The following is a 56,782-nucleotide window of genomic DNA, read 5'->3' on the forward strand; positions in this document are numbered from 1 at the left end:
TGTCGAGGCGGTCCAGCAGCCCTGCCGCACCGTCCGTCCAGCTGCACGCCACGGGGGCCGCGGTGGTCGGCCTGCGCACCCCGGCCTCGGAGATCGTCACCCCCGCCAGGGCGTTGAACAGCGACGACTTGCCGCTGCCGGTGGCGCCTGCGATGGCGACCACGGTGTGCTCTTCGGACAGTCTGCGCCGGGCGGCGGCCTCGTCCAGGACGCGGCCCGCCTCGGCGAGCGTCTTCCTGTCGAGCCGGGTGCGGGACAGTCCGATGAGCTCGCGCAGTGAGTCGAGCCGGCCCCGTAGCTGCGTGTCGTACAGGGTGCTGCCCGGCGAGGCGTCGGCACCGCTACGGGATTCCGCTCCGCCATGGGCACCTCCACGGCCCTCGTGGGCGCCACCCTCGCCCCCGGCTCCGCCCTCCGTATCGCCGGCGGCTCCGTCATCGCCCGCTTGGGACACACGCCGTGCGATCAACCCGTCGTCCCAGGCACCATCGGTTTCACGGTCCGGCCGCCCACTCCCGCGCGCGTCCTCGCTGCCCTGATCGTCGTCCTCCACGCGCGCGTGCCCGGTGTCGCGACCGGTGGCCCGGGACGATCTGCCGGGGTTCGGTTCACCCTCTGCCCGTGATGTGCCGGACGGGCCCGAACCGCGAGCCTCGCCCGACCCGCCGGTGGGGTCGGAGTGATCCCTGTGGTCAGTGACAGCGGTCACCGCGGTCACCTCTCCTTCTGCATGACGGACAGAGCGGCGATGAGTTCGGCCTGGGGTTCGGGGTGCACTCCGAGGGCGTCGAGGGGGGCCAGGCGCCGTTCGCGCTCGACGCTGAGCACCTTGTCCACGTAGCTGGTGAGCAGGAGCCCGCCGCGGTCGCGCAGCCGGAGCGCCCCATGCGCCCCGATGCGCTCGGCCAGATTCTCGCCCGCCGAGCGGCCCCGGCGTCCGCCCAGCAGTGCGGTGGCGAGCAGAGCGGCGACGGCCTCCGGGTCCGGCGCGACGCCACGCGACGTCCGCCGCATATCCGGTGCGGCATCGAGGCCGCGCACTTCGTCCTCGGCGTACTCCTCGAGGACGCGCCGCCACCGTCGTACCGTCATGCCGATCCGGTGTTCGGCGCTCTCCAGCCCCGGGGCGCGGACCGTCAGCCCTGGAGCGAGGCCGCCCGGTTCGTGCCGCCACGCCTCCTCCACGCGCTCGTCGACCGCGGCCACGGCGTTCAGCAGCAGCGTTCCCAGGCTCTCGACGAGTGCGTCGAGCAGCTCCTCCGGGGTGCAGTCCAGCGGGTAGGCCCGCCAGCGCTTGAGAGCGTCACCCGCGAGCACGGCCCCGGCCTGCAAACGGCCCCGCACGCGCGCGTGCTCTTCTTCGTACGCCTCGTCGACAGCAGCCGTGAGCCGCAGCGCTGCCGCGTGCTGTGCGGCGACGGCGCCGGCCAGCTCGGGCATCCGCGCCCCCAGCGAGTTCATGACACCGTTGGCGGTACGGACGATCGCCTGGCGGCGGGCTCCCATGTCGTGCGCGCGGTGCACGAGCCAGGTGCGCAGCGGTGCCACGGCGGTGCTGGGCAGCAGCCCGCCGCCCCCGGCGGACTCGGGCAGCTCGGGCACGGTGAAACGGGGCGCATCGCCGAGTCCCGCCTTCGTGAGCAGCGCCGCGTACTGCCGGGACACCTCCGTGACGACCTGGTGCGGCACCCGGTCGAGCACGGTGACGAGCGTCACGTTGTGCTCCTTGGCGGTACGCAGCAGATGCCACGGCACGGCGTCTGCGTACCGGGCGGCGGTGGTGACCATGACCCACACGTCGGCGGCGCAGATCAGCTCGGCTGCGAGGAGCCGGTTCTCGGCCACGAGGGAGTCGACGTCGGGCGCGTCGAGGAGCGCGAGGCCGGGCGGCAGCGTGTCGGTGGTCTCGATCCGCAGCGCCCGCCCCCCGGGCCTGGCGAGCGGCCGTCTGCCCCTCCAGGTCTCCTGCTTGGTCGCCCGTACGCGCGCGAGCTGCGGCAGTACCCGCTTCCCGCTGAACCAGTGCTGGTCGTCCGGATGGCACACGAGCACCGGCGTACGCGTCGTCGGCCGCAGCACCCCGGCCTCGGTGACCTGGCGCCCCACGAGGGAGTTGACGAGGGTCGACTTCCCGGCCCCGGTGGATCCACCGATCACCGCGAGCAGCGGCGCTTCGGGTTCCTTCAGACGGGGCACCAGGTAGTCGTCGAGTTGCAGCAGCAGTTCCTCCCGGTTGGCACGCGCGCGTGCCGCCCCCGCCACGGGCAGCGGAAAGCGCGTGGCGGCGACACGGTCGCGCAGGACAGAGAGTGCGTCGAGCAGCTGAGGCCGTACGTCGAAGGTCACCACATGCGAAGAATGCCCAATTTTGGAGCCTTTCTGAAGCATATGGGTGCTTCTGCGCGCCGATCAGACCTCCGGGACGGAAGGGGTAAGTGGGGCGCAGGCATAACGAGTGCACAACACCCGGGGCGCGAGAGGCCAAAAGCGATGCAGGATTCGTACCTGCCTGCGATTATCGGGACCGCTTCACTGAACCTCCACATCGAACCGCGGAGGAGAAGCAGGAGAGTCAAGGATCCAGGAGCCCTATCCTTGTCCCCGGCAAGGCCACGGTTCAGCCCCACCCGGGGCCCCGGGCCACCGGCCACCACCCGGCCCCCGTAGCTCAGTGGATAGAGCAGGCGCCTTCTAAGCGCTTGGCCGCAGGTTCGAGTCCTGCCGGGGGCGCTCCGCTTTTTGGGACGCCGAACGCGCAGTCCACCCCTCCCTGGGCACGACCCCGGACCGGCCCAGGCCCTCGCAACGCTGAGAACCCGTTCGGCGGGCGCCTCAACGAGACCTCTCCAGCCGCCGACGCGTGCCTCTGAAGGCGAGCGACACCTCGCGGAGACCTCCGGGCGACCGGCACGGCGGCATGCGAGCCCCGCACACATACGCACTCGCCTGGCCGGCGCGTTCATCGGCCGATGCCGGCTTCAGCTCGCGTCAGGCGGCGATCAGCCCTGAGCACACTCTGTTTGCCGTCGTATACGCAGGTGATCGATGGGGCTGTGGTGATTGTGTGTGTCTGCGGTAGGCTGCCCGCCACTCCACACCCGAGGGCCGCGCTAGCGGGCACGGTCAACCCGGCCCTGCTCTGTGCGGGATCAGTCGAGTGCCGGCTTGGCGCACATACCGTCCGGTCCGACGCTTCAGCGCCTCACCGAGATCCGGTGAGACGGCCGCCCCTGGATGGTCCCCGCATCCAGGTGTCGGTCATGGGGCGGCGATCACCGAACGTACGAGCCGCCGCGACTGGTCCGGTGCGGCGCCCGTCCTCTGGCGCGGGGGGCTCTGCACGGCCTCGCATCAAAACTCCCCGAACTCCTCGAACACGCACGTTCCGCAGACTGCCTCTCACTTTGTAAGGAACGAACAGCATGCGCGCCCGCACTCCGCTCGCAGCGGCCATAGCCGCGTCGGTTCTCTCCCTCGCTCTCACCGCCTGCGGCCAGGACGGCGACGCATCCAGCAGCGAGGGCGCGACCGTCGGCATAGCGATGCCGACGAAGGTGTCCCAGCGCTGGATAGACGACGGCAACAACATGGTCGACGAGCTCAAGCAGTACGGCTACGAGAGCACGTTGAAGTACGCCGACAACGACCCGAAGACCCAGGTCGCACAGGTGGAGAAGATGATCTCCCAGGGCGTGGACGCACTCGTGATCGCCGCGGTCGACGGGCATTCGCTCACGGACGTCCTGCAGAAGGCCGCCGCCGCCGACATCGCCGTGATCGCCTACGACCGGCTGATCCTGGACAGCCCCGACGTCGACTACTACGCCTCCTTCGACAACGCACAGGTCGGCGAGCTCCAGGCGACGTACATCACCGAACATCTCGGACTGGTCAACGGCACCGCGAAGGGCCCCCTCACCATCGAGCTGTTCGCCGGCTCCCCCGACGACAACAACGCCCGCTTCTTCTGGGACGGCGCGATGGAGGTACTGAAGCCCTACATCGCCGACAAGGAACTCGTTGTGAAGTCGGGCGAGACCGAGTACGAGAAGGCCACCACCCTCCGCTGGGACGGCGCCACCGCGCAGAAACGTATGACCAAGCTGCTCCGCTCGTACACCGACGACCGCGTGGACGCCGTCCTCTCGCCGTACGACGGCATGTCCATCGGCATCATCAACGCGCTGAAGAAGCAGGGTTACGGCACCGCCGCGAAGCCTCTGCCCGTCGTCACGGGTCAGGACGCCGAGACCCCCTCGGTGAAGTCGATCATTGAGGGGGAGCAGTCCCAGACCGTCTACAAGGACACCCGCGACCTCGCCCTGGTCGCGTCGAGCATGCTCAATGCGGTACTCCACCACCGCAAGCCGATGATCAACGACACCACGTCGTACGACAACGGGAAGAAGGTCATCCCGGCGTACCTGATCAAGCCGGTGAGCGTCGACAAGGACAACTACAAGGACGTCCTCATCGATTCGGGCTACATCGACGCGAAGGACCTCAAGTGACCGACGGCATGCTCCCCTCCGGCGGAGCATGCGCCGGGTGCCCGCGGAAGATCCGGCGGGCACCCGTGGCTCGGACGGCTTGACCTCGACTGACCGTGGTTCAGGCGCGTTTGACGAACCGTGGATCAGACGCGCGCGACCGATCGTGAATCAGACGCGCTCGACGGACCCTGGCTCAGGCGCGCTTGACCGAGTCGAGGTGGGCGAACGCGACCACGTTGTCCTCGTAGTCCTGGGCCACCCTGTCGTAGGCGCCGCCGCAGGTGATGAGGCGCAGTTCCGGGGACGAACTGTGGGCGTAGACCCGGTCGTCGGGGAACTCCGCCTTGCTGAAGGTCTCGACGGAGTCGACCTCGAAGTGCGCGACGCTGCCGTCCGCACGCGTGATGTCGATCCTGTTTCCGGGCTGGAGCTCGCTGAGCTCCACGAACACCGCAGGGCCCGTCTTGGTGTCGACGTGGCCCACGACGATCGATGTGCCCCGTTCACCGGGCGACGCACCGTCCTTGAACCAGCCGACGAGATTCTTGTTGTCCACGGGCGGCGCGTTGAGCCGCCCGGAGGCGCCGAGGGACAACGCGGTGAACGGCGCGTCGACGGAGATCGCCGGGATCGAGATCCGCTTGGGCGCCGAGCGGGTCAGTACGGGGCCGGTGGGAGAGGGAGACGGTCTCGGCGTGCTGGACGCGCTGGGCTTGGCGGAGGGAGCCGAGGCGACCACCGATGGCCGGGCCTGCGGCTTGAGATCCGCGGGCGGCTCCAGGGAGTTGTGAATGAGCAGAGCGCCCAGCACCACTGCTGCTACGGGCCACAGCATGGCGCGGACGACGGTACGGGACGCGGGCGCGGTCCGGGGCTTGTCCGGCTCGGGCGACTGCGGGGCGGCCATGGAAGGGTGCCTTTCATGAACGGGCGGCGGTGAGGCGAGAGCGGCGGGGTGATCCGGTCAAAAGCCGCGGCCGCGGCCGCCCTCCGAGGGCGACCGCGACAGCACAGCGACTGGCGAGGGGTACCTGATCAGGCCTACGCAACACCCGAGGCGTTGCGACGCCGCAGGATGTACGTGCCGGCGCCGATGCCGGCGAGCAGCAGCGCGGAACCCGCGGCGATGCTGCTTCCGGACTGTGCGAGACCACCACCACCGGCGTGGACGCCGCCCTTGGGCTTGCCGTAGTGGTCCTTCTTGTCGTAGTCGTGCTCCTTCTTGCCGTAGCTGTCCTTCTTGTCGTAGTCGTCGTCCTTCTTCTTGTCGTAGTAGTCGTCGTCGCCGGCCGGGGTCAGCGACAGCGCACCACCACCGGCGTGGACGCCGCCCTTGGGCTTGTCGTAGTCCTTCTTGTCGTAGTCCTTGTCCTTGCCGTAGTCCTTCTTGTCGTAGTCGTCCTTCTTGTCGTCGTCCTTGCCGTAGTCGTCCTTCTTGTCGTCGTCCTTGTCGTAGTCGTCCTTCTTCTCGTCGTCCTTCTTCTCGTCGTCCTTCTTGTCGTACTCGTCGTCGCCGCCGCGGGTCAGGGCCAGGGCACCACCGCCGGCGTGGACGCCACCCTTGGGCTTGTCGTAGTCCTTCTTGTCGTAGTCCTTCTTGTAGTCGTCTTCCTTCTTGCCGTAGTCGTCCTTCTTGTAGTCGTCGTCCTTCTTGTCGTAGTCGTCCTTCTTGTCGTCGTCCTTGCTGTAGTCGTCCTTCTTGTCGTAGTCGTCCTTCTTCTCGTCGTCCTTCTTGTCGTAGTCGTCGTCACCGGCCCGGGTCAGGGCCAGGGCACCACCACCGGCGTGGACGCCACCCTTGGGCTTGTCGTAGTCCTTCTTGTCGTAGTCCTTCTTGTAGTCGTCTTCCTTCTTGCCGTAGTCGTCCTTCTTGTAGTCGTCGTCCTTCTTGTCGTCCTTGCTGTAGTCGTCCTTCTTGTCGTAGTCGTCCTTCTTGTCGTCGTCCTTCTTGTCGTAGTCGTCGTCGCCGTACGAGGAGGCGGTGTGCGACGTCCAGAGCTCGGCCACGGTGACGGCATTCGCGGCGGGAGCGGCGATCGCGAGGGCCGCGGTGACGGCGGCCGAGGCGAACAGGGTGCGGGTAATTCGCATGGGGAGGAATTCCTTTCGCCACGACTGCGACGGCCGACCCGGCGCCGGCTCTTCGGATCGCAGTAGCGACGTGATCACCCTCAGCGGGATTGCGGCTCCGCACCACCGGAGAACGCCGCATTTGAGCTACTAAGTGGGCCCATCGAGTGGTTGAGGCGGAATTATTACCCGCTTGGCAGCACACAGCGGCCCCTGATGCGTCATCACTATGGGGTAAAGGGTCACGTGCCGCCGTCCGGGCCTGACGGGCGGTCCGCTGTCCCCCGTCCGGTCGAGCGTGCCGGTCTCCCGGCCACTCTGACCCCCTGTCAGCCCTCTCCCGCGCCTCCCCCGGACCGCCTCCCAGGGCCGCCTCGCCCGGCCGGGTTCCGCCGAGCCCTACGGCACGTGCGCCTGAGGCGGTCGCCACTCGAGGAGCAGGATCGTCGCGTCGTCGCGCAGGCGGTTGCTCTGGGCGTCCAGGATCGCGTGGATGAGGTGACGCAGGGTTTCCGGGGCCGGTTCGCCTGCCGCGGTGGCGCGGATGATGGAGTCGGCGAAGCGGTCGAGGCCGAATTCCGCTCCGGCCTGGGTGCGAGCCTCGGTGATGCCGTCGGTGTAGAGCAGGACGCGGTCGCCGGGCTCCAGGTCGATCTCGTACACGTTGCGGGGCGCGTCGAGGAAGGCGGTGGTCAGCCCCATGGGCGGATCGGCCGGGCGTTCCAGGGCTCCGCGCACCAGGCGCTCGTTGCGAATGAGCAGGGGCTGCGGATGCCCGCAGTTGCACCAGCGCAGGGCGCCGCTCATGAGGTCGAGCTGGGTGAGGACGCCCGTGCAGAACTGGTCGGGAAACCACTCGGCGAGTGTCCGGTCGACCGTTTCCACCAGCTCGGGCAGATCGGCACCCGTCCGCCGGCCGTTGCGGCAGGCCGCCAGCGTGACGGCCGTGGTCAGGCCCGACGCCATGTTGTGGCCCATGGCGTCCAGAATCGTGGCGTGCAGCGTCGTCTCGGTGAGCGCGTGGTCGAAGGCGTCCCCGCCGATCTCGTAGGCCGGCTCGAGCACCGCGGTCGAGATGGCGTGGAGGTTGCCTATGGTGCGGGGCGGCATCACGGCCCTCAGCAGCTCGGCCGGCAGCTGCATGGGCTCGGTGCGGGTCCGCTGTACGAAGGTGTCCAGGTACGCCCGCCGGGAGGTGATCATCATCGCGACGAGGGCGGCGAGGGCCCGGCAGTGCCGCAGGCGCTCCGCGTCCAGGGACATGGTCTGCGCCGCGATGACCCCGAGCCGCTCGGCGCCGTCGATCAGCGGCAGCCACACGGTCATCCCACCCGTCGGGGACTCCTCCACGCGCAGCGAGAGTGTGCGGTAGGACCAGCCCCCCAGCGATGCGTCGACGGGAAGCGTCGGCGACACGTCCGTCAGGGATATCAGGTGCCGCTGCTGCACGTCGGCGAGATAGACCACCACCTGGTTCAGGCCTAGGGCCGTGGCGCACCGGGTCACGGCCGTGGACAGGTCCAGGGCCGCGTTCCGGGGATCGGCGAGGAAGTCCTCCAGAAGCCTCTCCCCGGCCTCTTGTGCCGGCACATCGTCTCCCATGTCTTCCACCAGCGGGTATGCCGCACGGACCCTCCGTCGAGGCCCGCGACACCAGCAGTCTCACACCGGGGCCGTACTTCCGCTCGGTGACCGGGCGAGGCCCGGCGGAGGGCCCGGCGGGGCCTGGCGGAGGGCCCGGCGGGGCCCGGCAGGGGCGCGGCGGGGACCGGCGGGACCTTGATGCGGGGGCTGAGCCGACCCGTCCTTCGGCTCGTCCGTCAGCTGTCGAAATCGACGGTCAGCGTCTCGGAGACCGGGAAGGACTGGCAGGTCAGGACGTACCCGGCGTCGACCTCGCCGGGTTCGAGGGCGAAGTTGCGGCGCATGTCGGCCTTGCCGTCGGTCACCAGGGCGCGGCAGGTGCCGCAGACCCCGCCCTTGCAGGCGAAAGGCAGGTCGGGGCGGGTGCGCTGCGCGCCCTCCAGGATGGTCTGCTCCCGGGAGAGCGCGGTCGTGGTGGAGCGCCCGTCGAGGGTGACGGTCACCTGGCTGACGGGCCCCTCGAGCGCCGCGTCCTCGTGGCGCACCGGCTGCACGGGCTCGTCGTCGGCGTAGAACAGCTCCTGATGGACGCGGTCATCGGGGACTCCAAGACCGGCGAGGACCCGCTGGGCGTCCTTGACCATGCCGTGCGGGCCGCACAGCCACCAGTGGTCGGTGCCGTCGATGTCGACGAGGGCGTCGACAAGCGTGGCGAGACGGTCGGCGTCGAGGCGTCCGGAAAGGACGTCCGCCTCGCGGGGCTCGCGGGACAGCACGTGGGCGAGCTGGAACCGGGCCGGATACAGGTCCTTCAGGTCGGCGAGCTCGTCGGCGAACATCACGGTGTCGGTGCGCCGGTTTCCGTAGAAGAGCGTGACCTGCGAAGTGTCGTCGGCGGCGAGGACCGACTCGGCGATGGAGAGCATGGGGGTGATGCCGGATCCGGCCGCGATCAGGACGTGGTGGCCCGACCGGGTCAGGTCGGGGGTGAAGGCGCCGGTCGGTCCCATCACCTCGACCGTGTCGCCGGGCCGTACGCCGGTCACGAGCCAGGACGAGAACAGCCCGCCCGGAACGACCCGTACGCCGATGCGGGGCGACGATCCGGCCGGTGAGCAGATCGAGTACGAGCGGCGCTCGTCCCGGCCGTCGACCTCCCGCCGCAGCGTCAGGGCCTGCCCGGGAGCGAAGGCGAACTCCTCGGCGAGATCCGCGGGAATGTCGAAACCGACGGCGGCTGCGTCCTCGCACAGCGGCTGAACGGCGGCGACCCGCAGGCGGTGGAAGGCCGGGCGGCGACGGGAACGCGCGGGCGACGCCTGCGGGGCGGCCGGGGCCGGGGGCGGCGTCGGGGCCGACGCCTCGGCCGACGACGGTGCCCGGGTCGGGGCCGCCACATCGTCCGTCAGATCTCCTTGACGCACGTCCATCAGATCTCCTTGACGTACTCGAACGGCTCCAGGCAGGAGCGGCAGCGCCACAGGGCCTTGCAGGAGGTGGCGGCGAAACGGGAGGTCTCCTCGGTGTCCACCGAGCCGCAACGCGGGCACGCGACCGAGCGGCGGATGGCCGACAGTTCGAGCGGCACGGGGCCGGTGGTGCGGCGGGGCGCGGCGTCGGGGGGCGCGATCCCGTGTTCGGCGAGCTTGCGGCGGCCCGCGGGGGTGATCCAGTCGCTGGTCCACGGAGGGTCGAGGACGGTACGGATCTCGACCCGGTCGAATCCTGCATCCCGCAGCCGCGCGGCCACGTCGGCGCGCATCTCGGCCATCGCCGGGCAGCCGGAGTAGGTGGGCGTGAGGCCGGCGACCACGGTGCCGTCGGCGATGATCTCCACGCCGCGCAGTACGCCCAGGTCGGCGAGGGTGAGCATGGGCAGCTCGGGATCGGGCACCTGCTCGGCGATGCGCCGGGCCCGCCGCGCGTCGGCCGATGCGAGCGCGGTCACCGTGTCGCCTCCGGTGGTCACCATGTCGCCTCCGGGTGGGCGCGGGCCACGCTCTGGAGCTCGGCCAGCAGCGGGGCAAGGTGTTCGGTGTGGTCGCCGTCGCGGCCGGCGCCGGGCAGGGGGTATCCCCTGCTCGAGGAGCTTGGGGAGGGCTTCCACGCGGGCATGGGCAGTCCGGCCGCCTCGGTGACCTGGCGCAGGACCGCGACGACCTCGTCCCGCACGTCGTACGCCGTGAACAACTCACCGATGTAAGGGCCGACCTGCTCCAGGGCCGTACGCATCCGCCGGTGCGACTCCTCGGTGCCGTCGCCCAGGCGCACCGCCCACTCGGCCGCGTACTGCCGGTGGTACGCCAGTTCCTTGACGCCCTTGGCCGCGATCGCCGCAAGTACGGGGTCGGGCGAGGCCGTGAGCTGCTCGAAGAGCGCGAGCCGCCAGCTGGAGAGCACCAGCAGCCGGGTGATGGAGAACGCGAAGTCGCCGCCCGGGAGTTCGGCGAGGCGGACGTTGCGGAAGTCGCCGGGATCGCGGAAGTAGGCGTACGCGTCTTCTCCCCGCCCGGTGCCGTCGACCTGCCCGCAGCGCCCGTACAGCAGGCGGGCCTGGCCGAGCAGGTCGAGCCCGATGTTGGCCAGCGCCACCTCCTCCTCCAGCTCCGGGGCGCGGGTGCACCACTCGGCCAGCCGCTGCGCGCTGACCAGTGCGTCGTCGCCCAGGGCCAGGCAGCACGCGGCCAGCTCACCGGCGTCGAGCCCTTCGGGCACGGCGCTGTCCACGCCGTGCAGCGGGTCCTCGAAACCGGTGCCGTACGCCCAGCGGGCGTCGTCCTCGTGTCCCTCGGCGAGGGTCATGTAGACGTGATCGTCACTCATGCCCTGCTCCTCAGATGTGCGGGACGTCGTCGGGGATGTCGTAGAAGGTCGGGTGGCGGTAGACCTTGTCGGCGCTCGGCGCGAAAAACGGGTCCTTCTCGTCGCGTGTGGACGCGGCGATGTGGTCCGAGCGCACCACCCAGATCGAGACGCCCTCGTTGCGCCGCGTGTACAGGTCGCGGGCGTGGGTGAGGGCCATCCGGTCGTCGGCGGCGTGCAGCGAGCCGACGTGCACATGGTTCAGGCCCCGCTTGCCCCGTACGAACACCTCGTAGAGGGGCCACTCGTCCTTGACGCCTTCGGTGCTGCTCATGCCGCCGCCCCTTCCCTCGCTCGCCTGCTCTGCTTGGCCGCGTACGCGCTCGCCGCCTCCCGCACCCAGGCGCCCTCCTCGTGGGCGGACCTGCGCCGCTCCATCCGCTGGGCGTTACAGGGCCCGTCGCCCTTGATCACCCGTTGCAGCTCCGACCAGTCCGGCGTGCCGAAGTCGTGGTGGCCGCGCTCGGCGTTCCACCGCAGCTCGGGATCGGGCAGCGTCACGCCGAGCTTCTCGGCCTGCGGGACGGTCATGTCGACGAAGCGCTGGCGCAGCTCGTCGTTGCTGTGCCGCTTGATCTTCCAGGCCATGGACTGCGCCGAGTTCGGCGAGGCGTCGTCGGGCGGGCCGAACATCATCAGCGACGGCCACCACCAGCGGTCCACCGCGTCCTGGACCATCTCCCGCTGGGCGTCGGTGCCGCGCATCATCGTCATCAGCAGCTCGTAACCCTGCCGCTGATGAAACGACTCTTCCTTGCAGATCCGCACCATCGCGCGCGCGTACGGCCCGTACGAACTCCTGCACAGCGGCACCTGGTTGCAGATCGCCGCGCCGTCCACGAACCAGCCGATCACGCCGACGTCGGCGAAGCTCAGCGTCGGGTAGTTGAAGATCGAGGAGTACTTCTGCCGGCCCTCGATCAGCCGCTGCGTGAGGTCCGCGCGGTCGGCGCCCAGCGTCTCCGCCGCCGAGTACAGGTACAGGCCGTGCCCGGCCTCGTCCTGGACCTTCGCGAACAGGATCGCCTTACGGCGCAGCGACGGCGCCCTGGTGATCCACTCGCCCTCGGGCTGCATACCGATGATCTCCGAGTGGGCATGCTGCGCGATCTGCCGGATCAGCGTCTTGCGGTAGCCGTCGGGCATCCAGTCCCGCGGCTCGATCCGCTGATCCCTCGCGATCGTCGCGTCGAAGTGCTGGTCGAGGTCCTGCTCATCGTGCCCGTCCAGGCGCGGGTCGGTGGAGCCCGCGGCGGACGAGGCGGAGTCTGTCGTGGTCATCGACACCCGCTTCCCCAACCGACCGTTCGTTCGGTCCATGTGACCAGTGTGCCGAGTTTTCTCTCGCCAGACAAGCCCGGACGGACATCCCGCCGCTCCACCGGCCCCCGCGCGGACACACGGGCGCGCGAGACCGTCCTGCGCACCAGGTGTTCGCCCTCTCCTCGTGGGCTCATACGGAGGACGGTGGCGGTTGCGTCCTGCGCGGGCCGCGACGACTGGAGCCAGGGCAGCGCTACCGGCTCACGGTGAGCGACCGACAGCCGTGCGGCAAGGACCCCGACCGCCACCACAGCGACCTCCGCCACGCTACCCGCTGACCTCACGTCAGGTTTCACGCAAGCTCCGCAACTCCCCCATGCACTCCCCCAACACCCAGACCTCCGTGCGCGTTTGATGCTGACTTGTGCATGCCATGAACACCTTGGGTGCCCATCGGGTGTCTCGGCGCGCTCTGTACTGCGCCGTCGCAACCGACCCCACATGAAGCCCAACCCCCACATGAGCGCGACCCGGTCAACGAAAGGTCTGGTGCCCTATGAGAGCAACCACCCGCCGGCTCGGAGCCCTTCTGCCCGCAGCCGTGCTGCTCGCAGCCGGATTGCAGTTCACCGCCTCTCCCGCCCACAGCGCGCCGCTGGCCGACCTGCGTCTCGCTCCCGAGGCGACGGCCGTTCCCGACAGCTGGATCGTCGTCCTCAAGGACGGCTCCACCACGAAGGCGGCGACGCCCACCACGGCCAGGAGCCTCGCCACGAAGTACGACGGCGCCCTTGACCGCGTCTACAGCAGCGCCCTCAAGGGATTCTCCGCCGAGCTGACGAAGAGCGAGGCGGCCGAACTCGCGCGGGACCCCAAGGTCGCGTACGTCCAGCAGAACCAGGTCCTGCGCATCAACGACACCCAGTCCGACGCGACGTGGGGCATCGACCGCATCGACCAGCGGGATCTTCCGCTGAGCAAGACCTACACGTACAACACGACCGCGTCGAACGTCACCGCGTACATCATCGACACCGGGATCCGCACCTCGCACAGCGAGTTCGGCGGTCGTGCGAGCGTCGGCACCGACACGGTGGGCGGCGGCCAGAACGGGCAGGACTGCAACGGGCACGGCACGCATGTCGCGGGCACGGTGGGCGGCAAGACGTACGGCGTGGCGAAGGGCGTGAAGCTGGTCGCGGTGCGGGTGCTCGACTGCAACGGCTCCGGGACCACCGCCGGCGTCGTGGCCGGTATCGACTGGGTCACCGCGAACGCCGTGAAGCCGGCCGTGGCGAACATGAGCCTCGGCGGCGGCGCGGACACCACCCTCGACAACGCCGTGAAGAGGTCCATAGCCTCCGGCGTCAGCTACTCGATAGCGGCGGGCAACGGCAACATCCTCGGCTGGCCGCAGAACGCCTGCAACTACTCCCCGGCCCGCGTCCCGGAGGCCATCACCGTCGGCGCCACCGACTCCGCCGACAGGCGGGCGTCGTTCTCGAACTACGGCACCTGCCTCGACCTGTTCGCCCCTGGCGTCAGCGTCACGTCGGCGTGGGACGACAGCGACACGGCCACCAACACCATCAGCGGTACGTCCATGGCCACACCGCACACCGCGGGTGTCGCGGCCCTCTATCTGGCCACCCACCCGACCGCGACCCCGGCGCAGGTACGGGACGCGCTGGTGAACGGCGCGACCAGCGGCAAGGTGACGGATCCGCGCACCGGCTCGCCCAACAGGCTGCTCTACTCGCTGTTCTAGACCGCTCTGAACCAAGCCAGGCGTGACACCGGCCGGGACTCCGAGGAGTCCCGGCCGATGTGCGTTCCATCAGGCCCGTCACGCCCGCAGCCGGTCGGCCTGCCGTACCGCGTCCGCGAGCTCGCGTACCGTCTCGTCCCGCGTTGTGTACGCCAACTCCTCGGCCTGGTCGGCCAGTTCGGTCATTGACGGTGCGCCCGGCAGCGGGGCCCAACGACCCGTGCCCGCCGGGGTGCGCAGGGCGTCAGCGAAGTACGCCGCAACCGCCGCGACCCGCAGACCGCTGCCCGCCTGCCACAGAGGCCCGTCGAGCGCGCCGGACTCGATCTGGCCCGACGCCTCGTGCGGGGCACGGCTGCCCGGGTCGAGCCAGCGCACGCTCGCCGTCGCGACGTGCCCGGAGGCGCCCGGCCTGGTGCGCACCGCGTACAACGCGGTCACCGTGTGCCCGGGGCCGACCTCGCCGCCGTCCACGCGGTCGTTGCGGAAGTCCTCGTCGGCTACCTGCCGGTTGTCGTAGCCGATGAGGCGGAACTGCTCGACGGTCTCCGGGTCGAAGGCGACCTGTGCCTTGGCGTCGCGGGCGCGCAGTTCGATGTTGGCGGGGAGCTGCTCGCAGAACACGGTGCGGGCGTCCTCGACGTTGGACACATACGTGGTGTGGCCGTCGCCCTTGTCGGCGAGGCGCTCCATCAGGGCATCGCCGTACTGACTGCCCACGCCCACCCCGAAGAGTGTGAGGCCGTGCTCGCGCCGGGCGTCGGCGATGCGCTCCAGGATCGCGTCGGCGCTCGTCTCGCCCGTGTTGGCGAGGGCGTCGGAGAGCAGGACGACCCGGTTGGTGGCGCCGTCGCGCAGGCCTTCGACGGCGGTGTCGTAGCCGGTGCGGATGCCTGCCTCCACGTTGGTGGAGTCGGTGGGCTCCAGGCGGTCGATCACGGAGTGGATGCGTTCGCGGTGGCCGCCCAGGCGGGTCATCGGCAGCACCGTCTCGGCCTCGTCGCTGAAGGTGACCAGTGCGACCGAATCGTCGTCGCGCAGCTGGTCGGTCATGATGCCGAGCGACTCCCGCACGAGGTCCAGCCGGCCCGGTTCGGCCATGGAGCCGGAGATGTCGATGACGAAGGTGAGTGCGGCGGGCGGGCGTTCGGCGCCGGCCGCGGAGCCCCGGGTGGCGAGGCCCACGCGGACGAGCGACCAGCCCTCGCTGTCCGTGCGGGCACCGTCGACGGTCACGGTGAAGCCGTCGCCCTCGGGCTGCGGATAGTCCTGGCGGAAGCTGTTGACGAACTCCTCGGGCCGCACCGTCGCCGGGTCCGGCAGCCGCCCCTCGGCGAGAGTGCGGCGCGCGAAGCCGTACGAGGCGGTGTCCACGTCGAGCGCGAACGTGGAGAGATAGTCGGGCGGCGGTGTCGGCGTGAACTCCCGTTCCTCGCCGTCCCGCTGTTCACCCTGGGCGCCCTCGCCGGTGGCCTGGGATTGCGCCGGGGCGGGTGCGGGCGGCGGACCGTCGCCCCACGCCTTGCCGCCGCTGCGGTCCGACGCGCCGGAGCTGTCCGCCGCGCCGCAGCCGGTGAGCAGCATCCCGCCCGCCAGGATCACGGCGACGACCGCACCGCGAAGTCGGGCGCCACGATGCGGCGTCCACACCCTGTGTGCACCGCCCGGCCACCTCGTCCCTCTGCTGCGGAGTACCCGGCCCGTCTGCACCGTCCGGCCTTTCCGCCTCCCCGCCCGGCCTGTCTGCCCCGCCTGGCGTGTCCGGGCGTGCTCTCCCTCGTGCTCCATCCCTGCCCCCTCGGCCCGTCAGCTCGTCTGCGCGCTCTTTCGTTCGACTTACGGTGGAGCGCTTGTGACTGTGACGGCCGAGAGGGCCCGAAGGAGCTGTCGAGGCCATTGCGGGTGGATCTCAATGCGGCTACGGCGGGCGGCGGTTGAGACCGGTAGGTGATCCTCCGGAGACCTAGGACACCACGTCCTTCCGGCGAAAACCGCGGAAGGCCAGCGCGAACAGCACCAGTGCGTACGTTATGGAGACGGACGCGCCCTGGATCATGCCGCCCCACTCGGGCTCCGGCTGGATCGCGTCCGCCCAGGCGAACTGCCAGTGCGCGGGCAGGAAGTCGCGCCAGTCGCCCAAGGCGGTCACCGCGTCCAGCACATTGCCGACGATCGTCAGTCCGACCGCGCCGCCGACCGCACCGAGCGGCGCATCGGTCTTCGTCGACAGCCAGAACGCGAGACCTGCGGTGACGAGTTGCGACACGAAGATGAACGCGATGACGATCACCAGCCGCTGAGCTGCGGTGCCCGCGTCGAGCGCCCCGCCCGTGGGGATCTGCAGCGGGCCCCATCCGTACGCGACGCTGCCGACCGCCAGTGCAACCAGTGGCAGCAGCACCATCGCGGCCAGGCTGAGGCCGAGCGCGACGACGAGCTTCGACCACAGCAGCCGGGCCCGCGGCACGGGCGACGCCAGCAGATAGCGCAGCGACGACCAGCTCGCCTCGGAGGCGACCGTGTCACCGCAGAACAGCGCCACCGGCACCACCAGCAGGAAGCCCGCCGAGACGAACAGGCTGGTCGCGGCGAAGTTCGCCGCGGACGCCGTGGCCGTGTCCATCAGCGTCACCCGGTCGTCGGGACCGTCCGGCTCACCGCCGATCGCGAAGGCCACGACCAGCACGAACGGCAGTGCGGCCAGCACCGCGCCCATCACCAGCGTGCGCCGCCGCTTCAGCTGGCGGACCAGCTCGACGCGCAGCGGCAGCGTCCGTCCCGCGCGGTACCCGTGCGCCACCTCGGTGCGTTCGGCGAGCGTGGTCATGGGGTGCCTCCGATCAGGGTGAGGAACGCGTCTTCCAGCCGGCGGTGCGGCCCGACCGACTCGACCGGCACCTCAAGGCGGAGGAGTTCGGCGAGCAGCTGCGGTGTCCTCGCGCCGTCCAGCCGGACGAGGAGTCCGCCCTCGGCAGGCACCGCCGAGCCCACTCCCGGCAGCGCGGCGATCTTCTCCACGAGCGGATCGTCGAGCGGCCGGGCCGTGCCGATGAGCAGCGTGTCCCCGGAGCCGACGATCTCGTCGACCCGTCCCGCCTGCACGAGCTTGCCGCGGTCCATGACCACGAGATGCGTGCAGGTCTGCTCGACCTCCGCGAGGAGGTGGCTCGAGACGATGACGGTGCGGCCGGCGGCCGCGTACCGGATCATCACCTCGCGCATCTCGCGGATCTGTGGCGGGTCCAGGCCGTTCGTCGGTTCGTCGAGGATCAGAAGGTCCGGCAGGCCGAGCATGGCCTGGGCGATGGCGAGGCGCTGGCGCATGCCCTGCGAGTACGTGCGGACGGCGCGCTGCAGGGCGTCGCCGAGTCCGGCGATCTCCAGCGCCTCGTCCAGGTGGGCGTCCTCGGCGGGCCGGCCGGTGGCCTGCCAGTACAGCTCCAGGTTCTCGCGGCCGGAGAGGTGGGGCAGGAAGCCCGCGCCCTCGACGAAGGCGCCGACCCGGGACAGCACCGGCGCGCCCGGGCGGATCGCGTGGCCGAAGACCCGGATCTCGCCGCCGTCGGGCCGGATCAGGCCCATGAGCATGCGCAGGGTGGTCGTCTTGCCCGCGCCGTTGGGTCCGAGCAGGCCGAGGACCTGGCCCTTCTCGACGCGGAAGGAGAGGTCCCGCACCGCGTACCGGTCGGCCGACTTCGCGTACCGCTTGCTCAGATCGGTGATCTGGAGCGGCACGTCGGCAAGCTCCGGGTCCGGGGGCGGGGTCGCCGTGCGACGCCGGCCGGTGAGCACCAGCGCGAGCGCGGCGACGGCTCCGGCGAGGGGCAGCCACCACACCCAGGCGGGCAGTGCCGCGGCGGCGGTCGTCACTCCGGGCGCGGTCGGTACGTGCAGGTCGCTCTTGAGGGACGCCGTGTACGTGGCGGGCTGGACCGGCGAGGCGTAGGCGAGGTCGGTCGAGGAGAGGACGAGACGCAGCCGGTGGCCCTTCTGCACCTCGTGATCGACGGCGGGCAGGGTCAGCGTGACGTCCTTGCCACCCTTCGCGCCGGAACCCTCGACGCGCACGGGCGCGACCAGCTGGGAGGGCAGCACCTGCTGTCTGCCGTCCGGCCCCACGTCGTACACCTTGGCGAAGAGCACGGCGTCGTCGCTGGTGGAAGCGATGTGCACCGTGGCCGTCGGAGCGCCGGTGATGCGCAGATCGCTGCGCAGCGGCGCCGAGTCGAACCGCGCGAACTGGCCGGAGAAGTCGAGGGAGACGCCGACGCCGAGGGACGACAGGGACAGGCCTCCGGCGGCGCCGCCGAGACCGGGCAGTGAGGAGACGGCGGGCGGCCCGGCGCCCGCGGGGTTGTCGAAAGTCTGCTCGCGGCCGGTGAGCGGCACGCTGTGCAGCCCGCTCTCGAGGCCCGGATACCGGTCGCCGCTCGCGCCGCGCAGCTGGGCCTCGCCGTCGGTGGAGTCGACGCCTCCGGTACGGGTGATGCGAAACGCCGGCCCGGTGTCGGCGTTCTTGTCGTCCTTCAGATAGCGGTCGAACCAGGCGTCCACGCGCGCGTACACCCGGTCCACTTCCATGTCGCCGCCGTCGTGCCCGCCCGCGATCCAGTCGACGTCGACCGGCGCGTGGTTGGCGCGGACGGCCTTGGCGATCGCGTCGGCGTGGCCGAGCGGGAAGAGGGAGTCGGTCTGGCCCTGCATGATGAGCGTGGGCACCTTGATGCGGTCGCCGACGGCCGACGGGCTGCGCTCCTCCAGCAGCTGCCGCGCCTCGGCATCCGGCGTGCCGGACTCCGCGACACGCTCGTACATCTCGCAGAGCTGTTTCTCGAACTGTTCGCAGCCGCCGCCCGAGTTGACGAACATCCCGGCCCACAGCTTCTTGAACACGCCGTCCGGGAACAGCGCGTCCGCCAGGTTCCAGTAGGTGATCTGCGGGGCGATCGCGTCGACCCGCTGGTCGTACCCGGCGGCCAGCAGCGACACCGCACCGCCGTACGAGGCCCCCGCAATGCCCACGCGCGGGTCGCCTTCCTTGTCGCGCGCGACCTCGGGCCGCTTCGCCAGCCAGTCGATCAGCCGGGAGACGTCGGCGACCTCGCCCTTCGGGTCGTTCAGCCCGATCTTCCCGGTGGATCTGCCGAAGCCGCGGGCGGACCACGTCAGGACCGCGTACCCGTCGCGCGCCAGATCCTCGGCCTGCGTCCGCACGTCCTCCTTGCTGCCGCCGAAGCCGTGTGCGAGCAGCACCGCGGGGCGCCCGCCCTCGATGGCGCCGCTGTCCTCGGACGTCGCCGTGAAGAAGGATGTGTCGATCTTCGCGCCGTCGGTGTCGAGCGTCCGGTCCTCGCGGTGCACGGCCGGGGCGTCGTCCGAGGCGACGGCCGTCCACGTCCCGGCACCGGCGAGCACCACGACAGCGGCCGCGGCGGCCAGCCACCGTCGCGGCCCGCGCATTTCGGGCAGTCGGAGATCCATGTCGTCAACGGTAAGGGCAGGCACCGACATCCACGGCAGCCACCGGTCTGAACCCCCGTACCTCCTTGAGGAGTACGGCTCTCCGCCCGCATACCGCAGGCGCGGTACGAAGATGTGCGGGCGTCCGGAATACGGACGCCCGCACAGGGCCTACGACGGTCGGTCAGTGATTGCGGGGGAACCCGAGGTCCACGCCCGCCGGGGCCTCCGACGGGTCCGGCCAGCGGGTGGTCACGACCTTGCCACGGGTGTAGAAGTGCGTGCCGTCGTTGCCGTAGATGTGGTGGTCGCCGAAGAGCGAGTCCTTCCAGCCGCCGAAGGAGTGGTAGCCGACGGGCACCGGGATCGGCACGTTCACGCCGACCATGCCCGCCTCGATCTCCATCTGGAAGCGGCGGGCGGCGCCGCCGTCCCGGGTGAAGATCGCGGTGCCGTTACCGAACGGCGAGGCGTTGATGAGGGCCACGCCCTCTTCGTACGTGTCGACGCGCAGCACACACAGGACCGGGCCGAAGATCTCGTCCTTGTAGGCGTCGGCGTCCGTGGGCACCTTGTCGAGCAGGGACAGGCCGATCCAGTGGCCGTCCTCGAAGCCGGGCACGGTGTAGCCGGTGCCGTCGAGCACCACCTCGGCGCCCTGGTCGGCGGCGCCCTTCACGTACGAGGCGACCTTGTCGCGGTGCGCGGCCGTGATGAGCGGGCCCATCTCGGACTCGGGGTCGTCGCCGGGGCCGATCTTGATCTTCTCTGCCCGCTCCTTGATCTTCGCGACGAGCTCGTCACCGGTCGCACCGACCGCGACGACGGCCGAGATGGCCATGCAGCGCTCGCCCGCGGAGCCGTACGCGGCCGAGACCGCGGCGTCCGCGGCGGCGTCAAGATCAGCGTCGGGCAGCACCAGCATGTGGTTCTTGGCGCCGCCCAGTGCCTGGACGCGCTTGCCGTTCGCCGAGGCCGTGGTGTGGATGTACCGGGCGATCGGCGTCGACCCGACGAACGACACGGCCGCGACATCCGGGTGTTCGAGCAGCCGGTCCACGGCCACCTTGTCGCCGTGCACGACGTTGAACACGCCGTCCGGCAGGCCTGCCTCCGCGAGCAGCTCGGCGACCTTCATGGACGCCGACGGGTCCTTCTCGCTCGGCTTCAGCACGAACGTGTTGCCGCACGCGATGGCCATCGGGAACATCCACATCGGCACCATGGCCGGGAAGTTGAACGGCGTGATGCCGGCGACGACGCCCAGCGGCTGGCGGATCGAGGCGACGTCGACCCGGTTGGACACCTGGGTGGACAGCTCGCCCTTGAGCTGCGTGGTGATGCCGCAGGCCAGGTCGACGATCTCCAGGCCGCGGGCCACCTCACCCAGCGCGTCCGAGTGGACCTTGCCGTGCTCGGCGGTGATCAGTTCGGCGATCGCGTCCCGGTTGGCGTCCAGCAGCGCGCGGAACCTGAAAAGGATCGCGGTGCGCTGCGCGAGCGACGACGTCCCCCAGGTCGCGTACGCCGCCTTGGCAGCGGCGACCGCGGCGTCCACCTCGTCGACGGTGGCAAAGGCCACCTGTGTGGTGACGGCGCCGGTGGCGGGGTCGGTGACCGGGCCGTACGTACCCGACGTACCCTCGACGGTCTTCCCACCGATCCAGTGGTTGACGGTCTTCGTCATGACAAGATCCCTACCTTCGCAGACGGCGGCGTCGGGCCCGGACGTCCCGGTCGTACACCTCGTGGGCTTCCATGGCCGACGAGCGGGTCCCGGCCTCGGCCATGGCCACATCCCACCACGCCCCGGCGGGGAGCGCGCCGGACACTGTGTCTGCCATTTCGGGGTCGGCGTAGACACATGTGGCGCCCGGCGCCCGACACATGCGGCAGCTCCGAGCTGAACCTCCGGCGCGGGGGCGTGGCGGGCGGGGAGTCGGCGCTCGCACTTCGCTCCTGCCAGGGCGAAGTGGCCTCCCGCGCCGGAGGCGATCGGTGCAGGGCTTCGAGCGGTACGTGACGGCGAGGTCGTCGGCCTCGCTTGAACACGTTTGCCCGGCCCAGCAGTAAAAGGGGGCTCCGGTCGAGTCTCGAAGTCTGGGTTTAGTCGCATACCAGCACCCTGTCAATGGATTGTCCTGACATCCTGACCGTCTTGACACCTTTCTTTCACGGCCGGAAAGCTGACCGCCATGACGACGGTGAGGGGGCCGGCAGCGGCACCAGGGCCGGTCCACCGTGCCGCCAGCACCTGGGAAGCCGCATGGGCGCTGCCCCACCCCCGGCTACGGCCGGGGGTGATCAGTTATCACGGCTTCCGGTACGACCTGGACCGTCCACGGCGCCGGCTGGAGACACCGATCGGCGCGGTCACACTGATGCTCGGCTTCGAGCAACCGGTACGGATCTCCAGTGCGGGGCGTCCCGCCGTCTCCCTCGTCTCGGTGTACTCGGGGCTGGGCACCACGCCCGCCGTCGGCGAGCACGAGGGGCGGCTGTCCGGTGTCTCGGTGCTGCTCACCCCCTGGGCCGCGTTCTCGCTCTTCGGCATCGCACAGCACGAACTGTCCAATCGGTACGTCGATCCGGACGACCTCGGCAGACCGCCAGGGCTCGTCGGCTGGGGCAGCATCGCCGAACTCGTCGCCGCACTCGCCGGGCTGAGCACCTGGAGCGCCCGGTTCGCCCTGCTGGACGATGTCCTGGCCCGCTGCGCGGATGCCGGAACCCCTTGCTCGCCCCGGATCGTCGGCGCCTGGAACGAGCTCGTCCGCACCGGGGGCGCCATCCCCGTCAGCCGCCTCGCCCACGAAGTCGGCTGGAGCGTACGCCAGTTGGAGAACCGCTTCCGGGAGCAGATCGGCCTCGGACCGAAGGCGGCCGCCCGGGTGCTGCGGCTGCAGCGCGCACGGCGGCTGCTCGTGGCCGGTCGCAGCCAGGCCGAGACGGCGGCGGCCTGCGGGTTCTACGACCAGGCGCATCTGAGCGGTGAGTTCAGGGCGATGACCGGCTGCACACCCGCCGAGTTCACCGCGGCCCGCAGCCGACGGACGGACCAGCGGTCGGGTCCGCCCGCCACGGACCGGCTCACCGGTGAGGCCACGAGCCTGGTGCTGCCACCAGGGCGAAGTGCGCCTTTTTCCAAGACCGATAGGCAACACTGACGGCACGCTGGGGCCTTGCAACCCTCTGACCGGGGGGAACCAGAGGGTAGCGGGGAGCGGTGGACCGGAACCGGCGCAGCGGGGCCGGTCCACTACGCTTGCGCGTCCGGGTCGCCGAGGGCCCGGTGGCCCCGTCATCAGGCGACTGCCGAGTACCCATGCACAGGGAGTTGCGGCTCACACCGCTGCGCCCTCACGTCTCGCGCCTCAGTCCGCATGCGTCACGCGGGTTACGAATACCTCTCTTCTGTCACACATGTCCCGCGTTCGCAGGGCCTGTGTCACATGCGATCCACAGCTGTTCTCCTGTGGCCACTCGCTGTCGTTCACCACGCACAGGCTGAGTGATCGCCAGCGTCGCGTCCAGCTCCCCCGACGGCCGGCCGGGCTGCTGCTGCGACGCTCGCAGGGAGGTGCCACTGATGACCGACCGAAGACTCTGGTCGTACAAGGAGATCGCCGCGCACATCAAGGTGCAGCCGGACACCGTCCGGTCCTACCGCAAGCACGGGCTGCTGCCACCGCCCGACCATGTCGAGAGCGGCAAGCCGTTCTGGTACGCGGACACCGTGCGCGCCTGGGTGGCCGCCCGGCCCGGCAACCGCAACCGCAGAACCGATTGACCTGACGTGCCCCGCGTCCCGTACCCCGCCTCTCGTACCACCGTCGTCCCGTCGGGCAGGCTCGGCCTCACCGCTGCGGTTCCACGACCGTGACCCCCGCTCCCAGCGCGGTACCCATCGCGGCCAGGGCCGACGGGGCCGCGGACAGCGGGATCGTGGAGGTGACCAGGAGGTCCGGGCGGACCGCGCCCGCGCGCACAAGCTCCAGCATGGGGGCATACGCGTGGGCGGGCATGCCGTGACTGCCGAGGAGTTCCAGCTCCAGGGCGATGACGCGGGACATCGGCACGACCGGGTCGCCCGCAGCGGAGGGGAGCAGGCCGACCTGGATGTGCCGCCCTCGGCGCCGCAGACTTCCCACGGAGGCGGCGCAGGTGGCGGGCGACCCGAGAGCGTCCAGTGACACATGGGCGCCACCGCCGGTCAGCTCGCGGACCGCCTCGGCGACGTCACCGGCGGCCGAGGCGTCGACGCATTCCGCGGCTCCGAACTTCCGCGCGAGTGCGAGGGCCTGGGGCGAGATATCGACGGCCACGACACGTGCACCGGAGGCTGCCGCGATCATCACGGCCGACAGGCCGACACCGCCGCAGCCATGCACGGCGACCCACTGGCCCGGTGCCACCCTGCCCTGGGCCACGACGGCGCGGAACGCGGTCGCGAACCGGCAGCCCAGCCCGGCCGCCGTCACGAACGACATCTCCTCCGGCACCGCCACCAGATTGACGTCGGCATGCTCCAGCGCGACGTACTGCGCGAAGGAGCCCCAGTGTGTGAATCCCGGCTGGGTCTGCCGCTCACACACCTGCTGGTCGCCCTCCGCGCATGCGGCGCAGCTGCCGCAGGCGCAGACGAACGGCACGGTGACCCGGTCGCCGGGCCGCCACCGGGCCACCCGGTCGCCCACCGCCTCGACGACGCCGGCGAGTTCGTGGCCGGGCACATGGGGCAGCGTGATGTCCGGGTCGTGCCCCATCCAGCCGTGCCAGTCACTGCGGCACAGCCCGGTGGCCTCGACCCGGACGACCACCCCGTGGGGCGCGGGCACGGGATCCGCCACGTCCCGCACCTCGGCCGGTTCCCCGTACCGCTCGAACACCACTGCCCGCATCGTCCCGCCAGCCTTCCGTCCGGTCCGGCGCGCGACCGCGCCACCCTGCCGTGTTGCGCGGTCACACTCACCGCCCGCACGCTAGCGCCGAGCACCGGCCCCGTCCCGCCAGGGGGTGCTCCGGACCTGGGTGCTCCCGCTCGGACGGCGCCGCTTCGCGTCGCCCGACCCGGCAGCTCGTCAGAACGCGCTGTGAACCGGCCGGTAACCGCGGGTAAGGTCACATCAGGTCTTCACAGAGCCCCTCCAACATCCTTACGCTTGGGCCTGGATTGCCGTACCGGCGCTCTTGCGCGGCTAGAGGACATATGCAAGTAGAGACGCAGGTCACAGTAATTCGAACGTAACCATCGAAGGGGCTCGCGAGTCTAAGAAGGCGATGCCAGGAACGTCTTGGGGGGCGTTTCTGAACATCGGGGGGACGTCTTGGGGGACGTCCCTGGATGGAGGTACCCCATGGCGCCGAAGCCATGGGGAGCGTTGGCCGGGACACGTGCACCGGGGAGCTTTGAGCGGCCCTCCCGTGCGTACGCGTCCCGGCGGACCGCAACAGGTATCGACCGGTTTCCTGACACCTGACAGAGCCGGCGACACCTGACGCAGCTGGCGCTGCCCCGCAGACGCCCGGCCGGATCCCGTGGGGGGAATCCGCACCGGGACATAGGAAAGCGCCCCGTCTGCCGGCCCGTGGGGGGACTGGTAGCGGGGCGCTTTCCGCCTGAGTGTCAGGCTTTCCGCATACGGTGCGGGGAGCGGTCAGCGCTCCTCGACCGGGACGAAGTCGCGCAGGACCTCGCCCGTGTAGATCTGGCGCGGGCGGCCGATGCGGGAACCGGGCTCCTTGATCATCTCGTGCCACTGGGCGATCCAGCCGGGGAGACGGCCGAGCGCGAAGAGCACGGTGAACATCTCCGTCGGGAAGCCCATGGCCCGGTAGATCAGACCGGTGTAGAAGTCCACGTTCGGGTAGAGGCTGCGCGAGACGAAGTAGTCGTCGGAGAGCGCGTGCTCCTCCAGCTTGAGCGCGATGTCGAGGAGCTCGTCGGACTTGCCGAGAGCCGACAGGACGTCGTGCGCGGCAGCCTTGATGATCTTCGCGCGCGGGTCGAAGTTCTTGTAGACCCGGTGGCCGAAGCCCATCAGGCGAACGCCGTCCTCCTTGTTCTTCACCTTGCGGATGAAGGAGTCGACGTCGCCGCCGGAGGCCTGGATGCCCTCGAGCATCTCCAGCACCGACTGGTTGGCGCCACCGTGCAGCGGGCCCCACAGGGCGGAGATGCCGGCGGAGATCGAGGCGAACATGTTCGCCTGCGAGGAGCCGACCAGACGCACCGTGGAGGTCGAACAGTTCTGCTCGTGGTCCGCGTGCAGGATCAGCAGCTTGTCGAGCGCGGAGACGACGACCGGGTCGAGGTCGTATTCCTGGGCCGGGACCGAGAAGGTCATGCGCAGGAAGTTCTCGACGTAGCCGAGGTCGTTGCGCGGGTAGACGAAGGGGTGGCCGATCGACTTCTTGTACGCGTACGCCGCGATCGTCGGAAGCTTGGCGAGCAGCCGGATCGTGGAGAGGTAGCGCTGCTTCTCGTCGAACGGGTTGTGGCTGTCCTGGTAGAACGTCGACAGCGCGCTGACCACGGAGGACAGCATGGCCATCGGGTGGGCGTCGCGCGGGAAGCCGCGGTAGAAGTTCTTGACGTCCTCGTGCAGCAGGGTGTGCTGCGTGATCTCGTTCCTGAAGGTGGCCAGCTCGTCGACGTTCGGGAGCTCGCCGTTGATCAGCAGATACGCCACCTCAAGGAAGGTGGAGCGCTCGGCCAGCTGCTCGATCGGGTAGCCGCGGTAGCGGAGGATGCCCTGCTCGCCGTCGAGATAGGTGATCGCGGATTTATAGGCAGCGGTGTTCCCGTAACCGCTGTCCAGGGTCACCAGACCGGTCTGTGCGCGGAGCTTCCCGATGTCGAAGCCCTTGTCGCCAACGGTGCTGTCGATCACCGGGTAGGTGTACTCGCCGTCGCCGTACCGCAGTACTACAGAGTTGTCGCTCACGTCTTCCCTCACCGACGTAGTGCCTCATCTTCGAGGTGCCCTGACTGTCTCTACCTTCCCCCATTTGGCTCAGGAGAGTGCACTCGGGGTCGACCGTTAGGCCCGTCAGCGGCACTGAGTGCCGCCAACCTGCTCATCCTGCCCCCTTCGCCCCGCTTCTGGAAGCCTTGTGTGACCTTTGCGACTCGTTTGATCGATCAAAATTCTGGATGTCTGTCGGATCACCGCCATGGGCCGGTCGGTACGGGTGCTTTTAGGCGGAGAGTGCCAGCAGAAACGTATCGCCTTGTATCGCTTGCGCGACTGAACACCCACGTGCCGAGAGTCACCCGCCCGAGAGGCGGAAATCCAGAGCAGTGCAGCGCCTCCCGGCCGACACCGTGCGCACCGCCTGGCCGAGCGCCCTGCGTGAACCGACCAGCACCACCAGCTTCTTGGCGCGGGTCACCGCTGTGTAGAGCAGATTCCGCTGCAGCATCATCCATGCGCCCGTGGTGACCGGAACCACCACCGCCGGATACTCGCTGCCCTGGGAGCGGTGGATCGTCACCGCGTAGGCATGCGCCAGCTCGTCGAGCTCGTCGAACTCGTACGGAACCTCCTCGTCCTCGTCCGTCAGCACCGTCAGGCGCTGGTCGTCCAGGCTGAGCGAGGTGACCACGCCGACCGTGCCGTTGAAGACGCCGTTGCGCCCCTTCTCATAATTGTTGCGAATCTGGGTCACCTTGTCGCCGACGCGGAAGACCCGGCCGCCGAAGCGCTTCTCGGGCAGGTCGGGGCGGGCCGGGGTGATCGCCTGCTGCAGCAGGCCGTTGAGATTGCCGGCTCCCGCCGGGCCGCGGTGCATCGGGGCCAGGACCTGCACGTCCCGGCGTGGGTCCAGGCCGAAGGTGGCGGGGATGCGCCGGGCCGCCACGTCCACCGTGAGGCGACCCGCCGCCTCGGTGTCCTCCTCCACGAAGAGGAAGAAGTCCTTCAGGCCCTGCGTGACGGGCGGTATGCCGGAGTTGATGCGGTGGGCGTTGGTGACGACGCCGGACTGCTGGGCCTGCCGGAAGATGCGGGTGAGGCGGACGGCCGGGACGGGGCTGCCCTCGCTGAGCAGATCGCGCAGCACCTCGCCGGCGCCGACGCTCGGCAGCTGGTCGACATCGCCGACGAAGAGCAGATGGGCGCCCGGCGGCACGGCCTTGACCAGCTTGTTGGCGAGCAGCAGATCGAGCATGGACGCCTCGTCGACCACGACGAGGTCCGCGTCCAGGGGGCGGTCCCGGTCGTACGCCGCGTCGCCGCCGGGCTTGAGTTCGAGGAGCCGGTGCACCGTGGACGCCTCGGCGCCGGTGAGCTCGGCGAGGCGCTTGGCGGCCCGGCCCGTCGGGGCGGCGAGCACGACCTTGGCGCGCTTGGCTCGGGCCAGCTCGACGATCGAGCGGACCGTGAAGGACTTGCCGCAGCCCGGGCCGCCGGTGAGGACGGCGACCTTGCTGGTCAGGGCGAGCCGCACCGCGGCCTCCTGCTCGGGGGCGAGCTCCGCGCCCGTACGGTCCGCGAGCCAGGACAGGGCCTTGTCCCAGGCCACGTCCTGGAAGGCGGGCAGCCGGTCTTCCCCGGTATTCAGCAGGCGCCTGAGCTGGGCGGCGAGGGAGACCTCCGCGCGGTGGAAGGGGACGAGATAGACGGCCGTGACCGTCTCGCCGCCTCCGTCCGGTGCCGGGATCTGCTCCCGTACGACGCCCTCCTCGTCGGCCGCGAGCTCGGCGAGGCAGTCGATGACCAGGCCCGTGTCCACCTGGAGCAGCTTCACCGCGTCCGCGATGAGCTGCTCCTCGGGCAGATAGCAGTGGCCCTGGTCCGCGGACTGCGACAGCGCGTACTGCAGGCCCGCCTTGACGCGCTCCGGGCTGTCGTGCGGAATGCCGACGGACTGGGCGATCCTGTCCGCCGTCAGGAAGCCGATGCCCCAGACGTCGGCGGCCAGCCGGTACGGCTCGTTCTTGACGACCGAGATCGACGCGTCCCCGTACTTCTTGTAGATCCGGACCGCGATGGACGTCGACACCTCGACGGTCTGGAGGAAGAGCATGACCTCCTTGATCGCCTTCTGCTCCTCCCAGGCGTCGGCGATCTTCTTCGTCCGCTTGGGGCCGAGGCCCGGCACCTCGATCAGGCGCTTCGGCTCCTCCTCGATGATCTTCAGTGTGTCCAGCCCGAAGTGCTGCGTGATCCGGTCGGCGAAGACCGGGCCGATGCCCTTGACCAGCCCGGACCCCAGATAGCGGCGGATGCCCTGGACGGTCGCGGGCAGCACCGTCGTGTAGTTCTCCACGGTGAACTGGCGTCCGTACTGCGGGTGGGAGCCCCAGCGGCCCTCCATGCGCAACGACTCCCCCACCTGCGCGCCCAGCAGCGAGCCGACGACCGTGAGCAGGTCGCCGCCGCCGCGGCCGGTGTCGACCCTCGCCACCGTGTAGCCGTTCTCCTCGTTGGCGTACGTGATCCGCTCGAGGACCCCCTCGAGCACCGCCATGCGCGGCCCGCTCTCCGCGTCGCCGCCTGCCCCTCGACTCGCCATGATCCGACGGTATCGCCGGGGAGTGACAACGGGGCCGCTCGGCTGAGTCGCCGCTGTAGAGCTGTCGACTCAGCGGCGTCAACGGCCGGGCCCACCTCACTCCCGCAGGGTGAATCCGATCAACTCAACTGAAAAGAGGATGAGTTGTGCGGTTGGCTCTTACACGACACGCCCCGGGCATGTGTCACAGGCAATCCGCCAGCTACGCCTCCGCGCCACCCCGCATGACAGGAGCCGCATGGTCAGCTCGCCCCACGAGGCGATGCACCGGGTCTTCCAGCAGGACCCCGGCGTCTTCGCCCGCGCCGTCAGGGCGTTCGGCATCCCCTTCGACGATCCCGTCTCGGCCACCCCGCTGCCGACGGACCTCACCGAGAACCGCCCTTTGGAGCGGCGTGTGGACACGCTGCTCCGCATGGACGCCGCCGACGGGACCAGCTTCGTCCTGGCTGTGGAGGCCCAGGAGAAGAAGGATCCGGGAAAGCCCTCGAGCTGGGCCTACTATCTGGCCCATCTCTACGCCAAGTACCGGCTGCCCCCGCTACTCGTGGTCGTCTGCAGGGACCGGACCACCGCCTCCTGGGCCACCCGTCACGTGCACATCGGCCCGGCGCAGTGGCCCTCGCTCACGCTGCGGCCCCTGGTCCTGGGACCGGAGAACGTCCCCGTGATCGACACCCCGGACGCAGCGGCCCGCGACATCCCGCTGGCGGTTCTGTCCGCGATTCTGCACGGCCGTGACCGGAACTCCGATGCCATACTGAAGGCGCTGGCAGCCGCCCTCGGTGGGCTGCAGCTACGGGACGAGGACACCGCCAACACCTTCATCGAACTCACCGCACAGGGCCTGGGCACCGGCTCGGCCGCCGATTACTGGAGGCAACTGTTGACCGTGGACACCTCATTTTTCCAGTCCCCGCTGGCACAGGGGCTGCGGGCCGAAGGCCGCGCCGAAGGAGAGGCCGAGGCCCTCCTCCGGATCGTAGACCGCCGCGGCATCACCCTCTCCGACAGCGACCGCGAACGCATCACATCCTGCGGCGACATCGACACCCTCAACCACTGGATCGACCGCGCCGTCACCGCCTCCTCCATCGAGGAGATCTTCACGGGCGAGTAGCCCCCGGGCCGCCCAAAGGCAAAGCGTCGAACTCACCGCACAGGATCCGGGTCACCGGCTCCGCCGCCGATCACTGGAGGAATCTCGTGGCCGTCGACACCTCGTTCTTCCAGTCCTTTCTGGCCGAGGAGCTGCGGGCCGAGGGCCGCGCCAAGGGTCTAGCCAAGGGAGAGGCCAAGGCCCTCCTCCGGATCCTGGACCGCCGCGACATCACCCTCTCCGACAGCGACCGCGAACGCATTCTGACCTGCACCGACCTCGACACCCTGGACCACTGGGTCGACCGCGCCGTCACCGCCTCCTCCGTGGACGACATCTTCACGGAGGAGTAGTCCCGCCACCAGTTCACCCGCGTCCACCGAGCCGTCTCCGAGCCCCACACGGAGGCGGCTAAGTGGTCGCCACCAGTAGCTCCTCCAGCAGTTCCTCCGAGCTCGACGGCCAAGCCGATGAACGGCGTCCGTCTACCCGCACCGCGGTACCCGTTCAGTTCGCCGAATGATGACGCTCATCTGAGCGCGATCTATCACGATCCGATCTCTACGTCCCCCAAGTCTTGCCTCCCCTCATGTAATCGATTCCAATCCTCCCTGTAATCGATTCCACGAGGAGGTGGAACCGCGATGGCGAGCATCAAGGACGTTGCTGCCGAGGCGGGCGTGTCCGTCGCCACGGTGTCCCGTGTGCTCAACAGCCACCCGTCGGTCAGCCCCGATGCGCGCGCCCGCGTGCTCGCCGCCGTCGAGACGCTCGGCTACCGCCCCAACGCCGTCGCCCGGTCGCTGCGCACCGATCAGACCCGCACGCTCGGTCTGGTCATCAGCGACGTGATGAATCCGTACTTCACGGAGCTGGCCCGCTCCGTCGAGGAGGCGGCCCGCGCGCTCGGCTACAGCGTCATCATCGGCAACGCCGACGAGCGGCCCGACCTGCAGGACCACCACGTCCGTACGCTGCTCGACCGCCGGATCGACGGGCTGCTGGTCTCCCCCACCGACGGCGGCTCCCCGCTCATGCTTCAGGCGGCGCGGGCGGGCACCCCGATGGTCTTCGTCGACCGCTGGATCGCCGGTGTCGACGTACCCGTCGTACGGGCCGACGGCCGGCAGGCCGTTCGCGACCTGGTTGCCCATCTGCACGGTCTCGGGCACCGCAGACTCGCCATCATCGCGGGCCCTGCGGCCACCACGACCGGCAGCGAGCGCGTCGAGGCCTTCCGCGAGGCACTGCGCGAGCACGGGCTTCCGCTGCCCGACGAGCTGATAGGGCAGGGCGACTTCCAGGCAGACAGCGGACGCCGTGTCACCGAGGCGTTCCTCGCGCTGCCCGAGCCGCCCGATGTCGTCTTCGCCGCGGACAACCTGATGGCGCTCGGCGCGCTGGACGCGATCCGCGCGCGCGGGCTGCGCGTTCCGCAGGACATCGGGCTGGCCGCCTTCGACGACATCCCGTGGTTCGTGCACACCGATCCGCCGATCACGGCGATCGCCCAGCCGACTGGCGAGCTGGGCCGGGCCGCGGTCCGCGCGCTGGTCGACCGCATCGAGGGCCGTCCTCCCGAGTCGGTCACCCTCCCCGCCCGTCTCGTCGTACGCCGCTCCTGCGGCGAGAACTCCCCAGAGAACTCCCCAGCATGAAGGAGCAACGCGTGAGCAACCCGGACGAGTTGCTGCGTATCGAAGGGATACGCAAGACGTTCCCCGGCGTCGTCGCGCTCGACGGCGTCGACTTCGATCTGCGCCGCGGCGAAGTGCATGTCCTGCTCGGCGAGAACGGCGCGGGCAAGAGCACCCTCATCAAGATGCTCTCCGGCGCCTACCGCCCGGACTCCGGCCGCGTCCTGGTGGACGGCGAGGAAGTCCGTATCCATGGCGCACAGGACGCGGAACGCCTCGGTATCGCCACGATCTACCAGGAGTTCAACCTGGTCCCCGATCTGACGGTCGCCGAGAACATCTTCCTGGGCCGCCAGCCGCGCCGCTTCGGGATGATCGACCGGAAGAGGATGGAGGCCGAGGCCGCCGTACTCCTCGAGCGGGTCGGCGTGAACGTCTCCCCGCGCGCGCGGGTGCGTGAACTCGGCATCGCTCGTCTGCAAATGGTCGAGATCGCCAAGGCGCTGAGCCTCGACGCCCGCGTGCTGATCATGGACGAGCCGACTGCCGTCCTCACCTCCGAAGAAGTCGACAAGCTCTTCCGGATCGTGCGGCAGCTGCGCGAGGACGGCGTCGGCATCGTCTTCATCACGCACCACCTCGAGGAGATCGCCGCCCTGGGCGACCGCGTGACCGTCATCCGCGACGGCAAGAGCGTCGGCGAGGTGCCCGCGTCGACCCCCGAGGACGAGCTCGTACGGCTGATGGTGGGCCGCAGCATCGAGCAGCAGTACCCACGCGCGCGTGCCGACGCGGGCGACGCCCTGCTGTCTGTCAGCGGGCTGACCCGGAACGGCGTCTTCCACGACGTGAGCTTCGAGGTTAGGGCCGGTGAGGTCGTCGGCATCGCGGGGCTCGTGGGGGCCGGTCGTACGGAGGTCGTCCGGGCGGTCTTCGGCGCCGACCCGTACGACACGGGCTCCGTGCTGGTCGCGGGCGCACCCGTGCCCCGCCACGACGTCAACGCGGCCATGACCGCCGGCATCGGACTCGTCCCGGAGGACCGCAAGGGGCAGGGCCTCGTCCTCGACGCATCGGTCGAGGAGAACCTCGGCCTGGTCACGATGCGTGCGGCGACCCGCGGCGGGCTCGTCGACCGCAAGTCCCAGCGCACCGCGGCCGCCCGGATCGCCGAGCAGCTCGGCGTCCGTATGGCCGGGCTCGGCCAGCACGTCCGCACCCTGTCCGGCGGCAACCAGCAGAAGGTCGTCATCGGCAAGTGGCTGCTCGCGGACACCAAGGTGCTGATCCTCGACGAGCCGACGCGCGGCATCGACGTCGGCGCCAAGGTCGAGATCTACCAGCTCGTCAACGAACTGACCGCCGCGGGCGCCGCCGTCCTGATGATCTCCAGCGACCTGCCCGAGGTGCTCGGAATGAGCGACCGGGTGCTGGTCATGGCACAGGGCCGGATCGCGGGCGAACTCACCGCCGACGAGGCCACCCAGGACGCGGTCATGGCGCTCGCCGTCGGCACGAACACGGGCAGCACGAACAGCAGCAACACCGAAAAGGAGGCCCCCCGTGGCCACTGACACGCTCAAGAGCCGGGCGGGCGCGAGTGGCGCCTCGGCGGTCCGCCGCCTCCTGCTCGACAACGGCGCGCTGAGCGCCCTGATCGTCCTGCTCGTCGCGATGTCGCTGCTCTCCGGCGACTTCCTGACCACCCAGAACCTGCTGAACGTCGGCGTCCAGGCGGCGGTGACCGCCATCCTCGCGTTCGGCGTGACCTTCGTGATCGTCTCGGCGGGCATCGACCTGTCGGTCGGCTCCGTCGCCGCCCTCTCCGCCACGGTCCTTGCCTGGACGGCGACTTCCGAGGGCCTGCCGGTCTGGATCGCGGTGATACTCGCGGTCGCGACGGGCCTCGCCTGCGGCCTCGTCAACGGCATCCTGATCTCGTACGGCAAGCTCCCGCCGTTCATCGCGACGCTGGCCATGCTGTCGGTGGCCCGCGGTCTGTCCCTGGTGATCTCCCAGGGCAGCCCGATCGCCTTCCCCGACTCGGTGTCGCACCTCGGTGACACGCTCGGCGGGTGGCTGCCCGTCCCGGTCCTCATCATGATCGTGATGGGTCTGATCACGGCCGTGATCCTGGGCCGTACGTACATCGGGCGCTCCATGTACGCGATCGGCGGCAACGAGGAGGCGGCCCGCCTCTCCGGTCTGCGCGTGAAGAAGCAGAAGCTGGCGATCTACGCGCTGTCGGGTCTGTTCGCCGCGGCCGCGGGCATAGTCCTGGCCTCCCGTCTGTCCTCGGCGCAGCCGCAGGCCGCGCAGGGCTACGAGCTCGACGCGATCGCCGCGGTCGTCATCGGCGGCGCCAGCCTGGCGGGCGGCACGGGCAAGGCGTCCGGCACGCTCATCGGCGCGCTGATCCTGGCGGTGCTGCGCAACGGCCTCAACCTGCTTTCGGTGTCAGCGTTCTGGCAGCAGGTCGTCATCGGTGTCGTGATCGCGCTGGCGGTGCTCCTCGACACGGTGCGGCGCAAGGCCGGGGCGACGCCGGTCGCGGCCGGTACGGGTGCGGGTGCCTCCGGCAAGAAGGGCCCGCAGGCGGTGAAGTTCGCTCTCGCCGCGGTCCTCGTGGCGGCCGTCCTGGGCGCGATGTCCCTCTTCAACAGCGGCTCCTCTCCGGCGAACCAGAAGCTCGGCCTGTCCCTGTCGACCCTCAACAACCCGTTCTTCGTACAGATCAAGCAGGGCGCGCAGGAGGCCGCGAAGAAGGCGGGCGCCGATCTGACCGTCACGGACGCCCAGAACGACGCGTCCCAGCAGGCCAACCAGCTGCAGAACTTCACCAGCGAGGGCCTCGGTTCGATCATCGTCAACCCGGTGGACTCGGACGCCGCTGGCCCGGCCGTGCGGGCCGCGAACAAGGCCGACATCCCGGTGATCGGCGTCGACCGGGGCGTCAACAAGGCCGACACGGCCGCGCTCGTCGCCTCCGACAACGTCGCGGGCGGCAGGCTCGCCGCGAAGACGCTCGCCGAGAAGCTGGGCGGCACGGGCGAGATCGTCATCCTGCAGGGCCAGGCGGGCACGTCCGCCAGCCGTGAGCGCGGCGCCGGGTTCGCCGAGGGTCTCAAGGACTACCCGGGCATCAAGGTCGTGGCCAAGCAGCCCGCAGACTTCGACCGCACCAAGGGCCTCGACGTGATGACGAACATGCTCCAGGCCCACCCCGACGTGGACGGCGTCTTCGCCGAGAACGACGAGATGGCGCTGGGCGCGATCAAGGCGCTGGGCGGCAAGGCCGGCACGTCGGTCGCGGTCGTCGGCTTCGACGGCACCCCGGACGGCCTGAAGGCGGTCAAGGCGGGCACGCTCTACGCGTCCGTCGCCCAGCAGCCGAAGGAACTCGGCCGGATCGCGGTCGAGAACGCGCTGAAGGCGGCCGAGGGCGAGACGGTCTCGGAGACGGTGAAGGTGCCGGTGAAGGTCGTCACGTCGCAGAACGTGGACGGCTTCAGCGGATGACGTCCACGGGCGGTCCGCGGCGACGTCCGCGGACCGTCCGTCCGGCGAGCTCGACCGACCGGCGGGCGCAACCGACGGCAAGCTGAACTGACCTGCGTAGGGAGAGGGTTCATGTACGACTACGACCTGCTGGTCGTAGGGTCGGCCAACGCCGACCTGGTGATCGGTGTCGAGCGCCGTCCAGGCCCCGGTGAGACGGTGCTCGGTTCCGACCTGGCCGTCCATCCGGGCGGCAAGGGCGCGAACCAGGCGGTCGCCGCCGCCCGGCTCGGGGCCCGTACGGCCCTGCTTGCCCGCGTCGGGGACGACGGACACGGACGGCTGCTGCTGGACTCGCAGCGCGCCGCCGGAGTCGACACCGCCGGTGTCCTCACCGGCGGCGCGCCCACCGGGGTCGCGCTGATCACGGTGGATCCGTCGGGGGACAACAGCATCGTGGTGTCGCCGGGCGCCAATGCCCGCCTGACGCCCGCGGACGTGCGGGCCGCGAAGGACCTGCTCGCCTCGGCGCGGGTCGTCTCGGCGCAGCTGGAGATCCCGCTGGAGACGGTCGCCGAGGTGGTACGGAGCCTCGCCGACGGCACCCGTTTCGTACTGAACCCCTCGCCCCCGGCGCCGCTGCCCGCCGATGTGCTGGCGGCCTGCGATCCGCTGGTCGTCAACGAGCATGAGGCGCGCGTGATCCTGGGCGGCTCGGGGGGCGACGCTCCCGAGGAGTGGGCGGCCGGCCTGCTGGCCCTGGGCCCGCGCTCGGTCGTCATCACCCTGGGCGCCGAGGGCGCCTTGGTGGCGGACGGCGGGTCGGCCGCTCGCGTGCCGTCCGTGAAGGTCGCCGCCGTGGACACCACAGGTGCGGGCGACGCCTTCACGGCGGCGCTGGCCTGGCGCCTCGGTCTCGGCGAGGACCTGCGGACGGCCGCCGCCTTCGCGGTGCGCGTGGGTGCGGCGGCCGTCATGAAGGAGGGCGCGCAGGCGTCCTTCCCCACCTTTGAGGAGACCCAAGCCCTGTGAAGAAGGCAGGAATCCTGAACCGCCATCTGTCCGGGGCCCTCGCCGAACTGGGCCACGGCGACGGCGTCCTCGTCTGCGACGTCGGAATGCCGATCCCCGCGGGCCCCCGGGTCGTCGATCTCGCCTTCCGGGCCGGCGTCCCCTCCTTCGCGGAGGTGCTGGACGGCCTGCTCGCCGAGCTGGTCGTGGAGGGCGCGGTGGCCGCGCGCGAGGTACGGGGCACGAACCCGGCGGCGACGCGGCTGCTGGAGACGTCGTTCCCCGAGCTGGAGCTGGTCTCCCACGAGGAGTTGAAGGCGATGTCGGCGGACGCCCGCCTGGTGGTCCGCACCGGCGAGGCGCGGCCGTACGCGAACGTGTTGCTGCGCTGCGGTGTCTTCTTCTGACGACCGCAGCACCGAGTTGTCCGGGAAAACTCTCGAGGGGGCCTGATCCGTCGATCAGACCCCCTCGTTCCCACCCCCATATCAGAACCTCCCGATCCCCCCAGATCCCCTCCCGGAAGTCCTGACGCCAAGTAGACCCGCGACCGCCGGGAAGGGTTGCACGGGTCCACAAGAAAATTCCGGCGAGCCCGCAGGAGGCGAAAAACCAACTGCGCCCGGGACGGGGCCTCGGTAACGTCGACGCCCATGTCGCCTTCCCATGAGCGTCCCCCCTTCACCGCGGACGAGCGGACCGCCCTGGTCGGCTGGCTTGACCTGCAGCGTTCCATCGTGCGGTGGAAGTGCAAGGGCCTGTCGGACAAGGACGCCCACCGCGCCGTCCTCCCGTCGTCTCCGCTGATGACGATGGCGGGCGTCATCTCCCACCTGCGGTGGACCGAACAGACCTGGTTCGAGGTGCTGTTCCTGGGCGGGCCGGCCGACGGCCCCCAGTTCCAGGAGGACCCGGAGGACGCCGACATGCGCGTGGACGGCGTCCCCCTCGACCAGCTGCTCGATGAGTACGAGCGCCAGTGCGCCATCTCCAACAAGATCATCGCGGCCCACTCCCTGGACGAGGTGGGCCGCCATCCCGACTTCCGTTCGGCCGCCGCCAACCTGCGGTGGATGGTGATCCACATGATCGAGGAGACAGCCCGGCACGCCGGCCACCTGGACGCCATCCGTGAGCTGCTGGACGGCGAGACCGGTTACTACTGACGCTCCCGGTCACCGCCGTCCCGGCGCGACGCCTGTCACGCGTACCGCACGAAGCGCTCCGCCGTCTCGGCCAGGACTTCCTTCCCGTCCCGCGCCCACAGCCCGTCGTTGAAGAGCTCGACCTCGATCGGCCCGGTGTACCCGGCGGCCTCGACGTAGCCCCGCCACTCGCGCATGTCGATGGCGCCGTCGCCGATCTGCCCGCGGCCGTTGAGGACGCCCTCGGGCAGCGGAGTCGTCCAGTCGGCGAGCTGGAAGGTGTGGATCCGGCCCGCGGCCCCGGCCCGGGCGATCTGAGCGGGCGCCTGGTCGTCCCACCAGATGTGGTACGTGTCGACGGTGACCCCGACCTGCTCGGCGGGGAAGCGTTCCGCGATGTCGAGCGCCTGGGCGAGCGTCGAGACGACGCAGCGGTCGGACGCGAACATCGGGTGCAGCGGCTCGATCGCGAGGCGGACTCCGCGCTCGGCCGCGTACGGGCCGAGCACGGCGAGCGCGTCCGCGATGCGCTCGCGCGCCCCGTGGAGGTCCTTGCTGCCGTCGGGAAGCCCGCCACACACCAGGACCAGCGTGTCCGTGCCCAGCGTGGCGGCCTCGTCGATCGCCGCGTGGTTGTCGCCCAGCGCCTCCGCCCGCTCGACGGGGTCGATCGCCGTGAGGAATCCGCCCCGGCACAGGGTGGTGACGCTGAGGCCCGCGTCCCGTACGAGCTTGGCGGCGGCCTCCACGCCGTACTTCTGCACCGGTTCGCGCCACAGGCCCACGCCCGGCACGCCGAGGTCGACGCATGCCGAGACCAGCTCGGGCAGCGACAGCTGCTTGACCGTCATCTGGTTGATGCTGAAGCGGCTGAGATCTGTCAGCGGTTCGGTCACTGCTGGACTCCGTACACGTTGAGCAGGGACTTCATACGGGCCTCGGCCAGTGCCGGGTCCGGGAACAGGCCCAGGGAGTCGGCCAGTTCGTACGCCCGTGCGAAGTGCGGGAGGGAGCGGGCCGACTGGAGGCCGCCGACCATGGTGAAGTGCTCCTGGTGCCCGGCCAGCCAGGCCAGGAAGACCACGCCGGTCTTGTAGAAGCGGGTGGGCGTCTGGAAGAGGTGGCGGGACAGCTCGACCGTGGGGTCGAGGAGTTCGCGGAAGCCCTTCACGTCGCCCGTGTCCAGGACGCGTACGGCCTCGGCCGCGAGCGGGCCGAGCGGGTCGAAGATGCCGAGGAGGGCGTGGCTGAAGCCCTGCTCGTCGCCGGCGATCAGCTCGGGGTAGTTGAAGTCGTCACCCGTGTAGCAGCGGACGCCGTTCGGGAGGCGGCGGCGGACGCCGATCTCGCGGCCCGCGTCCAGGAGGGACATCTTGATGCCGTCGACCTTGTCCGGGTGCGCGGCGATGACCTCGATGAAGGTGTCGGTGGCCGCGTCCAGGTCGGACGAGCCCCAGTAGCCCTCGAGCGCCGGGTCGAACATCGGGCCGAGCCAGTGCAGGACGACGGGCTCCGTGGACTGCCGCAGCAGCCGCCCGTAGACCTCCAGGTAGTCCTCGGGCCCCTTCGCCACCGCGGCGAGGGCGCGCGAGGCCATGAGGATAGGCTGGACACCGGCCTCCTCGACGACGCCCAGCTGCTCCTCGTACGCCGCCACGACCTCGTCGAGCGAGGTCGCGGGCGCGGTGAGCTGGTCGGTGCCGACGCCGGCCGCGATCCGGCCGCCGACGGCCTTCGCCTCGGCCGCGGACCGCTTGATCAGTTCGGCGGCCCCGGCCCAGTCCAGGCCCATGCCGCGCTGGGCGGTGTCCATGGCCTCGGCGACGCCCAGGCCGTGCGACCACAGGTGGCGGCGGAAGGCGAGCGTGGCGTCCCAGTCGACGGCCGCGGGCGAGTCCGGAGACACGTCCGCGTACGGGTCTGCGACCACGTGGGCCGCGGAGAAGACCGTACGAGAGGCGAGCGGCGCGCCGCCGGGGGTGAACACGGAGGGTTCGGTGCGCGGTTCGTAGGCGCGCAGGGCGCCGGTCGCATCGGGCAGGCGGATGGTCACAGCGAGATCTCCGGAACCTCGAGGCGGCTGCCCTCGGCCGCCGACTTCAGCCCGAGCTCGGCGAGCTGGACGCCGCGGGCACCGGCGAGCAGGTCCCAGTGGTAGGGCGCACCGGCGTAGACGTGCTTGAGGAACAGCTCCCACTGGGCCTTGAAGCCGTTGTCGAACTCGGCGTTGTCCGGGACCTCCTGCCACTGGTCGCGGAAGACCTCGGTGGCCGGGATGTCCGGGTTCCACACCGGCTTCGGGGTGGCGCTGCGGTGCTGGACGCGGCACTTGCGCAGGCCCGCGACGGCGGAGCCCTCGGTGCCGTCGACCTGGAACTCGACGAGTTCGTCGCGGTTGACGCGGACCGCCCAGGAGGAGTTGATCTGCGCGATGGTCCCGCCGTCGAGCTCGAAGATGCCGTACGCGGCGTCGTCGGCCGTGGCGTCGTAGGGCTTGCCCTGCTCGTCCCAGCGCTGCGGGATGTGCGTGGCGGTGAGGGCCTGGACGGAGGTCACCCGGCCGAACAGCTCGTGCAGGACGTACTCCCAGTGCGGGAACATGTCGACGACGATGCCGCCGCCGTCCTCGGACCGGTAGTTCCACGACGGGCGCTGCGCCTCCTGCCAGTCGCCCTCGAAGACCCAGTAGCCGAACTCGCCGCGTACGGAGAGGATCCGGCCGAAGAAGCCGCCGTCGATGAGCCGCTTGAGCTTCAGCAGGCCCGGCAGGAACAGCTTGTCCTGGACGACGCCGTGCTTGATGCCGGCCGCCTCCGCCAGGCGCGCCAGCTCCAGGGCGCCGTCCAGGCCGGTGGCGGTGGGCTTCTCGGTGTAGATGTGCTTGCCCGCGGCGATCGCCTTCTTGATCGCCTCCTCGCGGGCCGAGGTGACCTGGGCGTCGAAGTAGATCTCGATCGTCTCGTCGGCGAGGACGGCGTCCAGGTCGGTGGAGATGTTCGCCGGGTCGAGGCCGTGCTGCTCGGCAAGCGCCTTCAGCGCGTGCTCGCGGCGGCCGACGAGGACCGGCTCGGGCCACAGCACCGTGCCGTCGCCGAGGTCGAGGCCGCCCTGCTCGCGGATGGCGAGGATGGAACGGACGAGGTGCTGGCGATGGCCCATGCGTCCCGTCACGCCGTTCATGGCGATGCGCACCGTCTTGCGTGTCACGAGTTTCCCTCCGTACGGCCGCGTACGCCCTGTCCGCGTACGACCAGCGTCCGTAGCAAGCGCTTTCTATACGGTAAGAAGCTAGCCTCTGCACAGCGGCTCGGACAAGTACCTGGAGGCGGACCAGTGCTCAGGGGCTCGGACAAGTACCGGAGGACGACCAGATGACTGTGACCCTGGCGGACGTGGCGGCGCGCGCGCAGGTCTCCCCCGCCACCGTCTCCCGCGTGCTCAACGGCAACTACCCGGTCGCCGCGAAGACGCGGGAGCGGGTGCTGCGTGCGGTCGACGAGCTGGACTATGTCCTGAACGGTCCCGCGAGCGCACTGGCCGCGGCCACGTCCGACCTGGTCGGCATCCTCGTCAACGACATCGCCGACCCGTTCTTCGGGATCATGGCGGGCGCGGTCCAGTCGGAGATCGGCGGGCAGGCATGGGGATCCGCCCCGGACCGGGGCTCTTCGGAGGTCCTCGGGGGAGGTCGGGCGGGCGGTGAGCGGCTGGCCGTCGTGTGCAACACGGGGGGTCTGCCGGAGCGCGAGATCACGTATCTCACCCTGCTGCAGCGGCAGCGCGCGGCCGCCGTTGTCCTCACGGGCGGCGCGCTCGAGGACGCCGGGCACGTCGCCGCCGTGGCCGCGAAGCTGCGCAGACTGGCGGATGCGGGCACGCGCGTGGTGCTCTGCGGCCGGCCGCCCGTCCCCGGTACCGACGCGGTCGCCCTCACCTTCGACAACCGCGGCGGCGGGCAGCGGCTCACCGAGCATCTGCTCGGGCTCGGGCACCGCCGTATCGCCTACATCGCGGGACCCGAGGAGCGCACCACCACCCGGCACCGGCTGGAGGGCCACCGGGCGGCGCTGGCCGAGCACGACGTCGAGGACGACCCCAAGCTCACCGTGCACGGGCCGTACGACCGCCGCTCCGGGTACGACGCGACGCGCGAACTCCTGCGCCGCGACCGCTCGTTGACCGCCATCGTGGCCGCGAACGACACCGTCGCCCTGGGCGCCTGCGCCGCCCTGCGCGACGAGGGCCTTCGCATCCCCGACGACGTGTCGGTGGCGGGTTTCGACGACCTGCCGTTCGCCATCGACGCGGTGCCGGCACTGACGACGGTGCGGTTGCCGCTGGTCGCGGCGGGGGCGCGGGCGGGGAGGATCGCGATGGGGCGGGAGAGTGCGCCGCCTGGCGGGATCGCGACGGTGCAGGGGGAACTGATGGTTCGGGGGTCTACGGCGGCGCCGGGGCGATGACAACTCGCTATCGCTGAAGCATGCCGGAAGCGGAGGTCGTTATGGCAGGCGTAGTCATGAACGCGCCCAGTGCCTGGAGGGTGCTGGACAGCGTCGATCTTCCCCGCGGATACCGTGTCGAGATCACGGCGGGAAAGATCATCATGACGCCGCACAGCGAAGACCGGTGGAAGGTCGTACTGGCAGCCGCTCCCCAGATCGAGCGGCAGCTCGCTGAGCACGGCGACATCCTGTCCGATGTCGCGATCGACTTCCCGTCCAGCGAGTACGGATACGCACCCGACCTCGCGATCATCGCCCCCGGCTCCGAGCGCAACTGCTGCGGCCGCTTCGAGTGGCACAATCTGGAGGCGGTTCTCGAGGTCGTCTCGAAAAGCAGCCGGGACAACGACTTCGCCAAGAAGTTCCACATGTACGCGGAGTGCGGCATCCCCGTTTACGTCATCATCGACCCCTCGCAGGGCATGTGCACCGTCCACAGCCGCCCCACCAGGATCGGCACCTACGAGGACGAGGCCGAGGTGCCGTTCGGCCAGGATCTCGTCCTGCCGCTCACCGACGGCCGCCACATCACCATCAACACCGGCGGCTTCCCCAAGGCCGGCTGAACGCTGTCTGCCATCTCCTCCTTAGGAGCCTTCCGCCAACCGCAACTGCAGCCAGAGCACCAACCGGGTGTCCGGATCCGAGAGCTTGAGGTGGAACAGAGACTCGGCTCGGGAGAGGCGGTAGCGGCACGTGTTGGGATGGATGTTGAGGCTGCGGGCCGCGGTCGAGATGTCGCTGTCGGCGGCGAAGTACGCGAGCAGGGTCTCGGCGTAGGCGGTGCGGTGGGCGGCGTCGTGGGCGCGGATGGCGGGGCCGGCGCCCTCGGCGAGGCGGGGTATCAGATGCGCCTGCTCAGCCAGTTCGGCGAGGGTGACCGTGGGGCGGACGTCATCGATGGCGGCCACTGCGGTGTCGGCGGGGCCGAGGGTGCGCAGCACCGTGTCGGCGTCGCGGCGGGAGGCAGGGGCGGCGCGCAGCGAGGGCGCCACCGAGCCGAGGGCGGCGCGGACAGGCAGGTGCAGCGCGCGGTGGGCGCGGCCTGCGACGTCGGCCACGAAGTCGCGGTGGGCGTCGGCGGGCAGCAGCGCGTAGACGGTGCCGTCGATGAGGGCGCAGCCGTGGTGGCTGTAGTGGGCCTCGCAGTGCAGGCTGACCAGGTCGGTGAGCTGGAGCGCGGCCCGGGCGGTGAGCGCGTCGTCGGGGCCGGCCGCGGTGAGGTGGAAGGCGGCCACCACGGCCGGGGCGTCGACCGGCAGTCCGAGCTGCGGACCGACCAGAGGGGCGCTGGCCGGGTCGTCCAGGAGGCGGCGCAGCAGGTCGCCGCGCTGCCGGCGGACCAGGTCGTGGGACGTACGGGCGCGCAGCAGATGGAGGGCGGCGATACGGGCGGCGTCGTCGAGCGTCCGCAGGGCGTCATCGCCGAGGTCGTCGTGCGCGTCGACGACCCAGATGGAGCCGAGCAGTTCGCTGCCCGCGCGGACCGCCACGGCGATCCGGGCGAGACCTCCGGGGCTGGCGGCGAACCGCAGGACCCCGGTGGCGCGGGAGAGTTCGCGGTACTGGGGCACGTTGATGGGCGCGTACGGGACGTGCAGACCGAGGATGCCCTGGCGGCGCTCCTCGTCGATCTCCTGACCGCGCAGGGTGGAGTAGGCGAGGATCCGCTGGTACGGGTCCTCGATCGCGGTGGCTCCGCCGACGGCCGCGGCGATGGCGTTGGCCAGCGAGAAGAGGTCGCCGATGTCCGGCCCTGCGGTGCCCTGGCCGGTGCCCGCGACGGCGGCCAGCGCCGAGGTGACCAGGGCGTCGAGCTGCTGCCAGGCCAGATCGTCGTCGGCGGTCAGCAGGGCCACCTCGGCCTTCTCGGCGGCCAGCGCGAGGTCGGCGACCGGCTCCCCGTACTGCTTGACGACGATCCCGGCGAGCCCGGCCGCCGCGGCGGCGTCGACCAGCCGCGGAGCCCCGGAGGGCGGGACGCCGACCGCGAGCAGCAGGGCGTCGTCCCGGCGCGGCAGCGGGCTGCGCGGTTCGTACACCAGAGTTCCGGAGACCCGGCCCTCCGCGCCGCGCGGGGCGGTCACCAGCCGGACGGGCGACGGGCCCAGCGCATCGCACAGGTGCCGCAGGGACGAGGGCATGGCCGGGATGCTAGATCGAATTTGGCCGATCTCCTAGTCCGCGTGATGTGATCTTGGGAGATCAGCCGAAGCGGGACGGCGGGTGCGTCCCCAAGGCTTGGAGGGTGTTCACCACCACCCCGTCATTCGATTCCGCGACCCGGCAGGCCGAAGCCGCCGCCGGGGCTGCGGGTGTCCGGATCGAGACCATCGAGGCCCCCGAGCGGCTGCTGGCCGTGTCCGGCCTGTTCGCCGAGGTATGGGGCACCGATCCCGGACACGAGCCGTTCGCCGGTGACGTGTTGCGCTCCCTGGCCCATGCGGGCGGCGCGGTGCACGCCGCCTTCGGGCCGACCGGCCTGCTCGGCGCCAGTGCCGCCGTGTTCGGCCCTCCGCGGAGAGCAGACCTCTACAGCCTGATCGCCGGCGCCACCCGCCTCAGCCAGGGCGTGGGATACGCACTCAAGCTGGCCCAGCGCGCCTGGGCGCTGGAGCAGGGCGCGCGGACGATCACCTGGACGTTCGACCCGCTGGTCCGCCGCAACGCCTGGTTCAACCTGGTCAAGCTGGGTGCGGTGGCCGGCGAGTACACCGTGGACTTCTACGGCCCGATGGACGACGGCTTCAACGCGGGAGACGAGACCGACCGGCTGACCGCCGTCTGGCGGCTGGACACCGTCGGCAGCGCCGAGGCGCCCACCCGGCCGGAGCCCGATCCTCTGCCCGGCCCGGACGGGCAGCCGTTCACCGCCCGCGACGGCCGCTCCCTGTGGTGCCGGGTCCCCGAGGACATCACGGCGATCCGCCTGCAGCGGCCCGAACTGGCCCTGGCCTGGCGCACGGCGGTACGCGACGTGCTCGCGGACGCGCTGGCCGACGGCTTCACCGCCACATCGATGACCCGCGACGGCTGGTACCACCTGACCCGCTCCGACCGCGAGGACACCCCGTGAAGATCGACCGCATCGAACTGATCCACGTCCGTCTGCCGCTGGTCGGCGCGTTCCGTACCTCCTTCGGCACCGACACAGTCCGGGACACCTTCCTGCTGCGCGTCGTCACCGACACCGGCGAGGGCTGGGCGGAGTTCGCGGGCGACCCGGATCCGCTGTACTGCCCGGAGTTCGCGGCCAGTGCCGAACTGGCGCTGCGCGACCACCTCATCCCGCGGGTGATGGCGCTGCGCGAGGTCACCGCCGCGCAGGTCGGGCCGGCCGTCGAGGAGATCAAGGGCCATCCGCTGGCCAAGGCCGTGCTGGAGACCGCGATCCTCGACGCCGAACTGCGCTCGTACGGCATGTCGTTCGGCACGTACCTCGGTGCTGTGAAGGACCGAGTGCCCGCGGGCGTATCCGTCGGGATCATGGACACGATTCCCGAGCTGCTGCGCGCCGTCGAGGGCTATCTCGCCGAGGGCTATCTGCGGATCAAGCTGAAGATCGAGCCGCGCTGGGACGTGGAGGCCGTCCGCGCGGTACGCGCCGAGTTCGGCGACGACCTGCTGCTCCAGGTGGACGCGAACACCGCCTACTCGCTCAGCGACGCCGAACATCTGCGCCGCCTGGACGAGTTCGGCCTCGTACTGATCGAACAGCCGCTGGCCGAGGACGACTTGATGGGCCACGCCGAACTGGCCAAGGTCGTCCGCACCCCCATCTGCCTGGACGAGTCGATCACCTCGGCCCGGGGCGCCGCCGCCGCGCTCGCGCTCGGCGCCTGCCGCGTGATCAACATCAAGCCCGCGCGGGTCGGCGGCTATCTGGAAGCCCGCCGCATCCACGATCTCGCCGACGCCCACGGCGTGCCGGTCTGGTGCGGCGGAATGCTGGAGACCGGCGTCGGCCGCTCGGCCAACCTCGCGCTCGCCGCGCTCCCCGGCTTCGTCCTGCCCGGCGACACCTCGGCCTCTTCGCGCTACTACGCGGAGGATCTCACCGCCCCGTTCGTCCTGGACGACGGCCATCTGACCGTCCCCGACGGACCCGGAACCGGCGCCACCGTGCTGCCGGACGCCCTGCGCCGCGTCACCGTCGCCCGGCGCGATCTGCTCACAACCTGAAAGCCGCCTGTCCCCACGGCCTGAAGGCCGCCCCGCACCACAGCGCCTGAAAGCCGCCCGCACCACGGCCTGAACGCCCCATGCCCCATGGCCTGAAGGCTCCCAGCTCCACGGTCTGTACGCCCCCAGCTCCACGGTCTGTACGCCCCCAGCCCCACGGCCGTACGCCCCCAGCCCCATCCCCGAGAAACGGCCTGCGCCGCGGCAACGTCGCCCGGCGCGTCCCTCCTCACGCCCTCAGACACGCCCCGAACGCCTGAAAAGAAGAGAAGAGGACATGACTTCCCAGCCCGGAAAGCTCCTCATCACGACCCTGACGGCCGCGGTCGTCGCCGCATCGGCCACCGCCTGCGGCGGCTCCGCCGACTCCGGTGAACCCACCGCCAAGACCACCGCGAACTCCTCCGCCCCGCTCTATGACGAACTGCCGCAGCAGCAGCGCAAGGCCGGCAAGATCGTGGTCGGCTCGGACATCAGTTACGCGCCGATGGAGTACTACGACACCGACGGGACCACCGTCCTCGGCTTCGACAAGGAGCTCACCGACGCCCTGAGCAAGCAGCTCGGCGTCCCCTTCGAGTTCAAGAACGCCTCCTTCGACGGTCTGATCACCTCGCTGAAGTCCCAGCGGATCGACGTGGTGATATCCGGGATGTCGGACACCAAGGAGCGCCAGGCCAGCGTCGACTTCGTCGACTACTACACCGCCGGTGCGATGCTCCTGGTCAAGAAGGGCAACCCCGAGAACCTGAAGACGCTGGCCGACCTGTGCGGCAAGACCATCGCGGTGCAGCGCGCCACCACCCAGGAGGGATACGCCGAGGAGCAGAGCAAGGCCTGCAAGAAGGACGGCGAGAAGGAGATCGAGATCCTCTCCTTCGACCGCGAGACCGAGGCGCTGCTCCAGGTCAAGCAGGGACGCGCGGTGGCCGGTCTCGAGGACTACCCGGTCGCCAGCTACAACGCCCGTACGTCCGGCGACGGCGCGGACTTCGAGGTGGCCGGCGACCAGATCGAGGCCGGGCCGCTCGGTATCGCGGTCGCCAAGCAGGACACCGAGCTGCGCGATGTCATCCAGAAGGCGCTCGACGCGATCATCGACGACGGCACGTACAAGAAGCTGATCGGCAAGTGGGAGATCCCCGCGGGCGCGGTCACCGAGGCGAAGATCAACTCAGGCACATGAGCGAGCCGATCAGGGCGGTCCCGGTCCGCCACTACGGACGGTTGGTGTTCCTGGTCGCGCTGGTCGCCTTCCTCGCGCTGGCGGTGTGGGCGTTCGCGGGCGCGGACATCGACTACTCGGTCACCCTCCACTTCCTCACCGCCGACACCGTGCTGAGCGGCCTGGGCAACACCATCGTCATCAGTGTGCTCGCCCAGGCCCTCGGCATCGCGCTGGGCGTGGTCTTCGCGATCCTCGGGCGGTCCCGGCACGCCGAGGTACGCGCGTTCTCGGCCGGCTACGTCTGGCTGTTCCGCGGCACGCCCGTCATCGTCCAGCTGCTGCTCTGGTACAACCTCTCGCTGGTCATCGACACCGTGACGCTCCCGGGCCTGGGCAGCTGGCAGACCAACCAGCTGATCACTCCGTTCGTCGCGGCCCTGCTCGGCCTCGGCATCAACGAGGGCGCCTACATGGCCGAGATCGTCCGGGCCGGCATCGACTCGGTCGACAAGGGCCAGACCGAGGCGGCGCAGGCCCTCGGCATGTCCCGGGGGCTCACCCTGCGCCGGGTCGTACTGCCGCAGGCCATGCGCGTCATCGTGCCGCCGACCGGCAACGAGTTCGTCGGCATGCTCAAGACCAGCTCACTGGCGTACGCGATCCAGTACGGCGAACTGCTCCAGTCCGCCGTGAAGATCTACTCCAACAACCTGATGATCGTCGAGCTGCTGCTCACGGTCTCCATCTGGTACGTGGTGCTGACCACCGTCGCCACGGTGCTCCAGCGCTACCTGGAGCGGCGCTACTCCAAGGGGGTCCAGCGATGACACCGGTCGTCCGCGCGCGAGGTGCTCTGAGGCCTCCGAGTCGCGGGGACAAGATGCTCTGACGCGTCCGAGTCGGCGTGGACGCCGCAGCACGAGCGCCTTAATCTCTGACTCAGTCAACTGTTCTCCGTCCGGGCCGTGCCGTCCGGGACGACGGCGGACCGGCCATCGGTGCCTCCCAGGGCAGGTGTCCCATGACCGTGCACGAGATCCGCTCGTTCAACCGCTTCTACACGAACCTCATCGGCGCGCTGGACTACGGCCGCCACCTGTACGCGCCGTACACCCTGACCGAGTCGCGCGTGCTGTACGAACTCGCGCACTCGCCGCGTACCGACGCCGCCGATCTGCGAGCCGAGCTCTCCCTCGACGCCGGGTACCTGAGCCGGATCCTCGCGAAGTTCGAGAAGGAGGGGCTGATCGAGCGGGCGCCGTCGGAGCGGGACACGCGACGGCGGCAGGTCACGCTGACCGTGCCCGGGCGCGAGACCGCCGCGCTGCTCGACGAGCGTTCGAGCCAGGCCGTGGCCTCCCTGCTTGCGACCGTGCCGGCCGCCGAGCGGCCGACACTCGCCGAAGCGATGCGTACGGTCCGCGAGTTGCTGTCCGGCGGCCGCCCGCCCGGGTCCGAGGACGTCGTGCTGCGCGAGCCCGGCCCAGGCGATCTGGGCTGGATGGTGCAGCGCAACGCCGCTCTGTACGCCGCCGAGTACGGCTGGAACACCGACTACGAGGGCCTGGTGGCCCGTATCGTCGCCGACTTCGCCGAGGACCACGACCCGCATCTGGAGCGGGTGTGGATCGCCGAGCTCGACGGGCGCCCGGTGGGCTGTGTGATGTGCGTACGCGATGCGGCGCCCGCCACGGCGCGGCTGCGGCTGCTGCTCGTCGAACCGGACGTGCGCGGCCTCGGCATCGGCGACCGGCTGGTGCGCGCGTGCGTCGACTTCGCGCGGCGCGTGGGCTACCGGGACCTGGTGCTGTGGACGAACGACGTCCTGGCCTCGGCTCGCAGGATCTACGAGCGGCACGGCTTCGTCCTTGTCGCGGAGAAGCCGCACCGTTCGTTCGGGGCCGATCTGGTCGGACAGGACTGGCGGCTGGATCTGCACGAGGACGCCGGGTGACGGGTAGGGTCCGCACCGGGCCCGCCCTTCCCGGCTCACGGACTCCGGCCGGGCATGCCCGTCGACGCGCACGCCCGGCCCGCCCCAGCGAGGTGAAACAGCGGTGAAACTGGCCTTCTCCACCCTCGGCGTGCCGGGGCTCCCCATCGCCGACGTGGTGCGGCTCGCCGCCGAGCACGGCTATCACGGCGTCGAACTGCGCGCCCACGAGGAGGAGCCGGTCCACCCGGGCATCGGCCTCACCGAGCGGGCCGACGTCGCCGCCGAGTTCAAGTCGGCCGGCATCCAGATTCTGGGAATCGCGGGGTACGCGCGCGTGGCGGCCCCCGGCGCGGACGAGCCGGTGCTCGCGGAGATCCGCGGGCTGCTGGAACTCGCCCGGGACCTCGGCGCGCCCTTCATCCGCGTCTTCCCCGGCGGCGGCACCAAGCAGAGCGCCGAGGAGGCGGACGCGACGGCCGCCCGCCGCCTGGGCACCGCCGTGGAGTACGCCGGCGACCTGGGCGTACGCATCCTCCTGGAGACCCACGACTCGCACCGCACGGGCGCCGCCGCCACCCGCGTCCTCGGCCAGGTGGGCCACCGCCGCCTGGGCGCCCTGTGGGACGTGATGCACACCTGGCTCGGCGGTGAGCAGCCCTCCGAGACGTACGCCGCGCTGTCGCCGTATCTCGGCTACGTCCAGGTCAAGGACATCGCGTCCGCCGAGGACAAGACACCGCTGGCGCTCGGTGCGGGCGTTCTGCCGCTCACCGAGTGCGTGGAGGTCCTCATGCGGAACGGCTGGGACGGCTGGCTGTGCTGGGAGTACGAGAAGCGCTGGTACGAGGCGGCTGCGCCGCTGCCCGGCCTGCTGAGGCCGGGCCGGGAACACCTGGCACGGTTGCTCAACGAGTCGGCCTGACCCTCGGCGGGCATGTCACCTGGCCGCCGGAATGTGACAGTTGACCGGCGACTGTCACATTCCGGCGAGCAGGTGCGGTGCCCCTACGCTGTGAGCACACGCACCCACAGCGTCTTACCGACTCCGCGGTCCCGGACCTCCCACGCGTCGGACAGCGCCGCCACGAGAGGGAGACCACGGCCCGACTCCGAGTCGAGGGCGGGCGGCGACCCGGGCAGCACGGGCAGGACCGGGCGGCGGCGCGAGGCGTCAGAGACCTCGATCTCCACCGACTTCTCCCCGTCGTAGGCGAGGACCACCTCGAAGAGCCGGCCCGGCACGCGGCCGTGGCGCACCGCGTTCGCGGACAGCTCCGAGACGATCAGCGCGATCATGTCGGATGCGTCGGCGGGTACGGACCACTGCGCCAGCGCGGCCCGCACGTCGCGGCGGGCTGCGGGCACGGACCTCGGCACCGGCGCGAATCGCTGCCGCCAGGCGCGCGAGGCGGGGCTCGCTCCATCACTTTCCGTGTTCATAAGAACACTGTCGGCCCACGTCGCTACCGTCACCAGTGACCGAGCGTCGACGCCCGATGCGGGCAATTCACCTTGCGTGGGCGTTGATTGGCGTTGAGCCGTGTTGAGGGGGTGGCTGTGCATGGGGCAGGCCAAGAAGAACTCGTCCTCACCCGCCGCGCAGTACTTCGCGGAAGTGCTGCGCATGCTGCGCACGAAGGCGGGGCTGTCGCAGAACGAGCTGGGTGAGCGCATGAACTACACGGGTGCGGCGGTGAGCGCCGTGGAGACCTGCGCCAAGCCCGCGACGGACGAGTTCATCGAGGCGGCGGAGAAGGCGCTGGATGCCGGGGGGTTGGTCGCGGCGGCGGCCAAGTACCTGCGGTTGGAGCGGTATCCGGAGTACTTCCAAGGGTTCGTGCAGTTGGAGCAGGAGGCATTGAGTGTGTCGTCGTACTGCAGCCAGCTGATCGAAGGGTTACTGCAGGCCGAGTCGTACGCCCGCGCGCTGCTGAGCTGCGACTTCCCGCCCCTTGATGAAGCAGAAATCGAGCAACTGACACTTGCGCGAATGGAGCGCAAGGCACTGATCGAGCGGAAACCGGTCTGCGTCATCAATGTCATCCTCGAAGAGGCCGCACTGCGGCGACGGATCGGTGGGGTTGAGGTGATGCGCAGTCAGTACGAGTACCTCATTGAGTGCTCGCAACGGCCCAACCTGGTCGTCCAAGTTATGGCAGCAGACCGAGGTGCACATGCCGGGCTACGCGGCCCAATGAAGCTCGTCGAGACGCCCGAGCAAACCACGCTCGTGTACACGGAAGCCCTCGGCAAGAGCCTGCTGGTCTCCAAACCCGCAGAGGTAGGTGTACTCGCCCGCCGCTATGCAATGATCAGAAGCCAGGCCCTCCGGCCGGAGGAATCCGTAGAACTGATCGAGCAGTTGGCGGGTGAGCTATGAGCGATCTGGTCTGGTTCAAGAGCAGCTACAGCGACTCTGGCGGCGGCGACTGTGTCGAAGCGGCCTTCGACTGGTTCAAGAGCAGCTACAGCGACTCGGGCGGCGGCGAATGCGTAGAGGTGGCCACCACCACCGCCGTCCACATCCGTGACTCCAAGGCCCCGGATCGGCCCTACCTCGCCGTCTCCCCCGAAGCCTGGGCTGCCTTCCTCACGCACCCTGCCACCCGTTCCTCCAGCCGCACCCGGCACTGAGGCCACTCCGCCGCTGTGATCGAGTAGATCGCGGAGTCACGCAGCCGACCTTCCTCACCCGGCGCCCAGGAGCGGGACCAGTTCCTCAGTACGCCCTCGAAGCGCGCGCCCACGCGGCCAGGAAGAGCGCGGGCGGTGATGGACTTGGAACCGGGGATGTCGACTACGGGCATGCCCTCATGATCGGCCGACGGTGGCCTCGCGCGCCGGGATATCCACGGGATGGACGACCGCCCGTCGCCCGGGCGTAACCGACGTCAGCGCCACCCCTCCCACCAGCAGCGCCGCAGCGCACCACCGCAACGGGCTCACCGGCTCGCCCAGGAACAGCGCCGCCGACGACATCCCGAAGACGGGGACGAGAAGCGAGAAGGGCGCGACCGTGGACGCGGGGTGGCGGTGCAGCAGCCAGCCCCAGGCGCCGAAGCCGAAGACCGTGGTGATCCAGGCGACGTAGACGATGACGCCCGCGCCCTGCCAGTCGAGGGAGCGCAGCGCGGCGAGGTCCGCGGACGGGCCCTCGGTGAGCAGGGACAGCAGGAGCAGCGGCAGGACCGGGACGGTGCTGACCCAGACCATGAAGTTGAGCGGGTCCGGCGGGGACGCCTTGCGGGTCAGGACATTGGAGACGCCCCAGCAGGCGGCGGCCGCGATGACCAGCGCGAAGGCGAGGAGCGGCCCGGACGTGCCCTCGTCCACCGCGGCGACCGCGACACCGCCGAGGGCCACCGCCATGCCCACCACACGGACCCGGCCTGGCCGCTCCCCCAGCGCCACCATGGCGAACAGCGCCGTGAACACGGCCTGGATCTGGAGGACGAGCGACGACAGGCCGGCCGGCATGCCCGCGTCCATACCGACGAAGAGCAGCCCGAACTTCGCCACGCCCAGGACGAGTCCGACGGCCACGATCCACTTCCAGGCGACCTTGGGCCGCCCCACGAAGAAGACCGCGGGCAGCGCCGCCACCAGGAAGCGCAGGGCCGAGAACAGCAGCGGCGGGAAGTGGTCGAGGCCGACCTCGATGACGGTGAAGTTCACGCCCCAGACGGCGGCGACAAGGACGGCGAGGCAGATGTGTACGGGGCGCATGCAGTGAGCATCGTCGGCCACGACCGTGAAGCACCAGCGCAAGTCTCTTCATGGTTGGATGAAGCATCGCTTACGTGAGTGAAGCATCACTCAGGCGCATGCCGACCTAAGCCGACGCGAGGGGGCTCCATGCTCGATCTCCAGCGGCTGCGCGCCCTGCACGCCGTCTCCGTCCACGGCACCGTCGGCGCGGCCGCGGCCGCCCTCGGCTACACCCCGTCCGCCGTGTCGCAGCAGCTGGCGAAGCTGGAGCGGGAGACCCGGACGGTACTGCTCGAACGACATGGCCGCGGGGTCCGGCTCACCGATGAGGCACGCCAACTCGCCCAGGTTGCACAGGAGTTGCTGGCGATCGTCGAGCGGGCCGAGACCGAGCTCGAGGAGCGGCGCGGACTGCCCGCCGGACGGCTGACCGTGGCCGCGTTCGCCTCGGCCGCACGCGGTCTCCTCCCCGGCGTACTGGCCGACCTGGCCGTACGCCATCCGGCGCTGGACGCCCGGCTGACCGAGGTCGACCCGCATCTCTCCGTCGACCTGGTGGCCAAGGGCGCCGTCGACGTGGCCGTCGCACACGACTGGGACATCGCACCCCTGCCGGCCCCACCGGGGGTCGAACAGGCCTTCATCGGCGAGGACCTGTGCGATCTCCTCGTACCCGCAGGGCATCCGGTCGCGGGGCGGAATTCCGTACGCCGTGAGGACCTGAAGCGGGAGCGGTGGGTCTGCCAGCCACCGGGGCGGGTCTGTCACGACTGGCTGGTGCGCACGCTGCGCGCGGCCGGCTGCGAGCCGGACATCGCGCACCAGGCGGACGAGAATCCGACGCTGGTCGCGCTCGTCGCGGCCGGGCTGGGCATTGCCTTGCTGCCCCGGCTGGGGCGTGGTCCGCTGCCCGACGGTGTCGTCGAGGTACGGCTCGACCCCATGCCCGTACGGCGGTTGTACGCGCTGTGGCGGACCGGGGCCGTCCGGCGGCCCGCGATCGCTGAGACGGTCCGCGCCCTGCAGGCCCACTGGCCGAAAGTCTCTGCACACGCGCCCCTGTGAGCGCCGGCGCACCAACTTCGCGGAATCTCCGTGATACGGGGAACCTGTGCCCACGCGAGCGCGTCCAAACGGCATGCTGACGGATGAGTCTCCGCAGGGCGGTGTCGGCCTCGCTGCTGGCTGCGATCGCTGACCACCCTCTCCACCGCCTGCGGCCGGCAGCACGCCGTCACCGGCGCGCCCCCCTCCAACTGCGCCGGTGACGGCCCCTCATCTCGGGCACTCCCCGCCTCGTCGGCGCATTCGCACAAGTGCAGTTGTACACCTGTGCAGTGCTGCCCGGGAGATCGCGCGCACTCTTGACTGTAAGAAATTGTCAGGATATCCGTGGCGTCTCGGAAGTTTCCTTCATCGCCTTCTTCACCACGCCCCTCCATGGATCCCCGGGATCTCCTCCGGAAGGAGCGCACGTGCAGTACAGACACTCCGGAACCTCCAGACGCACTCTCCTCGCCGCCACCGCGGGCGCGGCTGCCGCCGTTGCCGCGGGCGCCGGCACAGCGCACGCCGACGCAAACGCCGACGCAAACGCCGGAAGCGGCCAGGACGAGAGGCTCAAGGCCCTCATATCCCGAATGAGCCTCGAGGAGAAGGTCGGCCAGCTCTTCGTGATGCGGGTGTACGGCCACTCCGCTACCGAACCCGACCAGGCCGACATCGACGCCAACCTCAAGGAGATCGGGGTCAGGACGGCCGCCGAGCTCGTCGCCGAGTACCGCGTGGGCGGCATCATCTACTTCGCCTGGGCCCACAACACCCGTGATCCGCACCAGATCGCGGATCTGTCCAACGGCATCCAGCAGGCGGGGCTCTCACTCCCGGGCGGCCTGCCCCTGCTCATCTCCACCGACCAGGAGCACGGCATAGTCGCGCGCGTGGGCAAGCCCGCGACGCTGCTCCCGGGCGCGATGGCGCTCGGCGCGGGGGGATCGCGGTCCGACGCACGCCGGGCCGCACAGATCGCCGGCGCCGAACTGCGGGCGATGGGCATCCGGCAGAACTACGCGCCGGTCGCCGACGTGAACGTCAACCCGGCCAACCCGGTCATCGGCGTACGCTCCTTCGGCGCCGACCCGGAAGCCGTGGCCGGACTGGTCGCCGCGCAGGTCAAGGGCTACCAGACCTCCGACATCGCCGCGACGTCCAAGCACTTCCCGGGGCACGGCGACACCGCGACCGACAGCCACTACGGCTTCCCGGTCATCGAGCACACCACGGAGCAGTGGGGGCAGCTGGACGCACCGCCGTTCCGGGCGGCGATAGCGGCCGGCATCGACTCGATCATGACCGCGCACATCATGGTCCCGGCGCTCGACCCGTCCGGCGACCCGGCCACGCTCTCCCGCCCCATCCTCACGGGCATCCTGCGCGAACAGCTCGGCTACGACGGTGTCGTGGTGACGGACTCGCTCGGCATGGCGGGCGTACGCCAGAAGTACGGCGACGACCGCGTCCCCGTCCTCGCCCTCAAGGCGGGCGTCGACCAGCTGCTGAACCCGCCCAGCCTCGACATCGCCTGGAACGCGGTCCTGAACGCCGTCAAGAGCGGGGAGCTGACGGAGGCACGGCTCGACGAGTCGATCCTTCGCATCCTCCGGCTCAAGGCGAAGCTGGGTCTCTTCAAGGATCCGTACGTCTCCCATGAGGGCGTCGACCGGACCGTGGGCACCGAGGCGCATCTCGCGGCCGCGGACCAGATCGCCGAGGAGACGACGACGCTGCTCGTCAACGAGCAGGGCCTGCTGCCACTGTCGCGCCTCACGCACAAGAACGTGCTGGTCGTGGGCGCGGATCCGGCCTCTCCTTCCGGCACGACCGGCCCGCCCACGGCCGTGTTGGCGGGCGCGCTCACCGAGCTGGGGTTCTCCGCCACCGCACTCTCCACCGGTACGGCACCCTCGCAGGCGAAGATCGACGAGGCGGTGGCGGCGGCCGGGGGCAAGGACGCGGTGGTCGTCGGCACGTACAACGTCTCGGCCGCCAGCTCGCAGCGCACCCTCGTCGACGCGCTGGTCGCGACAGGCGTGCCGGTCGTCGCGGTGGCGATCCGCAATCCGTACGACGTGGCGCGGCTGCCCGGCGTCGGCGCGTACCTCGCCTCGTACTCCTGGACGGACGTGGAACTGCGCGCCGCGGTACGGGTGATCGCGGGCCACGCACGGCCTGAGGGCAGGCTGCCGGTCCCCGTGCAGCGGGCGGACGACCCGGCGCAGGTGCTGTATCCGATCGGCTACGGGTTGACGTACTAGCTGCGCAGTCCGGCGTACGCGACGTACGCCGGACACCCGGCGCGCCACCCCCAAGAGACGCAAATCCCCTGTACATCTGGCGTGTGCCCGTTCCGGCAGGTCACGCTTGGTGGATCTATGGGGGGTTGGGCATGCACAACGCGCGGACCGCGGGGGTGGTGTGCGCGTCGCTGCTGATCGCCGCAGCGGCGCTCACGGGATGTCAGAAGTCCCCGTCTTCGGGGACGGGTTCGGAGGACGGCAGGCTCGGCGGACAACCGTCGCCGACCCGGCCGTCGGGATACGGCGCGGTGTTCCTCGCCCTCGACGAGTGCAGCTCGCGGGGGCGTGAGACGTTCACCGAGGTGTCCTGCACCAGCGAGAAGGCGGCGGCGCGGGTCGTCGCGCGCTACGACGGCAGTGTGTCGGAGGGGCCGTCCTGCCCCGAGCGCACGGACTTCGTGCTGCACATCAGCGAGAACAGTCCGGCACTGGACGAGGACGGCGACGGGAGCGTGCCGCAGGGGTACGCCTGCATGCGCAACCTCGAGGCGCCGCATCCCGGGGATCCCGGGGGCGGG

At 70.4% G+C, this 56,782-nt stretch carries 49 protein-coding genes, 1 tRNA gene and 1 pseudogene (2 of these 51 cut by a window edge); 26 read left to right on the forward strand and 25 right to left on the reverse strand.

All coding sequences use genetic code 11. The features are described 5' to 3' along the window. A protein-coding gene (locus ACSMXV_RS16055; protein WP_473178279.1) for a YfjP family GTPase crosses the window boundary here: on the reverse strand, nt 1-709 show its beginning. Its footprint begins 1,310 nt before the window's first position; the window shows 709 of its 2,019 coding nt (coding positions 1-709); it begins with the start codon at nt 707-709; its stop codon lies beyond the left edge, outside the window. Between the two features lie 5 nt (nt 710-714). After that, the gene (locus ACSMXV_RS16060) at nt 715-2,349 is read right to left on the reverse strand and encodes a dynamin family protein (RefSeq protein ID WP_473178280.1); all 1,635 of its coding nucleotides are present in this window, start codon (nt 2,347-2,349) and stop codon (nt 715-717) included. Nucleotides 2,350-2,657: 308 nt separating this feature from the next. Here ACSMXV_RS16060 and ACSMXV_RS16065 point away from each other — a divergent pair. Together ACSMXV_RS16065 and chvE are read left to right on the forward strand one after the other, a co-directional pair. Continuing rightward, nucleotides 2,658-2,730, forward strand: a tRNA-Arg gene (locus ACSMXV_RS16065). Nucleotides 2,731-3,422: 692 nt separating this feature from the next. Further along, on the forward strand, nt 3,423-4,511 hold the full coding sequence (gene chvE, locus ACSMXV_RS16070) for a multiple monosaccharide ABC transporter substrate-binding protein (protein WP_473178281.1): 1,089 nt from the start codon (nt 3,423-3,425) through the stop codon (nt 4,509-4,511). Between the two features lie 175 nt (nt 4,512-4,686). Here the strand turns inward: chvE and ACSMXV_RS16075 are convergent, their stop codons facing one another. The 8 genes from ACSMXV_RS16075 to paaA form a co-directional block, all read right to left on the reverse strand. Then, nucleotides 4,687-5,400 (reverse strand): class F sortase, encoded by a 714-nt coding sequence (locus ACSMXV_RS16075; RefSeq protein ID WP_473178282.1) that lies wholly within the window; start codon nt 5,398-5,400, stop codon nt 4,687-4,689. A gap of 134 nt (nt 5,401-5,534) precedes the next feature. Then, on the reverse strand, nt 5,535-6,584 hold the full coding sequence (locus ACSMXV_RS16080; RefSeq protein WP_473178283.1) for a hypothetical protein: 1,050 nt from the start codon (nt 6,582-6,584) through the stop codon (nt 5,535-5,537). 378 nt (nt 6,585-6,962) lie between these two features. Further along, nucleotides 6,963-8,165, reverse strand: a complete 1,203-nt coding sequence (locus tag ACSMXV_RS16085) for a PP2C family protein-serine/threonine phosphatase (protein ID WP_473178284.1) — start codon at nt 8,163-8,165, stop codon at nt 6,963-6,965. A gap of 218 nt (nt 8,166-8,383) precedes the next feature. Then, nucleotides 8,384-9,577 carry a 1,2-phenylacetyl-CoA epoxidase subunit PaaE gene (paaE, locus tag ACSMXV_RS16090; RefSeq protein ID WP_473178285.1) on the reverse strand — a complete coding sequence of 398 codons (1,194 nt, stop codon included), beginning with the start codon at nt 9,575-9,577 and terminating at the stop codon, nt 8,384-8,386. Further along, on the reverse strand, nt 9,577-10,119 hold the full coding sequence (paaD, locus tag ACSMXV_RS16095; RefSeq protein ID WP_473178286.1) for a 1,2-phenylacetyl-CoA epoxidase subunit PaaD: 543 nt from the start codon (nt 10,117-10,119) through the stop codon (nt 9,577-9,579). The genes paaE and paaD overlap by 1 nt, the downstream gene beginning before the upstream one ends. Beyond that, a complete protein-coding gene (gene paaC / locus ACSMXV_RS16100) occupies nt 10,113-10,970 on the reverse strand; it encodes a 1,2-phenylacetyl-CoA epoxidase subunit PaaC (protein WP_473178287.1) in 858 nt (285 codons plus the stop codon). The genes paaD and paaC overlap by 7 nt, the downstream gene beginning before the upstream one ends. Before the next feature lie 10 nt (nt 10,971-10,980). Beyond that, on the reverse strand, nt 10,981-11,283 hold the full coding sequence (gene paaB / locus ACSMXV_RS16105) for a 1,2-phenylacetyl-CoA epoxidase subunit PaaB (RefSeq protein ID WP_181661293.1): 303 nt from the start codon (nt 11,281-11,283) through the stop codon (nt 10,981-10,983). Further along, a complete protein-coding gene (gene paaA / locus ACSMXV_RS16110; protein WP_473178288.1) occupies nt 11,280-12,290 on the reverse strand; it encodes a 1,2-phenylacetyl-CoA epoxidase subunit PaaA in 1,011 nt (336 codons plus the stop codon). Before paaA ends, paaB begins: the two co-directional genes overlap by 4 nt. A 538-nt stretch (nt 12,291-12,828) precedes the next feature. On the opposite strand from paaA, the gene ACSMXV_RS16115 reads away from it, so the two are divergent. Further along, a complete protein-coding gene (locus ACSMXV_RS16115) occupies nt 12,829-14,040 on the forward strand; it encodes a S8 family peptidase (protein WP_473178289.1) in 1,212 nt (403 codons plus the stop codon). A 78-nt stretch (nt 14,041-14,118) separates the two neighbouring features. On the opposite strand, the gene ACSMXV_RS16120 is transcribed toward ACSMXV_RS16115, so the two are convergent. From ACSMXV_RS16120 to ACSMXV_RS16140, 5 genes are all read right to left on the reverse strand, one after another. Continuing rightward, nucleotides 14,119-15,624, reverse strand: coding sequence for a vWA domain-containing protein (locus tag ACSMXV_RS16120; RefSeq protein ID WP_473178964.1), 1,506 nt, complete (start codon nt 15,622-15,624; stop codon nt 14,119-14,121). Between the two features lie 379 nt (nt 15,625-16,003). Then, nucleotides 16,004-16,867 carry an ABC transporter permease gene (locus tag ACSMXV_RS16125; protein ID WP_473178290.1) on the reverse strand — a complete coding sequence of 288 codons (864 nt, stop codon included), beginning with the start codon at nt 16,865-16,867 and terminating at the stop codon, nt 16,004-16,006. Next, entirely contained in the window at nt 16,864-19,521 is a 2,658-nt protein-coding gene (locus ACSMXV_RS16130) for an alpha/beta fold hydrolase (protein WP_473178291.1), read from the reverse strand. The genes ACSMXV_RS16125 and ACSMXV_RS16130 overlap by 4 nt, the downstream gene beginning before the upstream one ends. Nucleotides 19,522-19,684: 163 nt before the next feature. Continuing rightward, the gene (gene mmsA / locus ACSMXV_RS16135) at nt 19,685-21,187 is read right to left on the reverse strand and encodes a CoA-acylating methylmalonate-semialdehyde dehydrogenase (RefSeq protein WP_473178292.1); all 1,503 of its coding nucleotides are present in this window, start codon (nt 21,185-21,187) and stop codon (nt 19,685-19,687) included. A 10-nt stretch (nt 21,188-21,197) separates the two neighbouring features. Beyond that, on the reverse strand, nt 21,198-21,344 hold the full coding sequence (locus tag ACSMXV_RS16140; RefSeq protein ID WP_473178293.1) for a hypothetical protein: 147 nt from the start codon (nt 21,342-21,344) through the stop codon (nt 21,198-21,200). 351 nt (nt 21,345-21,695) lie between these two features. Here ACSMXV_RS16140 and ACSMXV_RS16145 point away from each other — a divergent pair, with 351 nt between their 5' ends. Further along, entirely contained in the window at nt 21,696-22,667 is a 972-nt protein-coding gene (locus tag ACSMXV_RS16145; RefSeq protein ID WP_473178294.1) for a helix-turn-helix domain-containing protein, read from the forward strand. 422 nt (nt 22,668-23,089) lie between these two features. After that, entirely contained in the window at nt 23,090-23,290 is a 201-nt protein-coding gene (locus ACSMXV_RS16150; RefSeq protein ID WP_473178295.1) for a helix-turn-helix transcriptional regulator, read from the forward strand. Between the two features lie 67 nt (nt 23,291-23,357). Here the strand turns inward: ACSMXV_RS16150 and ACSMXV_RS16155 are convergent, their stop codons facing one another. From ACSMXV_RS16155 to recD2, 3 genes are all read right to left on the reverse strand, one after another. Then, complete coding sequence (locus ACSMXV_RS16155) at nt 23,358-24,401, reverse strand: zinc-dependent alcohol dehydrogenase family protein (RefSeq protein WP_473178296.1); 1,044 nt, start codon at nt 24,399-24,401, stop codon at nt 23,358-23,360. Nucleotides 24,402-25,157: 756 nt separating this feature from the next. Continuing rightward, nucleotides 25,158-26,447, reverse strand: a complete 1,290-nt coding sequence (locus ACSMXV_RS16160; RefSeq protein WP_473178297.1) for a citrate synthase — start codon at nt 26,445-26,447, stop codon at nt 25,158-25,160. 325 nt (nt 26,448-26,772) lie between these two features. Further along, a complete protein-coding gene (gene recD2 / locus ACSMXV_RS16165) occupies nt 26,773-29,019 on the reverse strand; it encodes an SF1B family DNA helicase RecD2 (RefSeq protein WP_473178298.1) in 2,247 nt (748 codons plus the stop codon). Nucleotides 29,020-29,257: 238 nt separating this feature from the next. Here recD2 and ACSMXV_RS16170 point away from each other — a divergent pair, with 238 nt between their 5' ends. The 8 genes from ACSMXV_RS16170 (at nt 29,258) to ACSMXV_RS16205 (ending at nt 37,430) form a co-directional block, all read left to right on the forward strand. Beyond that, complete coding sequence (locus ACSMXV_RS16170; protein WP_473178299.1) at nt 29,258-30,139, forward strand: RpnC/YadD family protein; 882 nt, start codon at nt 29,258-29,260, stop codon at nt 30,137-30,139. 86 nt (nt 30,140-30,225) lie between these two features. After that, a complete protein-coding gene (locus ACSMXV_RS16175; RefSeq protein ID WP_473178300.1) occupies nt 30,226-30,471 on the forward strand; it encodes a hypothetical protein in 246 nt (81 codons plus the stop codon). 291 nt (nt 30,472-30,762) lie between these two features. Further along, a complete protein-coding gene (locus tag ACSMXV_RS16180) occupies nt 30,763-31,776 on the forward strand; it encodes a LacI family DNA-binding transcriptional regulator (RefSeq protein ID WP_473178301.1) in 1,014 nt (337 codons plus the stop codon). An 11-nt stretch (nt 31,777-31,787) separates the two neighbouring features. Next, nucleotides 31,788-33,329, forward strand: coding sequence for a sugar ABC transporter ATP-binding protein (locus tag ACSMXV_RS16185; RefSeq protein ID WP_473178302.1), 1,542 nt, complete (start codon nt 31,788-31,790; stop codon nt 33,327-33,329). Continuing rightward, nucleotides 33,319-35,274, forward strand: coding sequence for an ABC transporter permease/substrate-binding protein (locus ACSMXV_RS16190; RefSeq protein ID WP_473178303.1), 1,956 nt, complete (start codon nt 33,319-33,321; stop codon nt 35,272-35,274). Before ACSMXV_RS16185 ends, ACSMXV_RS16190 begins: the two co-directional genes overlap by 11 nt. A 111-nt stretch (nt 35,275-35,385) precedes the next feature. Continuing rightward, entirely contained in the window at nt 35,386-36,285 is a 900-nt protein-coding gene (locus ACSMXV_RS16195) for a ribokinase (RefSeq protein ID WP_473178304.1), read from the forward strand. Then, nucleotides 36,282-36,671: a D-ribose pyranase gene (gene rbsD, locus ACSMXV_RS16200; RefSeq protein WP_473178305.1), complete on the forward strand. Its 390-nt coding sequence runs from the start codon at nt 36,282-36,284 to the stop codon at nt 36,669-36,671. Before ACSMXV_RS16195 ends, rbsD begins: the two co-directional genes overlap by 4 nt. A 246-nt stretch (nt 36,672-36,917) precedes the next feature. After that, nucleotides 36,918-37,430, forward strand: coding sequence for a DinB family protein (locus tag ACSMXV_RS16205; protein ID WP_473178306.1), 513 nt, complete (start codon nt 36,918-36,920; stop codon nt 37,428-37,430). Nucleotides 37,431-37,465: 35 nt separating this feature from the next. Here the strand turns inward: ACSMXV_RS16205 and ACSMXV_RS16210 are convergent, their stop codons facing one another. From ACSMXV_RS16210 to ACSMXV_RS16220, 3 genes are read right to left on the reverse strand one after another with little or no spacing between them, the layout of a single operon-like run. Further along, entirely contained in the window at nt 37,466-38,260 is a 795-nt protein-coding gene (locus tag ACSMXV_RS16210) for a sugar phosphate isomerase/epimerase family protein (RefSeq protein ID WP_473178965.1), read from the reverse strand. A 41-nt stretch (nt 38,261-38,301) separates the two neighbouring features. Further along, nucleotides 38,302-39,462 (reverse strand): dihydrodipicolinate synthase family protein, encoded by a 1,161-nt coding sequence (locus ACSMXV_RS16215; RefSeq protein ID WP_473178307.1) that lies wholly within the window; start codon nt 39,460-39,462, stop codon nt 38,302-38,304. Next, nucleotides 39,459-40,616: a Gfo/Idh/MocA family protein gene (locus ACSMXV_RS16220; RefSeq protein ID WP_473178308.1), complete on the reverse strand. Its 1,158-nt coding sequence runs from the start codon at nt 40,614-40,616 to the stop codon at nt 39,459-39,461. The genes ACSMXV_RS16215 and ACSMXV_RS16220 overlap by 4 nt, the downstream gene beginning before the upstream one ends. A gap of 164 nt (nt 40,617-40,780) precedes the next feature. On the opposite strand from ACSMXV_RS16220, the gene ACSMXV_RS16225 reads away from it, so the two are divergent. Together ACSMXV_RS16225 and ACSMXV_RS16230 are read left to right on the forward strand one after the other, a co-directional pair. Further along, nucleotides 40,781-41,872, forward strand: a complete 1,092-nt coding sequence (locus tag ACSMXV_RS16225; protein WP_473178309.1) for a LacI family DNA-binding transcriptional regulator — start codon at nt 40,781-40,783, stop codon at nt 41,870-41,872. Between the two features lie 41 nt (nt 41,873-41,913). After that, nucleotides 41,914-42,480, forward strand: a complete 567-nt coding sequence (locus tag ACSMXV_RS16230) for a Uma2 family endonuclease (protein ID WP_473178310.1) — start codon at nt 41,914-41,916, stop codon at nt 42,478-42,480. 21 nt (nt 42,481-42,501) lie between these two features. Here ACSMXV_RS16230 and ACSMXV_RS16235 read toward each other — a convergent pair whose 3' ends face one another. Then, nucleotides 42,502-44,058, reverse strand: a complete 1,557-nt coding sequence (locus tag ACSMXV_RS16235) for a PucR family transcriptional regulator (RefSeq protein ID WP_473178311.1) — start codon at nt 44,056-44,058, stop codon at nt 42,502-42,504. A 104-nt stretch (nt 44,059-44,162) separates the two neighbouring features. Here ACSMXV_RS16235 and ACSMXV_RS16240 point away from each other — a divergent pair, with 104 nt between their 5' ends. From ACSMXV_RS16240 to ACSMXV_RS16265, 6 genes are all read left to right on the forward strand, one after another. Then, complete coding sequence (locus ACSMXV_RS16240; protein ID WP_473178312.1) at nt 44,163-44,990, forward strand: chorismate synthase; 828 nt, start codon at nt 44,163-44,165, stop codon at nt 44,988-44,990. Further along, a complete protein-coding gene (gene menC / locus ACSMXV_RS16245) occupies nt 44,987-46,096 on the forward strand; it encodes an o-succinylbenzoate synthase (RefSeq protein ID WP_473178313.1) in 1,110 nt (369 codons plus the stop codon). Before ACSMXV_RS16240 ends, menC begins: the two co-directional genes overlap by 4 nt. A 277-nt stretch (nt 46,097-46,373) precedes the next feature. Continuing rightward, complete coding sequence (locus ACSMXV_RS16250) at nt 46,374-47,282, forward strand: ABC transporter substrate-binding protein (protein WP_473178314.1); 909 nt, start codon at nt 46,374-46,376, stop codon at nt 47,280-47,282. Continuing rightward, a complete protein-coding gene (locus tag ACSMXV_RS16255; protein ID WP_473178315.1) occupies nt 47,279-48,091 on the forward strand; it encodes an amino acid ABC transporter permease in 813 nt (270 codons plus the stop codon). Before ACSMXV_RS16250 ends, ACSMXV_RS16255 begins: the two co-directional genes overlap by 4 nt. Nucleotides 48,092-48,285: 194 nt before the next feature. Further along, the gene (locus ACSMXV_RS16260) at nt 48,286-49,218 is read left to right on the forward strand and encodes a bifunctional helix-turn-helix transcriptional regulator/GNAT family N-acetyltransferase (RefSeq protein WP_473178316.1); all 933 of its coding nucleotides are present in this window, start codon (nt 48,286-48,288) and stop codon (nt 49,216-49,218) included. A gap of 103 nt (nt 49,219-49,321) precedes the next feature. Then, nucleotides 49,322-50,122, forward strand: a complete 801-nt coding sequence (locus tag ACSMXV_RS16265; RefSeq protein WP_473178317.1) for a sugar phosphate isomerase/epimerase family protein — start codon at nt 49,322-49,324, stop codon at nt 50,120-50,122. Between the two features lie 83 nt (nt 50,123-50,205). Here the strand turns inward: ACSMXV_RS16265 and ACSMXV_RS16270 are convergent, their stop codons facing one another. Beyond that, nucleotides 50,206-50,640, reverse strand: a complete 435-nt coding sequence (locus ACSMXV_RS16270) for an ATP-binding protein (RefSeq protein ID WP_473178318.1) — start codon at nt 50,638-50,640, stop codon at nt 50,206-50,208. A gap of 121 nt (nt 50,641-50,761) precedes the next feature. Between ACSMXV_RS16270 and ACSMXV_RS16275 the strand changes: the two genes are divergently transcribed. Together ACSMXV_RS16275 and ACSMXV_RS16280 are read left to right on the forward strand one after the other, a co-directional pair. Further along, nucleotides 50,762-51,580: a helix-turn-helix domain-containing protein gene (locus ACSMXV_RS16275; protein WP_473178319.1), complete on the forward strand. Its 819-nt coding sequence runs from the start codon at nt 50,762-50,764 to the stop codon at nt 51,578-51,580. Further along, nucleotides 51,577-51,834 (forward strand): DUF397 domain-containing protein, encoded by a 258-nt coding sequence (locus tag ACSMXV_RS16280; RefSeq protein WP_473178320.1) that lies wholly within the window; start codon nt 51,577-51,579, stop codon nt 51,832-51,834. Before ACSMXV_RS16275 ends, ACSMXV_RS16280 begins: the two co-directional genes overlap by 4 nt. Here ACSMXV_RS16280 and ACSMXV_RS16285 read toward each other — a convergent pair. After that, a pseudogene (locus ACSMXV_RS16285) lies at nt 51,753-51,968 on the reverse strand (GNAT family N-acetyltransferase); the annotation flags it as partial. The gene ACSMXV_RS16280 and the pseudogene ACSMXV_RS16285 sit on opposite strands and share 82 nt — an antisense overlap. A 43-nt stretch (nt 51,969-52,011) precedes the next feature. Next, complete coding sequence (locus tag ACSMXV_RS16290; protein ID WP_473178321.1) at nt 52,012-52,926, reverse strand: EamA family transporter; 915 nt, start codon at nt 52,924-52,926, stop codon at nt 52,012-52,014. Nucleotides 52,927-53,055: 129 nt separating this feature from the next. Here ACSMXV_RS16290 and ACSMXV_RS16295 point away from each other — a divergent pair, with 129 nt between their 5' ends. From ACSMXV_RS16295 to ACSMXV_RS16305, 3 genes are all read left to right on the forward strand, one after another. Further along, nucleotides 53,056-53,973, forward strand: coding sequence for a LysR family transcriptional regulator (locus tag ACSMXV_RS16295; protein ID WP_473178322.1), 918 nt, complete (start codon nt 53,056-53,058; stop codon nt 53,971-53,973). Between the two features lie 410 nt (nt 53,974-54,383). Then, nucleotides 54,384-56,222 carry a glycoside hydrolase family 3 protein gene (locus ACSMXV_RS16300; protein WP_473178323.1) on the forward strand — a complete coding sequence of 613 codons (1,839 nt, stop codon included), beginning with the start codon at nt 54,384-54,386 and terminating at the stop codon, nt 56,220-56,222. Nucleotides 56,223-56,353: 131 nt separating this feature from the next. After that, nucleotides 56,354-56,782, forward strand: the 5' portion of a protein-coding gene (locus tag ACSMXV_RS16305; RefSeq protein ID WP_473178324.1) for a hypothetical protein. It continues 207 nt past the right edge of the window; only the first 429 of its 636 coding nucleotides appear in the window; it begins with the start codon at nt 56,354-56,356; its stop codon lies off the right edge, out of view.

This window comes from Streptomyces sp. DSM 42067 (assembly GCF_055792885.1).

Bases quoted from the DNA above. Each gene is read 5' to 3' on its own strand.
- chvE (WP_473178281.1), top strand. From the start codon at position 3,423: ATGCGCGCCCGCACTCCGCTCGCAGCGGCCATAGCCGCGTCGGTTCTC.
- ACSMXV_RS16075 (WP_473178282.1), bottom strand. From the start codon at position 5,400: ATGGCCGCCCCGCAGTCGCCCGAGCCGGACAAGCCCCGGACCGCGCCC.
- ACSMXV_RS16080 (WP_473178283.1), bottom strand. From the start codon at position 6,584: ATGCGAATTACCCGCACCCTGTTCGCCTCGGCCGCCGTCACCGCGGCC.
- ACSMXV_RS16085 (WP_473178284.1), bottom strand. From the start codon at position 8,165: ATGGGAGACGATGTGCCGGCACAAGAGGCCGGGGAGAGGCTTCTGGAG.
- paaE (WP_473178285.1), bottom strand. From the start codon at position 9,577: ATGGACGTGCGTCAAGGAGATCTGACGGACGATGTGGCGGCCCCGACC.
- paaD (WP_473178286.1), bottom strand. From the start codon at position 10,119: ATGGTGACCACCGGAGGCGACACGGTGACCGCGCTCGCATCGGCCGAC.
- paaC (WP_473178287.1), bottom strand. From the start codon at position 10,970: ATGAGTGACGATCACGTCTACATGACCCTCGCCGAGGGACACGAGGAC.
- paaB (WP_181661293.1), bottom strand. From the start codon at position 11,283: ATGAGCAGCACCGAAGGCGTCAAGGACGAGTGGCCCCTCTACGAGGTG.
- paaA (WP_473178288.1), bottom strand. From the start codon at position 12,290: ATGACCACGACAGACTCCGCCTCGTCCGCCGCGGGCTCCACCGACCCG.
- ACSMXV_RS16115 (WP_473178289.1), top strand. From the start codon at position 12,829: ATGAGAGCAACCACCCGCCGGCTCGGAGCCCTTCTGCCCGCAGCCGTG.
- ACSMXV_RS16120 (WP_473178964.1), bottom strand. From the start codon at position 15,624: ATGCTGCTCACCGGCTGCGGCGCGGCGGACAGCTCCGGCGCGTCGGAC.
- ACSMXV_RS16125 (WP_473178290.1), bottom strand. From the start codon at position 16,867: ATGACCACGCTCGCCGAACGCACCGAGGTGGCGCACGGGTACCGCGCG.
- ACSMXV_RS16130 (WP_473178291.1), bottom strand. From the start codon at position 19,521: ATGGATCTCCGACTGCCCGAAATGCGCGGGCCGCGACGGTGGCTGGCC.
- mmsA (WP_473178292.1), bottom strand. From the start codon at position 21,187: ATGACGAAGACCGTCAACCACTGGATCGGTGGGAAGACCGTCGAGGGT.
- ACSMXV_RS16140 (WP_473178293.1), bottom strand. From the start codon at position 21,344: ATGGCAGACACAGTGTCCGGCGCGCTCCCCGCCGGGGCGTGGTGGGAT.
- ACSMXV_RS16145 (WP_473178294.1), top strand. From the start codon at position 21,696: ATGACGACGGTGAGGGGGCCGGCAGCGGCACCAGGGCCGGTCCACCGT.
- ACSMXV_RS16150 (WP_473178295.1), top strand. From the start codon at position 23,090: ATGACCGACCGAAGACTCTGGTCGTACAAGGAGATCGCCGCGCACATC.
- ACSMXV_RS16155 (WP_473178296.1), bottom strand. From the start codon at position 24,401: ATGCGGGCAGTGGTGTTCGAGCGGTACGGGGAACCGGCCGAGGTGCGG.
- recD2 (WP_473178298.1), bottom strand. From the start codon at position 29,019: ATGGCGAGTCGAGGGGCAGGCGGCGACGCGGAGAGCGGGCCGCGCATG.
- ACSMXV_RS16170 (WP_473178299.1), top strand. From the start codon at position 29,258: ATGGTCAGCTCGCCCCACGAGGCGATGCACCGGGTCTTCCAGCAGGAC.
- ACSMXV_RS16180 (WP_473178301.1), top strand. From the start codon at position 30,763: ATGGCGAGCATCAAGGACGTTGCTGCCGAGGCGGGCGTGTCCGTCGCC.
- ACSMXV_RS16195 (WP_473178304.1), top strand. From the start codon at position 35,386: ATGTACGACTACGACCTGCTGGTCGTAGGGTCGGCCAACGCCGACCTG.
- ACSMXV_RS16205 (WP_473178306.1), top strand. From the start codon at position 36,918: ATGTCGCCTTCCCATGAGCGTCCCCCCTTCACCGCGGACGAGCGGACC.
- ACSMXV_RS16210 (WP_473178965.1), bottom strand. From the start codon at position 38,260: ATGACGGTCAAGCAGCTGTCGCTGCCCGAGCTGGTCTCGGCATGCGTC.
- ACSMXV_RS16225 (WP_473178309.1), top strand. From the start codon at position 40,781: ATGACTGTGACCCTGGCGGACGTGGCGGCGCGCGCGCAGGTCTCCCCC.
- ACSMXV_RS16230 (WP_473178310.1), top strand. From the start codon at position 41,914: ATGGCAGGCGTAGTCATGAACGCGCCCAGTGCCTGGAGGGTGCTGGAC.
- ACSMXV_RS16235 (WP_473178311.1), bottom strand. From the start codon at position 44,058: ATGCCCTCGTCCCTGCGGCACCTGTGCGATGCGCTGGGCCCGTCGCCC.
- ACSMXV_RS16250 (WP_473178314.1), top strand. From the start codon at position 46,374: ATGACTTCCCAGCCCGGAAAGCTCCTCATCACGACCCTGACGGCCGCG.
- ACSMXV_RS16255 (WP_473178315.1), top strand. From the start codon at position 47,279: ATGAGCGAGCCGATCAGGGCGGTCCCGGTCCGCCACTACGGACGGTTG.
- ACSMXV_RS16260 (WP_473178316.1), top strand. From the start codon at position 48,286: ATGACCGTGCACGAGATCCGCTCGTTCAACCGCTTCTACACGAACCTC.
- ACSMXV_RS16270 (WP_473178318.1), bottom strand. From the start codon at position 50,640: ATGAACACGGAAAGTGATGGAGCGAGCCCCGCCTCGCGCGCCTGGCGG.
- ACSMXV_RS16275 (WP_473178319.1), top strand. From the start codon at position 50,762: ATGGGGCAGGCCAAGAAGAACTCGTCCTCACCCGCCGCGCAGTACTTC.
- ACSMXV_RS16280 (WP_473178320.1), top strand. From the start codon at position 51,577: ATGAGCGATCTGGTCTGGTTCAAGAGCAGCTACAGCGACTCTGGCGGC.
- ACSMXV_RS16290 (WP_473178321.1), bottom strand. From the start codon at position 52,926: ATGCGCCCCGTACACATCTGCCTCGCCGTCCTTGTCGCCGCCGTCTGG.
- ACSMXV_RS16295 (WP_473178322.1), top strand. From the start codon at position 53,056: ATGCTCGATCTCCAGCGGCTGCGCGCCCTGCACGCCGTCTCCGTCCAC.